This window comes from Streptomyces sp. GESEQ-4 (assembly GCF_017948455.1).
Lineage (GTDB): Bacteria > Actinomycetota > Actinomycetes > Streptomycetales > Streptomycetaceae > Streptomyces.
In genome coordinates, this window is record NZ_JAFFSU010000002.1 from 278,810 (window position 1) to 336,480 (window position 57,671).

At 70.9% G+C, this 57,671-nt stretch carries 31 protein-coding genes and 1 pseudogene (1 of these 32 cut by a window edge); 20 read left to right on the forward strand and 12 right to left on the reverse strand.

Annotated features, from left to right (window positions below; translation table 11 throughout):
• Positions 1–78: 78 nt before the first annotated feature.
• The 7 genes and pseudogenes from KCH48_RS06620 to xylB form a co-directional block, all read right to left on the reverse strand.
• A pseudogene (locus KCH48_RS06620) lies at positions 79–2,021 on the reverse strand (glycoside hydrolase family 5 protein).
• Between the two features lie 170 nt (positions 2,022–2,191).
• Positions 2,192–3,715, reverse strand: coding sequence for an aldehyde dehydrogenase family protein (locus tag KCH48_RS06625; RefSeq protein WP_210571187.1), 1,524 nt, complete (start codon positions 3,713–3,715; stop codon positions 2,192–2,194).
• 127 nt (positions 3,716–3,842) lie between these two features.
• On the reverse strand, positions 3,843–5,135 hold the full coding sequence (locus KCH48_RS06630) for a GAF domain-containing protein (protein WP_210571188.1): 1,293 nt from the start codon (positions 5,133–5,135) through the stop codon (positions 3,843–3,845).
• A 105-nt stretch (positions 5,136–5,240) separates the two neighbouring features.
• Positions 5,241–5,840 (reverse strand): N-acetylmuramoyl-L-alanine amidase, encoded by a 600-nt coding sequence (locus tag KCH48_RS06635; RefSeq protein ID WP_210571189.1) that lies wholly within the window; start codon positions 5,838–5,840, stop codon positions 5,241–5,243.
• A 35-nt stretch (positions 5,841–5,875) separates the two neighbouring features.
• Positions 5,876–6,889, reverse strand: coding sequence for an acetamidase/formamidase family protein (locus KCH48_RS06640; RefSeq protein WP_210571190.1), 1,014 nt, complete (start codon positions 6,887–6,889; stop codon positions 5,876–5,878).
• 183 nt (positions 6,890–7,072) lie between these two features.
• Positions 7,073–8,281: an ROK family transcriptional regulator gene (locus KCH48_RS06645; RefSeq protein WP_210571191.1), complete on the reverse strand. Its 1,209-nt coding sequence runs from the start codon at positions 8,279–8,281 to the stop codon at positions 7,073–7,075.
• A 13-nt stretch (positions 8,282–8,294) separates the two neighbouring features.
• Entirely contained in the window at positions 8,295–9,749 is a 1,455-nt protein-coding gene (gene xylB, locus KCH48_RS06650; RefSeq protein WP_210571192.1) for a xylulokinase, read from the reverse strand.
• A 177-nt stretch (positions 9,750–9,926) separates the two neighbouring features.
• On the opposite strand from xylB, the gene xylA reads away from it, so the two are divergent.
• Both xylA and KCH48_RS06660 read left to right on the forward strand, forming a co-directional pair.
• The gene (gene xylA / locus KCH48_RS06655; RefSeq protein WP_210571193.1) at positions 9,927–11,093 is read left to right on the forward strand and encodes a xylose isomerase; all 1,167 of its coding nucleotides are present in this window, start codon (positions 9,927–9,929) and stop codon (positions 11,091–11,093) included.
• A gap of 143 nt (positions 11,094–11,236) precedes the next feature.
• Positions 11,237–11,659: a hypothetical protein gene (locus KCH48_RS06660; RefSeq protein ID WP_210571194.1), complete on the forward strand. Its 423-nt coding sequence runs from the start codon at positions 11,237–11,239 to the stop codon at positions 11,657–11,659.
• A 53-nt stretch (positions 11,660–11,712) separates the two neighbouring features.
• Here the strand turns inward: KCH48_RS06660 and KCH48_RS06665 are convergent, their stop codons facing one another.
• The 3 genes from KCH48_RS06665 to KCH48_RS06675 all read right to left on the reverse strand — a co-directional run bounded on the left by KCH48_RS06665 (position 11,713) and on the right by KCH48_RS06675 (position 16,579).
• Entirely contained in the window at positions 11,713–13,056 is a 1,344-nt protein-coding gene (locus KCH48_RS06665; protein ID WP_210571195.1) for an esterase-like activity of phytase family protein, read from the reverse strand.
• A gap of 71 nt (positions 13,057–13,127) precedes the next feature.
• On the reverse strand, positions 13,128–13,682 hold the full coding sequence (locus tag KCH48_RS06670; RefSeq protein ID WP_210571196.1) for a GNAT family N-acetyltransferase: 555 nt from the start codon (positions 13,680–13,682) through the stop codon (positions 13,128–13,130).
• 53 nt (positions 13,683–13,735) lie between these two features.
• Complete coding sequence (locus tag KCH48_RS06675) at positions 13,736–16,579, reverse strand: AAA family ATPase (protein WP_210571197.1); 2,844 nt, start codon at positions 16,577–16,579, stop codon at positions 13,736–13,738.
• Positions 16,580–16,928: 349 nt separating this feature from the next.
• Here KCH48_RS06675 and KCH48_RS06680 point away from each other — a divergent pair, with 349 nt between their 5' ends.
• Genes KCH48_RS06680 through KCH48_RS06695 form a run of 4 tightly spaced genes read left to right on the forward strand, consistent with a single transcriptional unit; the run spans position 16,929 to position 20,387 of the window.
• Positions 16,929–18,143: a cytochrome P450 gene (locus tag KCH48_RS06680; RefSeq protein ID WP_210571198.1), complete on the forward strand. Its 1,215-nt coding sequence runs from the start codon at positions 16,929–16,931 to the stop codon at positions 18,141–18,143.
• A 28-nt stretch (positions 18,144–18,171) separates the two neighbouring features.
• Positions 18,172–19,029: an FkbM family methyltransferase gene (locus KCH48_RS06685; RefSeq protein ID WP_210571199.1), complete on the forward strand. Its 858-nt coding sequence runs from the start codon at positions 18,172–18,174 to the stop codon at positions 19,027–19,029.
• The gene (locus tag KCH48_RS06690) at positions 19,026–19,796 is read left to right on the forward strand and encodes a thioesterase II family protein (protein WP_210571200.1); all 771 of its coding nucleotides are present in this window, start codon (positions 19,026–19,028) and stop codon (positions 19,794–19,796) included. The genes KCH48_RS06685 and KCH48_RS06690 overlap by 4 nt, the downstream gene beginning before the upstream one ends.
• Positions 19,797–19,850: 54 nt before the next feature.
• Positions 19,851–20,387 (forward strand): hypothetical protein, encoded by a 537-nt coding sequence (locus tag KCH48_RS06695; protein WP_210571201.1) that lies wholly within the window; start codon positions 19,851–19,853, stop codon positions 20,385–20,387.
• 42 nt (positions 20,388–20,429) lie between these two features.
• Here KCH48_RS06695 and KCH48_RS06700 read toward each other — a convergent pair whose 3' ends face one another.
• Positions 20,430–21,707 (reverse strand): cytochrome P450, encoded by a 1,278-nt coding sequence (locus KCH48_RS06700; protein WP_307840825.1) that lies wholly within the window; start codon positions 21,705–21,707, stop codon positions 20,430–20,432.
• 237 nt (positions 21,708–21,944) lie between these two features.
• On the opposite strand from KCH48_RS06700, the gene KCH48_RS06705 reads away from it, so the two are divergent.
• The 10 genes from KCH48_RS06705 (at position 21,945) to KCH48_RS06750 (ending at position 53,432) form a co-directional block, all read left to right on the forward strand.
• Entirely contained in the window at positions 21,945–23,153 is a 1,209-nt protein-coding gene (locus tag KCH48_RS06705) for a cytochrome P450 (RefSeq protein WP_210571202.1), read from the forward strand.
• A gap of 77 nt (positions 23,154–23,230) precedes the next feature.
• Entirely contained in the window at positions 23,231–24,025 is a 795-nt protein-coding gene (locus KCH48_RS06710; RefSeq protein ID WP_210571203.1) for a phytanoyl-CoA dioxygenase family protein, read from the forward strand.
• Positions 24,026–24,073: 48 nt separating this feature from the next.
• Complete coding sequence (locus tag KCH48_RS06715) at positions 24,074–47,716, forward strand: non-ribosomal peptide synthase/polyketide synthase (RefSeq protein WP_210571204.1); 23,643 nt, start codon at positions 24,074–24,076, stop codon at positions 47,714–47,716.
• Complete coding sequence (locus tag KCH48_RS06720) at positions 47,716–47,931, forward strand: MbtH family protein (protein WP_282615117.1); 216 nt, start codon at positions 47,716–47,718, stop codon at positions 47,929–47,931. The genes KCH48_RS06715 and KCH48_RS06720 overlap by 1 nt, the downstream gene beginning before the upstream one ends.
• A 3-nt stretch (positions 47,932–47,934) precedes the next feature.
• On the forward strand, positions 47,935–48,525 hold the full coding sequence (gene idi, locus KCH48_RS06725; protein ID WP_246884914.1) for an isopentenyl-diphosphate Delta-isomerase: 591 nt from the start codon (positions 47,935–47,937) through the stop codon (positions 48,523–48,525).
• 42 nt (positions 48,526–48,567) lie between these two features.
• On the forward strand, positions 48,568–49,689 hold the full coding sequence (locus KCH48_RS06730) for a tryptophan dimethylallyltransferase family protein (RefSeq protein WP_210571205.1): 1,122 nt from the start codon (positions 48,568–48,570) through the stop codon (positions 49,687–49,689).
• On the forward strand, positions 49,686–50,576 hold the full coding sequence (locus KCH48_RS06735; protein WP_210571206.1) for an acetaldehyde dehydrogenase (acetylating): 891 nt from the start codon (positions 49,686–49,688) through the stop codon (positions 50,574–50,576). The genes KCH48_RS06730 and KCH48_RS06735 overlap by 4 nt, the downstream gene beginning before the upstream one ends.
• Complete coding sequence (dmpG, locus tag KCH48_RS06740) at positions 50,573–51,619, forward strand: 4-hydroxy-2-oxovalerate aldolase (protein WP_210571207.1); 1,047 nt, start codon at positions 50,573–50,575, stop codon at positions 51,617–51,619. Before KCH48_RS06735 ends, dmpG begins: the two co-directional genes overlap by 4 nt.
• A gap of 20 nt (positions 51,620–51,639) precedes the next feature.
• A complete protein-coding gene (locus tag KCH48_RS06745) occupies positions 51,640–52,623 on the forward strand; it encodes a class I SAM-dependent methyltransferase (RefSeq protein WP_210571208.1) in 984 nt (327 codons plus the stop codon).
• The gene (locus tag KCH48_RS06750) at positions 52,620–53,432 is read left to right on the forward strand and encodes a 2-keto-4-pentenoate hydratase (protein ID WP_210571209.1); all 813 of its coding nucleotides are present in this window, start codon (positions 52,620–52,622) and stop codon (positions 53,430–53,432) included. The genes KCH48_RS06745 and KCH48_RS06750 overlap by 4 nt, the downstream gene beginning before the upstream one ends.
• Positions 53,433–53,636: 204 nt before the next feature.
• Here the strand turns inward: KCH48_RS06750 and KCH48_RS06755 are convergent, their stop codons facing one another.
• Complete coding sequence (locus KCH48_RS06755; protein WP_210571210.1) at positions 53,637–54,737, reverse strand: TetR family transcriptional regulator; 1,101 nt, start codon at positions 54,735–54,737, stop codon at positions 53,637–53,639.
• Positions 54,738–54,826: 89 nt separating this feature from the next.
• On the opposite strand from KCH48_RS06755, the gene KCH48_RS06760 reads away from it, so the two are divergent.
• From KCH48_RS06760 to KCH48_RS06775, 4 genes are all read left to right on the forward strand, one after another.
• The gene (locus tag KCH48_RS06760) at positions 54,827–55,783 is read left to right on the forward strand and encodes an ATP-binding cassette domain-containing protein (RefSeq protein ID WP_307840826.1); all 957 of its coding nucleotides are present in this window, start codon (positions 54,827–54,829) and stop codon (positions 55,781–55,783) included.
• On the forward strand, positions 55,780–56,577 hold the full coding sequence (locus tag KCH48_RS06765; RefSeq protein WP_210571212.1) for an ABC transporter permease: 798 nt from the start codon (positions 55,780–55,782) through the stop codon (positions 56,575–56,577). The genes KCH48_RS06760 and KCH48_RS06765 overlap by 4 nt, the downstream gene beginning before the upstream one ends.
• A 93-nt stretch (positions 56,578–56,670) precedes the next feature.
• A complete protein-coding gene (locus KCH48_RS06770) occupies positions 56,671–57,297 on the forward strand; it encodes a transcriptional regulator (protein ID WP_210571213.1) in 627 nt (208 codons plus the stop codon).
• Positions 57,294–57,671, forward strand: partial view of a pyruvate, phosphate dikinase gene (locus KCH48_RS06775; RefSeq protein ID WP_210571214.1) — the beginning only. It continues 1,149 nt past the right edge of the window; only the first 378 of its 1,527 coding nucleotides appear in the window; its start codon is at positions 57,294–57,296; its stop codon lies off the right edge, out of view. Before KCH48_RS06770 ends, KCH48_RS06775 begins: the two co-directional genes overlap by 4 nt.

The window sequence follows — 57,671 nt, forward strand, 5'->3', positions numbered from 1 at the left end:
GACCGGGGTCCGTAGGACCCGGCGGCGTCCCGAACCGCTCGGCGGAGCCCGGCACGGTGACCCTGGTGGCGCAGCCGGTCAGCTCAGTTTTCGGCAGTACAGCGCGTCCGGAGTCCGTGCTGAGCCCACCCGACCCGTGTACGCGATCCCGGCCGCGTACTCGTCGTCCGCGCACTGGCCCTTGTAGCGGCCCTGCGCGAAGTCGCCGCCCTTGGCGGCCGAGCCCCTGTTGTCGCCGCGGTCGAACCAGACGGTACGACCGCCCGTGCCGGTGATCGATCCGGGTGGGGCGGCCGCGCACAGGGCGGCGGAGACGGAGGAGCCGCGAACGCTGTAGCCGGTCAGGAAGTGGCCGTCGGCGCACTGGAGTTTGGTGTATCCGGACGCCCAGTCGTGGCCCGGCCTGACGTACCGGTCGTCGACGACCACCACATGTCTGCCGGCCGGGTCCCACAGGGGGCCGATGGACACGTCCGAGCACAGACCCCGGTTGCCGGTGTGGCTGAGGCCGAGCAGCCGCTGGCCGTCGGGGCACACAGCCTTGCGGGCGCCGGAGTCCCAGTCGGGCAGGGCCCGTATCCGCCGCGACTGGACGAAGTCGCCGTGGTCGGGGCTGAGCATCGACCAGTCCGTCACCGGGGCGATGCGGCCGGTGCGACCCTGGGCCTGGATGAGCCGGGTCCAGGCGGCGGCCCGCCAGTCGTCGCTGTCGTAGAGGCCCATGCGGCGGCCCTCGGCGTCCCAGTGCAGAAGGGCCCAGCCGTTGCCCTTGCGGTCGTGCCAGCCGACGAGCGGCCAGTACGCGAAGTCGGCGTCGGTACGGATGAGATGGTCGACGAAGTTCTCGAACCAGGCGCGCTGCTTCTGGCCGGTCTCGTCACGGCCTCCGATGCCGAACTCGCTGATCCAGACGGGGGCGGTGAAGTGCCGGTCCTGTTCGGCGGTGACGAAGAACGCCTGGCGGTTCAGTACGTCGGCCAGTTCGGTGGGGGCTAGATCGCGGTAGCGGGGGTCGCTGGTCTCACCGGTTCCGGTGGCGCCGCTGTGGTTCGGGCCTGTGTAGTCGTAGAAGTGAGCGGAGTACACGAGCTTGCCGGAGTCGACAAGCGTGTGCGAGAGGCGGCGTACGGGCTCCAGGGTGGGGCGTTCGTGGGGGAGTCCGTCGACGGGGATGCCGGTCCAGTTGATGCCCTCCACGATGATCAGGAGATCGGGGTCGGCCTCCGTCAGGATGCGGTCACCGACGCGCTGCGAGGCGGCGAACCAGTCGTGGTGGTCACCGAGCCCCCAGTTGGGGTCGTCCCAGACATTGCGGCGCACCTCGTTGTAGAGGTCGGCGGCGACGACGCGCTGGTTGTCCCGGTAGCGGCGGGCCATGAAGAGCCAGTCGTTCTCCCAGGTCTCGGCGGACTGGCTCGCGTTCCAGCGCTCGTTGCCGTCGACTCCGCAGCACCAGCGTGTGGTGTTGGTGTGGTTGTTCAGGATCACCGTGAGCCCGGCGGCGGTGAGTTCCCGTACCACGGCGTCGTACACCTGTAGCGGGGTCCTGCCGCCAGGGAGGGATTGGCGGCGACGGCGTCGTCCCTGACGGGGACGCTGTCGTGGACCATCTCGTTGGAGAAGGGCAGTCGGATGCTGTTGATCCCGATCTCCCGGAAACCGGCGATGATCTCGGCCATGGGGGCGCGGTCCAGGCCGAGCGGTATCCGGCCGGAGTTCTCGCCCGCGTGGTGGTTGGCGTCCTCGTCCACGCTTCCTGAACCGCTCCAAGTGTCACTGGCTCCATGCCAGTTGCCGGACCGCAGCTTGAAGCGTTCGCCGTCCGCGTCGACGATCCAACGACCCCGCGTGCTGAGCGGCGGCGTCCAGTCCGCCGCGATCGCGGCGATTTCTGGTCGGGCGCCGGTCTCGGGGGCGGGCTCTCGCCCGACTGCTGCCTCGGCGATGGGCGCCAGGGCCACCAGGAGGAGTACGGCGGCCAGTGTGGCCATGGCCCTGATGAAGGATCCGCGCACGGTCATCACCCTGAGACAGGCATTGTCATGGCGCCGTCATCATGGGGGACCGTGTGGCATGGTCCAGTCCTGCGCACAGATCGGGAGTGAGGTCGCGTTTCGACTCGCAGCACGGGAGTGCGCCCAGGAGGGCGCCTGACGGTCATCTTCCCTGGTCAGGCGCCCTTTCTCGGTGTCTAGAAGAAGCCCAGCTTCTTCGGCGAGTACGACACCAGCAGGTTCTTCGTCTGCTGGTAGTGCTCCAGCATCATCTTGTGGTTCTCGCGGCCGATGCCCGACTGCTTGTAGCCGCCGAACGCCGCGTGTGCCGGGTACGCGTGGTAGCAGTTCGTCCACACCCGGCCCGCCTGGATCGAACGGCCCGCGCGGTACGCCGTGTTCATGTCCCGCGTCCATACGCCGGCCCCGAGCCCGTACAGCGTGTCGTTGGCGATCTTGATGGCGTCGTCGAAGTCGGCGAACGACGTGACCGAGACGACCGGGCCGAAGATCTCCTCCTGGAAGATCCGCATCCGGTTGTCGCCCTGGAAGATCGTCGGCTGGACGTAGTAGCCGCCCGCCAACTCACCGTCGTACTCGATGCGATGACCGCCCGTCAGCACCTTGGCGCCCTCCTGCTGGCCGATGTCCAGGTAGGAGAGGATCTTCTCCAGCTGGTCGTTGGATGCCTGGGCGCCGATCATCGTCTCGGTGTCGAGCGGGTGACCGGCCTTGATCTGCTCGGTGCGGGCGATCGCCGCGTCGAGGAACTCGCTGTAGTGGCCCTGCTGCACGAGCGCCCGCGAGGGACAGGTGCACACCTCGCCCTGGTTGAGCGCGAACATCGTGAAGCCCTCGAGCGCCTTGTCACGGAAGTCGTCGTCCCGCGCCCATACGTCGTCGAAGAAGATGTTCGGCGACTTGCCACCGAGTTCCAGTGTGACCGGCTTGATGTTCTCGGAGGCGTACTGCATGATCAGCCGCCCCGTCGTCGTCTCGCCCGTGAACGCCACCTTTGCCACCCGCGGGCTCGACGCGAGCGGCTTGCCGGCCTCCACGCCGAAGCCGTTGACGATGTTCACCACACCCGGCGGCAGCAGGTCCGCGATCAGGCTCATCCAGTAGTGGATGGAGGCCGGGGTCTGCTCGGCGGGCTTGATGACGACCGCGTTGCCCGCGGCGAGCGCGGGGGCGAGCTTCCAAGTCGCCATGAGAATAGGGAAGTTCCAGGGGATGATCTGCGCCACGACGCCCAGCGGTTCATGGAAGTGGTACGCCACCGTGTCGTCGTCGAGCTCGCCCAGCGAGCCCTCCTGAGAGCGGATCGCGCCCGCGAAGTAGCGGAAGTGGTCGATGGCGAGCGGAATGTCGGCGGCGAGGGTCTCGCGGACCGGCTTGCCGTTCTCCCAGCTCTCGGCGACCGCCAGCGGCTCCAGGTGAGCCGCCATACGGTCGGCGATCTTGAGCAGGATGTCGGACCGCTCGGTCACCGACGTCCGGCCCCAGGAAGGAGCGGCCGCGTGCGCCGCGTCGAGCGCCCGCTCCACGTCCTCCGCGGTGCCGCGCGCGACCTCCGTGAACGGCTGCCCGTTCACCGGCGAGGGGTTCTCGAAGTACTGCCCGCGGATCGGCGGCACCCACTCGCCACCGATGAAGTGGTCGTAGCGCGCCTGGTAGGAGACGATCGCGCCCTCTGTGCCGGGCGCCGCGTAACGGGTCATGGTGCTCTGCCTCCCGGAGCTGCGCTGCCCGCCGTTGGGCAGCTCTCGGCGCGAGGGTAGGGACGGGGACGTTGCGAGTACGTTGCGTGGCCGGTGCTGAGGTGAGCCGGCCGCGCGTGGCGTCCGGTCAGCGGACCGGCCTGCGTGGCCGGTCGGCGCGTGGCCGGTCGGTCGGTGCCGACAGCTCCGACTCCAGCGCGGCCAGCCGCGAGCGGACCGCTGCGGTTGGGCGTACGGCGGCCAGCGCGCGCCAGACCTCGAGGTCGTCCTCGCCCCACGCCGCGTGTGCCCAGTCGGCCAGCAGGTCGGGGTCGCCGCGGGTGATCAGTGCCGTCCGGAGGCCGTCGGCCAGGCGGTGCCTCAGCCGCGCCACGGCCGGTGCCTGCGAGGCGGGCAGCAGCGGCCCGGTATACGCCGTCACCGCTGCCGTGACCGCACCGGTCTCCAGGCGCCGCTCGACGACGGCGACGTCGGACTCGACCGGCAGGGTCAGCCGGTAGGGCCGCGAGGCCAGCAGCCCGGGGCCGAGAAGTCTGCGCAGCCGGGCCAGTTCGGCGCGCAGCGTCACCGGTGGCACCGACTCGTCCTCGTACAGCGCGCACAGCAATTCGTCGCCGGTCAGCCCCTCCGGATGGCGGGCCAGCAGCACCAGGATCTCGCTGTGCCGACGGCTCAGCCTGAGCCGGCGACCTCCCGAGACGAGCAGTGCCTCATCGCGGCCCAGGGCGCTCAACTCGGGTGTGCCGGCGACCGGTTGCCCCTCGGGGAGCAGGGCCAGCTGGGACTCGGCGGCCCGAGCGACCGCCTGGACGAAGCCCAGGCTGTGCGGATGCGCGAGCCCGTCCCCGCCGGTGATGTCCACCGCGCCCAGCACCCGCCCGGTGCGCGGATCGTGCACCGGAGCCGCCGCGCAGGTCCAGGGCTGCACCCGCCGGATGAAGTGCTCGGCGGCGAAGACCTGCACCGGACGGTCGACGGCGACTGCCGTGCCCGGCGCGTTCGTGCCGACCGCGGTCTCCGCCCAGCGCGCGCCGGGCACGAAGTTCATCCGGTCCGCCCGTCGCCGGGTCGTCGGATGGCCCTCGACCCACAGCAGCCTGCCGCGGGCGTCGCACACCGCGAGCAGATGCTCGCCGTCGGCCGCGAACGTGCCCATGAGCTCCCGGATCAGCGGCATCACCCGTGCCAGCGGATGCTCGGCCCGATAGGCACCGAGGTCACCGTCCGCGAGCTCCACCCTCGCCGTGCCGTCGGGTCCGACCCCCGCCCGCACGGAACGCCGCCATGAGTCGGCCACCACCGCACGCACCGGCCGCGGCACCGTGCCCGCCTCGGTGAACGTCTCATGCGCACGACGCAGCATCCGCACACGCTCGGCAGGGTCCGCCCCCGGTTCCAGGGCCACCCATGGATCGGTCAACTCGGCCTCCCGGACGGCGATGCGGCTGGGGACATCGTCACTCCGGGTGCGCGCGTGGACAACCACTTCGACCGGGGCCACCCGAACGAGGCGTGTGGCACCCGGTCAGGCTCGACCGACCAGTCTCAGATAGCGCGCCCAGTCCCAGTTCGGTCCGGGATCGGTGTGATCCGTGCCCGGCACCTCGTGGTGTCCGATGATGTGCGCGCGGTCCCTCGGGATGCCGTGTCTGGTGCAGATCGCCGCGGTGAGCGCGGCCGACTCCTCGTACATCACGTCGGTGAAGTGGGCGGGCCGGTCCACCCAGCCCTCGTGCTCGATGCCGATGCTGTTCGTGTTGTACTCCCAGTTCCCCGCGTGCCAGGCGATGTCGGACTCCCGGACGCACTGCGCCACATGACCGTCGGACGAGCGGACGACGTAGTGCGCGGACACCTCCTTCTTCGGGTTCTGGAAGATGGACAGGGTGGTGGTGAAGGTCGCCTGCGTGACATGGATGATCACGCGGTCGACCACTCGACCCGTAGCTGGTTCTGCCGCCGTGTAGTTGGAGCTGGTCGCCGGCTGCCACTCGGCCGACGGGTGGTCGACGGCCTGGACGCGCGCTCCGGCGGGCGCGTCGGGGAGCAGCGCGTACGGTACGGCGGCCAGGGCGGCGCCCTTCAGCAGCCGGCGTCGCGTGGGGAGCGGTCTTGCCCGTTCCATGGGGGCCGTGCCTTTCGATGGTGAGGAAGTCATGCTCAGTTGCGCAGGGTCGCTGCCGTCTCCCGCAGCCGAGCATGCACGCCGCGATGAGTCTCGCGCGCGGGCAGCCACTGCTTGCGGAGCTTGGCCACGCAGGTGTAGTTGGTGTCGCACACATTGGCCAACGGCGACTCGACGCACTGGGTCGCGAATTGGTACGCGTCCAGCTCACTGAAGCCGTAGTCGCGCACCAGCCACCGCACCAGGTCGAGCTGGGATATCCGGAACGCGTCCTCCAGCGGGCGCGCCGAGCCCGTCGAGATGATGTGGCTGTCCGACTCGATGCGCGGCCAGGGCGTGGCGAGTCCCTTGAGCAGCTCGACGACCACCACCGTGTTCATCGCGCACTCGACGGCGACTCCGCAGGTCTCGCCCTCGCCCTGCCGGGCGTGGCCGTCTCCGAGGCTGAGCAGAGCGCCCTCGACGTTCACCCCGAGATAGCAGGTGACGCCGGCTCGCATCTCGGGTGTGTCCATGTTGCCGCCGTGCGCGTCGGGCACCAGGGCCGAGCGCACTTCCAGGTTGGCGGGAGCCACGCCCACGGTGCCGTGCATCGGGTCGAGGGGCAGCTCGGCCTCGATGTCGCTGTCGTGCGCCCGGAACAGGGCCGTGCGGCGGGTACGGTCGAGCTGCCAGATCCAGACCGTCTCCGGAAGCGGCGGCTGCAACGTGGCCGTGGTGTGCGTCGAGGTGAGCGCGCCGAACAGCGGGACGGTGGTCGACGCGGCCCAGTCCCGGGCCGGTTCGATCGACACGAAGTGCACGGCGACGGTGTCGCCCGGCTCCGCGCCCTCGATGTGGAAGGGGCCGGTCTGCGGGTTGAGGAACGGGAACTCGCACACCTGTGACACCAGGTCCTTCTCGGACCGCACACGTCCGGCGAAGCAGTCCTCCGTATAGAGATCGAGGACCGTGCCCGGCGCGATCCGGGCCACGGGTGGCACTCCGCCGAACGTCCAGGCGTACTCGCCCGGTTCGGGGCGCACGGTCAGAATCCGGGGGTCGCTCATCGCTGCACAGCTCCGTTCGGTGGAAGGGCCGGTGCATCAAGGTACGTCGCATACGGGTGGGACAGCAGCGCATGCCGTGTATCCGTGGACAGGCCCGGCATTGTGGAAAACTCGCTCACCCGGCCGGGTGAAGTCGGGCTGTGACCAGGCAAGTTCGGCTGCTGCCGCTGGGGCATCCGTCGATCAGGCGCGTTCGGCCACGGCCGCCGGATCGTCGAGCACCGCCCGTACGACCGAGTGCGCGGCACCCAGCAACGGCCCCTGCGGGCCCAGTCGCGACACGGCCACGGGACATGCGGGCCCCGCTGTCCGGCGGGCCAACTCGGCTTCCAGCGAGGGCAGCAGCCACGGCGCGAGCCCGGCCAGCGCGCCGCCCAGCACCACGCCCTCGGGGTCCAGCAGATTGACGGCCCCCGTCAGCGCGATGCCGAGCGCCTCTCCCGCGTCGCGCAGCGCACGTCGTACGTCCGGGTCGCCGTCCGCGGCGCGCCCCGCGAGCAGCCCGACGCGGTCCTCGCCCAGTTCCAGACCGGCCGCTCGCAGCACCGCCTCCTCACCGGCGTACTGCTCCAGACACCCGCGGCCTCCGCACGGACACGCGGGCCCGTCCGGACGGACCGGCACATGCCCCAGCTCGCCCGCGAAACCCCGTGTCCCGCGCAGCAGTCGCCCGTCCACGACGACCGCCGCGCCGATGCCGATCTCGGCGGACACATGCAGGAAGTCGCTCGGGGTGCCCTCGCCGAGCCGGAGTTCGGCGAGCGCGCCGAAGTTGGCCTCGTTGTCGACGGTCAGCGGGAGATGCGCGGGCAGCAGGGCGCCGAGGTCGGTGTCGTGCCAGTCGAGGTTCGGGGCGCGTACGACCGTTCGCGCGTCGCGTGCCACCAGGCCCGGCACGGCCACGGCGAGCCCGGCCGGCCACAGGCCCTCACGCTCGGCCTCGGCGACGATCCGGCCCACCAGCTCGGTGAGCTCCTCGATCACCGGAAGGGGCGAGCGCCCACGGTTCGTGCCGTACCGCACGGCCCGCGCCCGCACCTCTCCGCGCAGATCGACCGCGCACACCGCGAGGTGATCCACGCCGACCTCCGCGCCGATCCCCGCCGGCCCGTGTCCGCTGACGGCGAGCGCCGAGCCGGGCCTTCCCACCCGGCCGGGCCGCTCGGGGCCCAGCTCCTCCAGCAGGCCCGAGCGGATCAGCTCGTCGACGAGGGTCGACACCGCGGCACGGGTCAGCCCGATGCGTGAGGCGACGGCGGCACGGGAGAGCGGCCCCTCGGCACTGACGGTGTGCATCACCCGGGCGAGGTTGCGCCGGCGCATGCCCTGTTGTGTGTCGGGCAGCGCGCGCCCGGTTCCTCCCGGGCGGGCCTCGTGCAGCGGTGCGGTCATTCCTCCGTCGTCCTCAGTGGTTCTCCGCGCTCCGCTCGAGCAGCGGGGCCGCGTCGGAGAGTACCCCGGAGATCCTCGCCAGGGTCGCCTCGTCCCGCTCCACCGCGTCCAGCACCGGACCCTCGGCGGTCCGCCAGCGCCGGGCCACCGCGGCCGGATCCTCGCCGGTCAGCAGGCCGGCCGCCTGGGCGGCGGCGCCGAGCGCGACCAGTTCCTTGGCCTCGGGCACCTGCACGGGGCGTCCCGACAGCCGTCGTACGGTCTGCTGCCAGGCCGTGCCCCGGGCGCCGCCGCCGATCAGCAGCAGCGGGGCCGAACGGTCCGCGTCCTCGTCGTCTTCGCCGAGGACCAGGTCGAGCGCGCCCAGGAGCGCGTGCACGGCGCCGTCGTAGGCGGCCTGGAGGAGCTGGCCCGCGGTGGTGTCATGGCGCAGGCCGTGCAGCAGGCCGGAGGCGTGGGGGAGGGCGGGTGTGCGTTCGCCGTCCAGATAGGGCAGCAGGGTGATGCCGGTGGCGGGCTCCACGGCCTCGCGGTCCAGGCCCAGCAGGGAAGCGACGCGGTCGACGGCGAGCGTGCAGTTCAGGGTGCAGGCCAGCGGCAGCCAGTCGCCGTGCGCGTCGGCGAAGCCGGCCACGGTTCCGGTCGGGTCGGTGGGGCGCCGCTTCGACACCGCGTACACCGTGCCCGAGGTGCCCAGGCTCAGCACCGGGGTGCCGGGACGCAGTCCGAGGCCCAGCGCGGCGGCGGCGTTGTCGCCGGTGCCCGGGGCGACCAGGGTGCCCTTGGAGAAGGGCAGGTCATGGCTGTCGCGCACGGTGCCCGCGACTTCGCCGGGCCGTACCACGCGCGGCAGGAGGGCGGGGTCGAGCCCGACGTGCGCGAGGATCTCCTCGTCGTACGCCTCGGACCCGGACGCCCACCAGCCTGTCCCGGACGCGTCACCGCGATCGGTCGTGCCCTCCCCGGTGAGGCGTTCGGTGAGGTAGTCGTGGGGGAGGCGTACGGCCTTGGTGGCGCGGACCGCGTCCGGCTCGTGCTCGGCCAGCCAGGCCCACTTCGTGACCGTGAAGGACGGTGCGGGGACGAGCCCGGTGCGCTCGGCCCAGAACTTCGCGCCGCCCAGCTCCTCGGTCAGCCGGCGTGCCTGCGGCGCCGAGCGCACGTCGTTCCACAGCAGGGCGGGGCGTACCGGATCGCCCTGGGCGTCCAGCGTGACGAGCCCGTGCTGCTGGCCGCCGATCGACACCGCCGCGGCCTCGTGCGCCGCGTCACCGCACTGGCGCAGGGCCTCGCACAGGGCGTCCCACCACTGGCGCGGATCGCTCTCCCGGCCCGCCCCGGAGGACACGGTGTGCGGCGCCTGGCCGCTCGCGACGACCTCACCGGTGGACGCGTCGACGACCAGTGCCTTGGTGGACTGGGTGGACGTGTCCACGCCGACGACGAGCGGACCCTCGGCTGCTGACATCGGGCTCTCCCTCTTCTGCGGCTCACGTTTCCGCGGCTCACGCGTGGCTCATGTCTGGCTCGTGTCTGACGAAAGACACCATGTCTCTTCCCAGAGATGCCTCCGCATACTAATTTGTAAAGCGCCATGACGAAATAGTCGTGAGCAACAGTCGCAAGCGAGCAAGGGAGCCGCGGCATGAACTACCAGCCCACCCCCGAGGACAGGTTCACCTTCGGCCTGTGGACCGTCGGCTGGCAGGGAAGGGACCCGTTCGGCGACGCCACGCGGCGCGCCCTCGACCCCGTCGAGTCGGTGCAGCGCCTGGCCGAGCTCGGCGCCTACGGAGTCACCTTCCACGACGACGACCTGATCCCCTTCGGGTCCTCGGACACCGAGCGCGAGTCCCACATCAAGCGCTTCCGTCAGGCGCTCGACACGACCGGCATGACCGTGCCGATGGCCACGACGAACCTCTTCACGCACCCCGTCTTCAAGGACGGCGCCTTCACGGCGAACGACCGTGACGTGCGGCGCTACGCCCTGCGCAAGACGATCCGCAACGTCGACCTGGCGGTAGAGCTCGGGGCCAAGACCTACGTCGCCTGGGGCGGCCGGGAGGGTGCCGAGTCCGGCGCCGCCAAGGACGTACGCGTCGCTCTGGACCGTATGAAGGAGGCTTTCGACCTCCTCGGCGAGTACGTCATCTCCCAGGGCTACGACCTGAAGTTCGCGATCGAGCCCAAGCCGAACGAGCCGCGCGGCGACATCCTGCTGCCCACCGTCGGCCACGCCCTGGCGTTCATCGAGCGCCTGGAGCGCCCCGAGCTGTACGGCGTGAACCCCGAGGTCGGCCATGAGCAGATGGCCGGGCTGAACTTCCCGCACGGCATCGCGCAGGCTCTGTGGGCGGGCAAGCTCTTCCACATCGACCTCAACGGCCAGTCCGGCATCAAGTACGACCAGGACCTGCGCTTCGGCGCCGGCGACCTGCGATCCGCGTTCTGGCTGGTCGACCTCCTGGAGAGCGCCGGTTACGCCGGGCCCCGCCACTTCGACTTCAAGCCGCCGCGGACCGAGGACCTGGACGGCGTGTGGGCGTCGGCCGCGGGCTGCATGCGCAACTACCTCATCCTGAAGGACCGTGCGGCCGCCTTCCGTGCCGACCCGGAGGTCCAGGAGGCCCTGCGTGCCTCGCGACTGGACGAGCTGGCGCAGCCGACGGCCGCGGACGGTCTGCAGGCGCTGCTCGCCGACCGCTCGGCCTTCGAGGAGTTCGACGTGGAGGCGACCGCCGCGCGCGGGATGGCCTTCGAGCGGCTCGACCAGCTGGCCATGGACCATCTGCTGGGGGCGCGCGGCTGACCACGCGCGCGTGCCGGTGAGAGGCGGCTGTCGGACGGTCCCCGCGCGGAATGCTCCGGAACCATGCGATCCATGCCATGAGTCCGTATCAACCGCCGTGCGGGGGTCGCGCGCCGCCCCGGTCCGCGGGGAGGCTTGACGGTATGGCCATGCCGCCCGTACCGCCTCAGCCGCCCGGGCCTCCGGGTGGGACGCCGCCTCCGGGCGGTGGTTTCGGACCACCGTCGTACGGTGACTGGCCGCCGCCACAGCAGCCACCGGACGGCGGCCCCGGACGGCGCCGCAATCCGCTGTTCATCCTGATCGCCGCACTCGTGGGCGTCGCCGTCGTCGTCGCCGTGGTGCTGGTCGCCTCGGGAGGCGACGATTCGCCGGACGAGAAGACGCCCGCCGAGAGCAGCACGAGCGGCACTCCGCGGCCGTCCCTGGACATCCCGACCGAGTTGCCCAGCAGACTGCCCAGCGAGGTGCCTTCGCTGCCCTCGGGATTCCCGAGCGAACTGCCGAGCGGCTTCCCGAGCGACATCGAGTCACTGCTGCCGTCGCTGGATGTCGACCTGCCGTAGGGCGACGTGTTGCGTGCGGCACGCGCGCGTGCCGCACTCTCACGGTCCTGGGATCAGATCCCGCGCGGCAGCCGCACGTACGTCACGCTCGTCTCGACGCCGCTGTCCACGAGCCGGCCGTTCGCGTCGAACGCGCCGGTGCCGTCCGTCATGCCGAAGTCGTTGTCGTTGATCAGGGCGAGGGTGTAGCGATCCACGCGCGCGACGCCCTCGATCTTCCCGGGCACGCCGTCGACCGTGCCCAGGTCGACGACCAGGCGCTTGGCCAGGACGGGCACACCGGAGGCGGCCGGGTCGTCGAGCTGCTCCAGCGACGGGGAGGTCGTGTCGTCGTCCCAGGGGCCGCCCAGAATGTTCGCCTCGCGTCCCAGGCGCACGATCTGCAGCCGCGCGGCCTTGTCCGTGCGCTCCTCGACCAGCAGCCGGTCCCAGCCCACGGCGACCACCGAAGAGATCTTCAGCTCCGAGGTGTCGTCCTCGCTCGGGTCCACCACGTTCACCGGGTCGAAGCGGTACGCGTACTCGGCGGTGACCGCCTCCTTCTTCGGCGAGAAGCGCAGCAGCCGCGTGGTGCGCGAGGCGTCCCCCGCGTCCCCGTCAGGAAGGGACAGCGGACTCTGCACGGCCATCACCAGGTCACCGCCGGGCAGTTGGGCGAGTCCCTCGAAGCCCCGGTTGATCTTCCGGTGCAGCAGGACGGACGGCAGCGCCTCCACGACCGGGTAGTCCGCGCCCGTGAGGTTCAGCCCCTCGGGCACATAGCGCGCCAGCACCCTCCCGCGCGCGGAGACATGCACCAGGGAGGGCCCGTACTCCTCGACAAGCCAGAAACTCCCGTCCCCGGCCCGCACGACGCCCTCGGTGTCCAGCCCGTTCGCGTTGTACGGCAGGGGCGTCCGCGCGTCATAGGAGTACGGCGCCTCGTCGCGGCCCTTCTGGTTCGGCAGGCCGGTGACCGGCTTCCCGGAGGAGGTGGTGATCGGGATCGCGTCCAGCACCTTCACGGTGTCACCGGAAACCCGGATCTTCACGATCGCCGGGTCGAAGCCGGGCACGGGGAAGGTACGGCGCTTGGTGCCGTCCACCTTGATCTGGCCGTTGGGCCCGCGGTCGGTGACCGTCCAGAACTCGCCCCTGCGGCCTGCCGGATAGATGTCACTGCCGATGCCACCGAGGTCCACGCCCCGGTCGTCGGCCACCGTGCCCGGCAGCAGCGCGTTACTGAACGTGCCGAGCGGGATGTCGCCGAGCGTGGCCGTACGGGTGACGTACGGGGCCGTGGTCGTCGACCCCGAGGTCGGCCCTGCCGCCACCAGCGCGGCGGCCACCACCGCCAGCGGCACACCCACGGCGAGGGAACGGTGGACGCGGCGCCGGCCGGTGGCGTACGGGGACATCAGGGCCTCCTGAGGAGCAAGTTCGACGACAGCGGCCACAGTTGGGCCCCGCGTCGAACGCCGTACGACTGTCAGGTGAACGTGGGGCGGCGGACGCTCGTCGAGAGGAACACCACGACGTCCGTCTCGTCGCCCGGCACCGGTTCGAGCTCCTGCCAGCCGATGCGGCGGTAGAACGCCACGGCGTCGTGCGCCTGATTCCAGGTCAGCAACCACGCCCGGCCATCAGGTGCGGTGGCGGTGAGCGCGGACAGGAGCCGTTGCCCGAGACCGCCGCCACGCGCGCGTGCCCGCACTCCCAGTTCGTCGATCTCCAGGGCGCCCACCAGCAGTTGGTTCACGCGGTCCGCGCCGAGCCGTCGGGTCACCTTCGGATAGGCGCGGTCGGCGCGGAACGGGGCCTGGGTGATCCACCCCGTGGCGAAGCCGTCGACCTCACCGGTGTCGGACAGCGCCAGTACGGCGCGGAATCCGGGGCGAAGCGCGTCCTTCTCCAGTCGCTCCCGGAACTCCACCCTGGTCGCCTCCGGCTCCCGGTCCTCCCACGGCGGCACCCCGAAGACCTCCGCGTACGCCTCGGAGAGCTGGTCGGCGACGGTGAGTATGTCCTGGCCGAAATACTTCATGACGCGCCAACCTACCGTCCTGGGCGGCAGGTTGATCCTCGCTGTCCCGCGCCTCAGTGGGGCTCCGGGGACGAGGCGCCGAGCGCGCAGGGGAGGTTCTCCCGTGAGTCGACGCCGAGCTTCCGGTAGGCCTGCGTGAGGTGCCACTCCACTGTCTTGACCGTCACGAAGAGCGCCTGCGAGATGTCCCGGTTGCTCAGGCCCTCGGCGGCCAGGGCCGCCACCCGCTCTTCGGCGGGCGTCAGCGTGGACGGAGACCGCTTGCGGCGGCCCGGGCCGCGTGCCGGGGTGCCGAGCGCCAGCAACTCCTCCCGGGCGCGGCTGTGCAGGGGGTACGCCCCGCAGTCACCGGCCAGCTCGACGGCGAGCCGGAGCTGCTCGCGTGCCGTCGATGTCCTGCCGGCTCTGCCCAGCGCCCTGCCATGGAGGTACAGAGTGTGGGCCCGTTCGAGGAGTGCCGGTGAGCCGTCCAGCAGGTCGACGGCCTCCTCCAGCAGGCGCAGGGCCCGGTCCGGGGCCGCGGTCGAGGCCAGGGCCCGCAACACGACGGCCAGGGGGCGGGCGGCTCCGAAGGCGTACGCACGGGCGAGCTCCTCCTCGCCCAGCTCGCGCGCCTCCCGCACCCGTCCGCTGCGGTGGAGGGCCGTGATCACCAGGGCCCACGTACCGACCGACCCCGCCGCCGGGCCGAGGTCCGCGTCGAGTCCTCGTCCCCTCACCAGGTCGGCCACCCCCGCGTCGGTCTGTCCGAGCGCGAGCCGCAGCCGTCCGCGGGCACGCAGCAGGGGGAGGTGGGCGGTTGTGTCGCCCTCGACGGCGAGCAGCTCACGTGCCGACAGCTCAGTGGTGGCCCGCTCCAGGTCGCCCTGCTCGATCAGCGCCTCGACCAGGGCCGCCGCCGCCATCGGTTGCGCGATCGTGGGGCGGCCCGCCGACTCGCTCGCCTCCAGGGCCGTAGCGGCGAGCCCGGCGGCGGCGGACACCTGCCCGAGCCGCAGCTCGACGTACGCCTGCAGGCAGTGGTCGAGGTGGAACAGGTGGACGCCGCGACGCCGGGACTCGTCAGCCAGTGCCCGTACGGCGCGGCGTGCTTCCGGTAGCCGGTCGCAGACCGCCAGGGACCAGGTCGCGGTGAGGGCCGCACCCCACCCGACGCCGTTCTCGGCCGGCAGGCCCGCCCGGCGCAGCACGTCGTCGGCCGAGTCCGCCATGCGCGTGGCGTCCGTTCCGTTCCACAGTTGGTCGAGGAGGACGTGAACTCTTCCGTTGGAGCTTGTTCCGGCCGACTGCTCCTGGATCTGGGCCAGGCGTTGTCGGCGGAGATCACGGGCCCCGGGGGACAGCCTGCCGATCCAGGACAGCGTGTCGTCCAGATCCGCGACGGCATCCCCCATCGGAAGGTCGACCATCGTGTCGGCCAGCACGGTGACGGCCTCCTCGAACCGGGAACCGGCCGCGAGCGCCCAGGCCAGGTCCCGCGCGACGGCGCCGCGGGCGTCCGGGTCGGACGTGTGCTCCAGCGCTTCCCTGAGGTGTCCGGCGGCCGCCTCGTGGTCGACCGACAGTTCCGCCGTGCCGAGGCGGGTCAGGACCCTCGGCAGGTCGCGGTCGGCCGGTGGCTCGCGCAGGGCACGGCGCAGGTAAGGGATGGTCTCCCGCTCGCCGCCCCGCGCTGTCGCCGCCGCGGCCGCGTCCAGCAGGCTTCTGACGGTCCGCTGATCGCCCTGAGCGGGCGCTTCCAGCAGATGTCCGGCGATCTGCTCCGGCGAGGCCCCGGTGGTGGCCAGCGCCCGCGCCGCGCGGGCGTGCAGCTGGCCGCGGGTGAGCAGCGGGGTGCTGTCCTGGACCGCTGTGCGCACCAGCGGTTGCGCGAACCGCAGCACCGGGCCGTCGAGCAGGATCTCCGCGTCGATCAGTGCGGCGAGTGCCTTCTCGACTCCGGCGTCGGTGTCGCCGGTGGTCCGTTCCACCACCCACGGTTCCGTCGCTCGGCCCAGCACCGCGACCGCCTGGGCCAGTTCGAGGGACGGACCCGGCAGGCTGCGCAGCTTGCGGATGATCCAGCGCATGAGACTCCGGGGCGCGCGTCTGGTCAGCCAGTCCCGGCCGGTCCTGGCCGGTCGCCCGGGGGCGGTGGCCGCCTCGTCGAGCACGGCTCGCACCAGCATCGGGTTGCCGTCGGTCGCCTCGAAGATCGACTCGGCGACCGACGTGGGGTCCGGTCCGCCGACGGTCTCCGCGACGACCTGCTCGAGGGCCCGCAGGCTCAGCGGCGCCGGCCGGAGCACCGTCGACTCGAAGGAAGTGACCACGGAGCCCAGCAGGTCGGCGGCCGGACTGGGGCCGCGGGGCTCCACGGCGACGGTCAGCACGATGGGGCTGCGCCCGACACGGGCGGCGAGGTAACTGAGGAACCGCAACGAGGGCAGATCGGCCAATTGCGCGTCGTCGACCACGAGTACGAGGCGCTGGTCACTGGCGAGGTCGAGAAAGACGCGGTGCAACTCGTGGAGCAGTGCGTGCCATTCCGCTGCGTGCGTCTCGTCGGGCAGTTCGCCGTGCAGTAGGCGCGCGATGCGCGAGCCGTGCAGTCGGGCGGGGGCATCTCCGCGCGGAGAGTCCTCGGCTGCGGATTCAATGAGTTGCGCGACGGCTCCCAGGGCGAACGAGCCCTCGAATTCGTTTCCTCTTGCATGGAGTACCAGGAATTTGTTGTCGACGGCCTTGCCGTGCAGGAGATGCAGGAGGCTTGACTTGCCTGTCCCTGGTGCACCTTCGACTGCGATAACTCCACCGAATCCGCCGCGCAGATCGTCGAGTTTTCTTTCGATCTCGGATATTTCCGTTTGCCGTTCGAGAAGTTCGGTGCGTGTGCTGTCGAATAAGTGAGTTACCACGGTCAGTGCTTCCCCGTATCGCCTGGCCGAGAACATTTCACTGCTGATTTACGCTGATTTACTCAATTTTACTTCTGAACGCAGGAGCGAACTCAGATTACACGATGCCTGCCCGAGCGTCCAGGATGATTTTCGAGGGTCGAACTAGGGTATGGGCCTTGGTCTTCGGAGAGGCGGCCCGTCCTCTCGAATGGAAAGGCTCGGCAGCCGATACGTCGCTCACCGCACCCCCAGAGTTTCGGTCGGCACCCCCGGAATCGGTCGCGAACCCGGGGAAAACTTCTGGGGTTCTCCCGAGGACGGGCGCCGGACACAATCGGCTCGTCCCCTCACCCCAGGAGCCATCGGTATGCCACGTGGTCGACCGGTCACCGCGCCCTGCTCACTGGAGCTCTGCGACCCGGACCTCTACGCTCAGGGACGCCCCGAGGAGCTCTGGCAGCGGATGCGGCAGACAGCTTCCGTGCACGAGGGCGAGTACGACGGCCGTCGGTTCCACGCCGTGCTGTCGCATGCCGAGATCTCCCGGGTCGTCAAGGACACCAAGAACTTCACCTCGCAGCAGGGCATGCGGCTGGACCAGAACCCCGCCGCGACGGCCGAAGCCTCGGGCAAGATGCTGATCATCACCGATCCGCCGCGGCACGGCGGGATCCGACGGATCGTCAGCGGCGCCTTCACCCCGCGCATGGTGGCCCGGCTGGAGCGCACCATGCGCGACACGGTCACCGCCGTACTGGACGAGGCCCTGGAGGCCGGCGAGTGCGACTTCACCCGGGTCGCGGCCAGGCTGCCGCTCGCGGTGATCTGCGACATGCTCGGCGTGCCGCCCGGCGACCGGGACTTCATGCTGGACCGCACCATGGTGGCCTTCGGTGCGGGAACAGACGCGGAGGCCGACCCGCTCGCGTCGGCCGCGGCACACGTGGACATCCTTTCGTACTACGAGGAACTGCTGGCCCGCCGCAGACGCGAACCCCAGGAGGACATCGTCACCGCGCTGGCGCACGGCACGGTCGACGGCGTGCCCCTCACCGATGAGGAGATCTTCCTCAACTGCGACGGGCTCGTGTCGGGAGGCAACGAGACCACACGGCACGCGAGCGTCGGCGGCCTGCTGGCGCTGGTGCGGAGTCCATCGCAGTGGGAGTCGTTGCGCGAGGACCCGGATCTGCTGCCGACCGCGGTGCAGGAGATCCTGCGGTTCACCAGCCCCGCGATGCACGTGTTGCGCACCGCCACCGCCCCGGTGGAGATCGCCGGTCACGCGCTGGCACCCGGCGACCCGGTGGCGCTGTGGCTGGCCGCGGGCAACCGCGACGACGCCATGTTCCCGGACCCCGACCGATTCGACGTGACCCGGCGGCCCAATCCCCACCTCGCCTTCGCGGCCGGGCCCCACTACTGCCTCGGCGCGGCACTCGCCACGCGGGAGCTCACCGTCCTGTTCGAGGAACTGCTGCGGCGGGTCCGTGGCGCAGAGCTGACCGGCCCGCCGCGGCGGACGCGGTCGATCCTGATCTGGGGCTACGACGCGCTGCCCGTGCGACTTGTCGCCGCGTGACCCATCGCGCGAGCCGGAGGAAGCGATCATGAGCGAGGAACGGACCGCGCACGCCATACCTGGCGCGGCGCGGCAGGAGGTGAGCCTCCCGGACGGTCGGCGGGTGTCGTGCACCAGTCCCGCGGAGGCGTTGCTCATCTGGCGGGAGGCGACGGGCAGCGGCCTGTACGGGCTCGCCGCACGGGAGTTGCGCCCCCACGACACGGTTCTCGACATCGGCGCCAACATCGGACTGGTGTCGATCGCGTTCGCGGACGCGCAGCGCACGCTCCGGATCGTCGCCGCGGAACCGGTACCGGACGTCTTCGCCTGTCTGCGGGACAACATCACCCGCCACGTCCCGGGAGCGACGGCGGTGCGCACCGCCGTGGGAGCCGCGCCCGGGGTCCAGGACTTCACCTACTACCCGGCGGCCCCCGGCAACTCCGGCCTGTACGCCGACCGAGCGGCCGACGACGCCCTCACCAGGACCTTCCTGCGCCATGGCGGTCTCGACGAGGAAGCCGTCGAGATGATGATCGACGGACTGCACGACGGCCGGACGATCCAGGTCCCGGTCACGACGGTCTCCGACCTCATGAGTGAACAGGGCCTCCGGTCCGTCGCCCTGCTCAAGGTGGACGTCGAGCGTGCCGAACTCGACGTCCTGCGCGGTGTCGGTGCCGCCGACTGGCCGCGCATCGGCGCCGTCGTGGCGGAGGTCCACGACGAGGGCGGACGGCTCACGCAACTGAGCGACTTGCTGCGGGACGTGGGCTTCTCGCTGCGGGTGCGGCAGGACCCCGCACTGCGCGGCACCGAGTTGTACGAGGTCTACGCCTACCGGGCGGAGCACGCGCGGGAACCGGTCGTGACACACGACGCCCACGAGGAGGCGGGCCGATGAGCGCCGAGCAGGCAAGGCTCGTCACGTTGGGCGGGGAGCAGCGGCAGGCGAAGCGGACGCTGGTCTGCGTGCCGCACGCCGGTGGCAGCGCCGTGGCCTTCCACGCCTGGCACCGGGTGTTCGGCCCGCGCGGTATCGCGGTCCGGGGCGTGCACTGGGAACGGCCCGACGGGTCGGAACGCCGCTCCAGTATCGAGTCCCGCGCCGCCGCCCTCGCGAGCGTGGTGCGCGAGCTCCCGGAGCCGTGGGTCCTGCTGGGGCACAGTCTCGGCGCGTTGATCGCCGCGGAGACGGTGCGCCGGCTGGAGAACTCGGCCGGGCCGCTCCCGGAGCGTGCGGTGCTGTGCGCTGCTGCGCCTCCCGGCTTCCCGCGGACCTTTCCGCCCGATGTGCTCAGGGCGTCCGACGACCGCATGACCGCCTACGTCCGACGGCTCGGCGGTACGGACGAAAGCCTCCTGACCGATCCTGAGTTCGGCCCGCAGGTCCTGGCCTCGCTCCGTGCCGATCTGGACTTGATCGAGCGGTACACACCGGATTTCGCGTACCCGTTGAAGTCGCCGGTCTCGGTGTACGGTGCCGCGGCGGACCGCGACGTCCCGGTCGAGGCGCTGGAGGGGTGGCGGCAGTTGGCCCCGGGAGCCCGGGTGCGCGTCTTCGGCGGCAACCACTTCTTCCTGCATGACGACCCGGCCGCGGTCTGCGAGGCGGTGACGGCGGACTGCGCGCAGGACGGTCTGGACTGGGCCGCGGATAGCATCGCCTGATGTCGTCACACCGCTCGGGCACACGTTTCACGCGTGCCGTATCCGGAGCCCTCCATGTCCGATAGGCCACCGAACCCGTACACGATCGCCGCACTGGCACGTCTGGTCCTCGCCGACCGGGCCCGCGACACCGTCGACGAGGCGCTCCGCCTGGTTCCCACCCTCGATGACGACCAGCGAACCGCGCAGGAACTGCTGCTTCAGGCACTCCGGGTGCGCTCGCACGTCGACAAGCTGGTGGAGGCCGCGGTCCTGCACGCACGGGAGAGCGGCTCCGACTGGACCGGGATCGCGGTCGCGATCGGTATCCGGACCGAGTCCGTCGCCGAGCGATGGCTGCCTCAGGAGCAGCGCTGGCACGCCGGTCTGGCCCACCCGTTGCGGCACGAGCCAGGTGCGGAGCTACCGGAGCTGACGATCCCTCAGGCCGCCTATGCGCCGGAGGATTACGCGCACGACCTCGACGGCTGGGCAGGCCGGCATCTGGATCCCGTCGAGAGCGAGCGATGGCGCGAGCGCGGCCTCGACGCGACCCGCCCCGTGTCCGGGGGACTGGCCCGCGCGGGCGACGCCGACGCCGGCGACCCGTGAGGCCGACGGCGGAAAGCGGTGCCCGCGTCCGCCGCCGGGCCGTCAGGCGGACGTGCTGCCGGCCCCGTTCAGCCGCAGCGGCAGGCGCTCGAGCTTCCGCATGCCGGACACCGGCTGCCAGTTCAGCTCCTCGGGCTTCACGGCCAGTGCCAGCGCAGGCCAGCGGGCGAGCAACCGGCCCAGCGCGATCTCGGCCTGATGGCGTGCCAGCCCGGCGCCGAGGCAGTAGTGCGGCCCGGCGCCGAACGACACATGAGCCTCCCCCCGGGTCCGGTGCCGGCGGGTGACGTCCAGGCGCTCCGGCTCCGGGAACTCGCGCGGATCATGGTTGGCGCCGCTCAGCGCGGCCATCACCGCGTCTCCCGCCTGAAACGCCGCCCACCCGAGGTCGGCGTCCTCGGTGACGTACCGCATCCGCGACACCAGGACGGGCCCGCACCAGCGCAGCAACTCGTGCACCGCCTGCGGCATCAGCTCCGGGTCGGCGCGGATCAGCGCCAGCTGGTCGGGGTGGGTCAGCAGCGCCCAGACGCTGTTGGCGAGGAAGTTGGCCGTGGTGTCGTGCCCTGCGATGACCAGGCTGAGCACCATCGTGACCAGTTCCCGGTCGGTGAGACGGTCGCCGTCCTGCGCCCGGATCAGTTCACTGATCAGGTCGTCCGTCGGCTGGGACCGGCGACGCTCGACCAGTCCTCGCGTGTACTCCACGAGCGGACCGAGGGTCTCCCCGAGCCTCTCCTGCTCGAACGAGAGCGCGTGGGTCCAGCGCAGCCACGCGGGGCGGTCGGCCATCGGCACCCCGACGAGTTCACAGATCACCGTGATGGGCAGCGGGTAGGCGAACAGGCTGAGGAAGTCGGCGACGCCGTCCTCGGCGTGCTCCGCCAGCCCGTCCAGGAGATCGTCCGTGAGCCGCTCGATGCGCGGACGCAGATTGAGGATGCGCCGCGCGGTGAACGCGGGCGCCACCAGACGTCGCAGCCTGCTGTGGCTCGCTCCGTCGTTGTCGAGGAGCGTGTCCGCGAGATACGGGATGAGCTCCTCGGCGAGGCCGAGGTTCCGCATCGCGTTGACCTGCATGAGCGGCGCGCCGCCCCGGACCGAGGCCGGATCGTTCGCGAACCGGGGATCGGCGAGCATCGACCGTACGCCCTCATGGCGGCCCACGACCCACATCAACGACCCGTCGAGCGAGCGCATGGGACAGGCCGCTGCCTGCTCCCTCATATGCGTGTACACGGCGTGCGGGTCGGACATCACATTGGGCGGCGCATGGACGTTGTTCGAATGCGGCTGATCGCTGACAGGCTGGCCACTCACGGCTGCCCTCCGTCTGCTTGCGGTGGCAACTGACCCGGGCGTACCGGAAGTTCGGCATCGGATCCGCAATGTACCCGCGCCCGTACTCACTGCCACAACCCCGGACTACGCAGAGTGCACATGAATTCATCCTGGGGTCTGTCCTGGGGTGGACCCCTGGTGCGGTGACGGGCCCGCCGTCGCAAGGATTGCGAAGAATCTTCTGGCTGCACGACGGCGGGGGCAGTGTGAGCGTGTATGGATCTTCGGCAGACCGGCATCGCAACGGCACCGGCGTACTCGCTGGACGGAGGGCGCTCGCTGCACCGGTGGTTGCGGGACATGCGGTTGCACCACCCGGTGCATCAGGATCCGCTCACTCGCGTGTGGACGCTCTACCGGCACCGTGACATCACGCAGGCCACCGCAGACCCGGCCGCCTTCTCGTCGGAGCTGTGGCGGCATCTGCCCGGGGAGATGGGCACCGGCAAACTCACCGCCGGCAACCTGACGGCGATGGATCCGCCCCGGCATCGCCTGGTGCGGGATCTGGTGAGTCGCTCGTTCACGGCCCGCGCGGTCGCGGGGCTGCGGCCCAGGATCACCGCCATAGCGGCCCGACTGGTCGACGCCGTCGCCGACCGCGGCGAGATGGACGTCGTCGCCGACCTCTCCGATCCGCTTCCCGTCCTGGTGATCGGCGATCTGCTCGGTCTGCCGACGGAGGAATGGGAGCTGTTCCGTGACTGGGCACAGCGCCTGCTCTCGTTCGACAAGGGCGACCTGACGGACGAGGCGGTCCGAAAGCGCGTCGCGGATACCCAGCAGGAGCTGCTGGACTACCTGTTGGTCCACTGCCGACGGCGCCGGGCGAATCCCCAGGACGATCTGATCAGCCGCCTGACCCAGGCCGAGGTCGGCGGGGAGCGGCTCACCGAGGAAGAGGTGGTGAACTTCGCCAACCTCCTCCTGCTCGCCGGTCATGTGACGACCACGTTGCTGCTGGCGAACATTGTCCTGACACTCGACGAGCACCCCGCAGCGGCCGCCGAGGTGCGCGCCGACCGGTCGCTGATTCCGGGGGCCATCGAGGAGACCCTCCGGTACCGGCCGGTGATAGTCAGCAATATGCGCGTCACCACCCGCGCGGTCACGGTCGGTGCCGAGCAGTTGCCGGCGGGCCAGTTCGTGTCGCTGTCGTTCATCTCCGGCAACCGCGACGAGCAGCTCTTCACCGAGGCCGACCGGTTCGACATCCACCGTGACGCCCGCAGGCATCTGGGGTTCGGCCATGGAATCCACTACTGCCTGGGTGCGCCGCTGGCCCGCCTCGAGCTGGGGATCGCGCTCGAGGCGATGCTCGACCGCTTCAGCCGGTTCGAGGTGACGGGCACGCCCGTCGACTACTACGACACGCCCGGAGTCGCCGGCCCGCGTTCGCTGCGTGTCGCCTTCCGTCACCACTGATCCGACACCTCGGGTCGCCGCACATGACGCGATCGACGGTCACCACGTCCTGCCGACAGGTCCACGCGGAGAGAGCCATGAAACTCACCGAGGAACAGCTCGCCAGCTTCCACAACGACGGATTCGTGCTGCTGGAGAACGCGTTCTCCGGCGATGAGATCGACGCCCTGTGCATCGCGCTGGCCGAGGACCAGCGCGTGCCGGGCCCATGTCTGATCACCGAGAACGACGGCGTCACCCTGCGGTCGATCTACGCCTCGCACACCCGCCACCCGGTCTTCGAGCGGCTGGTACGCACCGAGCGACTGCTGGGCCCGGCTCGGCAGATCGCCGGCGAGGACCTCTACGTACACCAGATGAAGATCAACTCGAAGCAGGCGTTCGGCGGCGAACAGTGGGCGTGGCACCAGGACTACATCGTCTGGCGCGATGCCGACAACATGCCGGCCGCCTCGCAGGTGAACGTCGCGCTCTTCCTCGATGACGTCACCGAGTTCAACGGCCCGGTGATCTTCCTGCGCGGTTCGCACCACCTCGGCACGCTGGAACGCGGTGCGTCCGCGCAGGAGCACGGCACCGGCCACATCGACCCGGACGCGTACTCCCTGACCCCGGCCGAACTCTCCGATCTGGTCAAGCAGCACGAAATGGTCAGCCCGAAGGGCGCGCGTGGCGGCGTGCTGCTGTTCAGCTCGCAGATCGTCCACGGGTCCGGGAGCAACGTCTCCCCGTTCGCCCGCCGCCTGCTGATCCTCACCTACAACCCGGTGTCGGCCGCCCCGCGCCCGGTCGGCGCCCCGCGCCCGGAGCACCTCGTAGGCCGCGACCACACGCCGCTCGAGGTCGACAGCGGCCCGTTCGACCGCGTCTGACGCCCCCGATCACGATCTCGCCGCCCCGACGACCCGATGGAAGTGAGCATGAGCTCTGCTGATGTAGCGGCCCCGACTCAACTGCCCGGCGCGCGGCCCACAATCGTCCGGTTGTACGAGTCGATGGTCGAGGCGCACCCCGATGCGCCGATGATCACCGAAGGTGGCCGCTCGTGGTCGTACCGGGAGCTGAACTCCGCCGCCAACCGCATCGCGTGGTGGCTGATCGAGCGGGGCGTCGGGCCGGAGCAGACAGTGGGCGTCGCCCTGGCCCGTGGCATCGACCAGGTCGCCGCACTGCTCGGCACGCTCAAAGCGGGCGCTGTGTATCTGCCGCTCGACCCGGTCCTGCCGGCCGAGCACATCGGCTACCTGCTGGGCGACGCCGCGCCGAGCCTGGTGCTGACCGGCAGCGCGGACGACAGCTTCCCCGGGGCCGTTCATGTCGGTGACCGGTCCGTGGTCTCGGCCTGGGCCGCGCAGCCCGAGAGTAATCCCGGGGACGCGGACCGGGTCTGCGCGCTCACCGCGGACCACCTCGCGTACGTCATCTACACGTCCGGCTCCACCGGGACGCCGAAGGGCGTCGGCGTCAGCCACAGCAGCACGGTCAACCTCGCCCGCACCATCACCGGTCAGCACGACCCCGGCGACACCCCGCGCGTGCTGCAACTGGCGTCGCTCGGTTTCGACGTCGCGATCTGGGAGCTGCTCACCGTGGTGGCCACCGGTGGCACCCTGGTCGTCCCCCAGGCCGAGCGGCTCTTGGGTGACGACCTGCTCCGGGTGCTCCGGGAGGAGCGGATCACGTGCGTCACGCTCCCGGTCCCGGTGCTCGCGTCGCTTCCGCCGGACGCCGAAAACCTGCTGCCCGACCTGACCACCGTGCACATCGGCGGCGAGACCTGCCCGCCCGAGCTGGTACGCCGGTGGTCGGCGGGCCGTCGGCTGATCAACGGATACGGCGCGACCGAGACCACCGTGGCCGCCACTCTCACCGCGCCGCTGACCGGCACTCATGCCCCGATCGGCACACCCGTCGAGCAAACCCGCGTCTACGTGCTGGACGACGCGCTGGCGCAGCTCGCCCCGGGGCAGCCGGGCGAGCTGTACGTCGCGGGCGCGAACGTGGCACGGGGATATCTGCGTCGTCCGGGCCTGACCGCCACCCGCTTCCTCGCCGACCCCTACGGGCCGCCCGGTTCGCGGATGTACCGCACCGGAGACGTCGGCGTGCAACGCGCGGACGGCCAGCTGGAGTTCCTGCGCCGCGCCGACGACCAAGTCAAGATCCGTGGCGCCCGGGTGGAGCCCGGCGAGCTCGAAGCGGTGCTGCAGCGGCGGGCCGACGTCGTGCACGCGGCCGTCGCCGTACGCGCCGACGCCCGCGGGGAGCGGCAGCTCGCCGCCTACGTGGTGCCGGCCTCCTCCGTCGCGACGAGCGCGGCGGAGCTGCGTGACGAACTGCGCACCACACTGCCGGCATACCTGGTCCCGGCGAGCGTCGTGCTGCTCGACAGCCTGCCGCTGACCCCGAACGGCAAGGTCGACCGCGACGCCCTTCCGGACCCGGAGTACACCCCGGCCGGGCTGGACCGGACCGCGCGCAGCCCGCTGGAGGACATGCTCCGGGTCCTGTTCGCCGAGATCCTCGAGCTGCCGCAGATCGGTTTCGACGACAGCTTCTTCGACCTGGGCGGGCACTCCCTGCTGGCCGGCCGGCTGATCGGCCGGATCCGCGGCACCCTCGGCCTCGACGTCGACATGAGGGACTTTTTCGAGAGGCCGACCCCGGCCGCCCTCGCCGCGCACCTGCAGCGCCAGGAGGCCGGCCCGGCTCGCCCGGAGCTGACCCGCCTGCCCCGGCCCGAGCGGATCCCGCTGTCCTTCGCACAGCAGCGGCTGTGGTTCCTGCACCGGCTGCAAGGGCCGTCGGCGACGTACAACATGCCGCTCGCCCTGCACATGACCGGCGCCGTCGACACGGGCGCGCTCGCCGCTGCCCTGGCCGACGTCGTCCGCCGACACGAACCGCTGCGCACCCTCTTCCCGGAGATCGACGGGCAGCCGTACCAGCAGATCCTGCCGCCCGACGACGTACGTCCGGACCTGCCCGTCCGCCGGATCGACGCGGCGGACCTGGCCGACGAACTGCGTCGGTCGGCGCGGCACGCGTTCGACCTGGCGCGGCAGATCCCGGTCCGGGCCGAGCTGCTCGTCCTCGGCCCGGACGAGTCCGTGCTGATGCTCGTCATCCACCACATCGCCGGCGACGGCTGGTCCGGGGCACCGCTGGCCAGGGACCTGGTCACCGCCTACTCCGCGCGGCGCGACGGGGCCGCACCGCAGTGGCCGCCGCTCCCGGTCCAGTACGCCGACTACACGCTCTGGCAACGCGCGATGCTCGGCGACGAGGACGACCCGGCCAGCCCGCTGAACGAGCAGTTGCGGTACTGGCGCGAGCAGCTTGCCGAGCTCCCCGACGAGATCACCGTGCACGGCGACCGGCTCCGGCCGGCCGTGGCGACCTACCAGGGCGGCGTTGTCCCGATCACCCTGGACGCCGAGCTGCACGCCGGTATATCGGAGCTCGCCCGCGCCAACGGCGCCACCGTCTACATGGTTCTGCAGGCGGCCCTGGCGGCGCTGCTGACCCGGCTCGGCGCGGGCACCGACATCGCCATCGGCGCCGGTGTCGCCGGCCGGTCCGAGCCCGCCCTCGACGACCTGGTCGGGCTCTTCGTCAATATGCTGGTGCTGCGCACCGACACGGCCGACGCGCCACGGTTCGCGGATCTGCTGCACCGGGTGCGCGACACCAGCCTCGCGGCGTACAGCCATCAGGACATCCCGTTCGAGCAACTGGTCGAGAGCCTCAACCCGACCCGGACCGCCGGACGCCAGTCGCTGTTCCAGGTAGCGCTGGTCCTGCAGAACAACACCTCCGTCCCCTTCGACCTGCCCGGACTCCGGGTACGCGCCGAGACGGTGCCGACCGGCACCGCCCGCTTCGACCTGTCGCTGAGCGTCACCGAGAGCACGACGCCCGACGGCGCACCGGCCGGCATCAGCGGCACCGTGGAGTACGCCGCCGACCTTTACGACCCGCAGACGGCCCAGGCCGTCGTCGAGCGCTGGTCCCAGTTGATCCGCCAGGTCGTGGCGGATCCTGGTCGCCGGATCGACAGCCTGGACGTCACCACCCCCGACGACGCCTCCCGGCTGGCCGGCTGGCACCGGCACGAGCAGGACGTCGTGCCGGTGACCTTCAGTGATCTGTTCGAGCGGCAGGTGGCGGCCACGCCGGACGCCATCGCAGTGAGCGACGGCGGCAACGTCTGGACCTACCGTGAGCTGAACCGTTACGCCAACCACGTCGCCGGCCGCCTCATCGACCGGGGCATCGGCCCCGAGGACCTGGTCGGCATCGCGATGCCGCGGTCCGCCGGCCTGGTGGCCGCGCTGCTCGGAGTGCTCAAGGCCGGTTCGGCGTACGTGCCGGTGGACCTTGTCTTCCCGGCCCGCCGCAACCGGCACGTGATCACCGACTCGTCCCCCCGGCTGGTGCTGACCACCCGCGACGGGGCCGAGAACCTGCCCTCCGACCTGACCTGCGAGCTGGTCATGGTCGACGAGGACGAGGACGTCTGCCGGCAGACGGGCCGGGAGGACAACCCCACCGACGATGACCGCATCCGGCCGGTGAACGTCGACAACCCCGCCTACGTCATCTACACGTCCGGTTCGACCGGCCGGCCCAAGGGCGTCGTCGTGACCCACCGCGGCCTCGCCGGATTTGCCGAGACCCTGCGGCAGCGGTGCGCGGCGGACGAGGACAGCCGGGTGCTGCAGCTGTCGTCGCCGAGCGTGGACGCCTCCGTGCTGGAGATGGTGTGGGCGTTCAGCTCCGGGGCCCGGCTGGTCATCGCCGGCCAGCACCGCCTGGCCGGCGACGAACTCGCCCAGGCACTGGCCGAGCACCGCATCACCCACGCGCACATCCCGCCGTCCGCGCTGGGCACCCTGGCGCCGGAGACGGCCGGCCGGCTGCCCGAGTTCCGCATGCTCAGCGTCGGCGCGGAGGCCTGCCCGCCGGAACTCGTCCGGCTGTGGCTGCCGGGGCGTGCTGTCGTGAACGCGTACGGCCCGACCGAGTGCACGGTCGCCGCCTCGCACACGTTCCCGCTGGCCGAGGCGCGCGCACCGATCGGCAAGCCGGTGCTCAACGCCGAGCTGTACGTCCTGGACGAGACGCTGCGGCCGACCGCTCCCGGCATACCGGGCGAGTTGTACATCGGCGGCGCAGGTCTGGCCAGGGGGTACCTCGACCGGGGCGGCCTGACGGCGTCGCGGTTCGTCGCGAGCCCGTTCGGCGACCCCGGATCGAGGATGTACCGGACCGGCGACGTCGTCCGGTGGAACGCCGACGGCGAGCTGGAGTACCTGGGGCGCTCCGACGAGCAGGTGAAGATCCGGGGCTTCCGGGTCGAACCCGCCGAGGTCGAGCGCGTCCTCGCGAACCAGCCGTCGGTCGAGCGGGCGGTGGTGGTGCCGCACCGGGACCGTTCGGGAGCAGTCTCCCTCGCGGCGTACACCGTGCTGGCGGCGCGGACGCAGACCACGGGCTTCGACGATCAGCTGTCCGAGTGGAATGACCTCTACGACCAGGTCTACACCGGCTTCTCCGGTGACGCGGGCAACGACTTCGTGGGCTGGAACAGCTCGTTCACCGGTGGCCCGATCCCGGTCGAGGAGATGCGGGAATGGCAGCGGGCCGCGGTGGACGCGGTGCTGCGGTTCGGTCCCGGCCGGGTCCTGGAGGTCGGCGCGGGTTCCGGTCTGCTGATGACCCCACTGGCCGACGTGGTCGACGAGTACTGGGGAACCGACCTCTCACGAGTCTCGATCGACCGGCTCCGGGATTTCGCCCGCGCACGCGGGTGGAAGCACGTGCGGTTGTCCTGCCGGCCGGCGCACGACCTCTCCGGCCTGCCCCGCCGCCGTTTCGACACCGTCGTCATCAACTCGGTGGTGCAGTACTTCCCGAGCGCCGACTACCTGCGCGACGTGCTGACGCAGGTCATGGACTTTCTCGCGGACGGTGGCCGGGTGATCATCGGCGACGTCCGGCACTATGGCCTGCTCCGCGTGTTCCAGGCGGCGGTGCACGACTTCCGCGGCACCCAAGGGCTGCGCGCGGCGGTGGAGCGCGCGATGGCGGTGGAGAAGGAGCTGCTGCTGGCTCCGGAGTTCTTCACCTCCTTCAAACACCCGGCCATCTCCGGTGTCGAGGTGTCACTCAAGGCCGGCCGGGCGTCGGACGAACTGACCGGCTACCGCTACGAGGTCGTTCTGCATACCGCACCGGCGCGGCGGCTCGCGGCGCTGCCGGTACTGGTGTGGGGCCAGGACATCACCGATCTGGACGAGGTGACCGGTCCCGCGCGGGTGACGCGCATCCCGAATCCTCGGCTGGCCGATGGCGTGGCCGCGATGCGCGTGCTGGACGGCGCGGACGCGGTGCCGACGTCGGCGGGGCCCGAACTCGAGCCTGAGGTGGTGCGGCGGTGGGCGGCGGCACGCGGCATGCGGGCGGTGCCGACCTGGTCGTCGAATCGCTGGAACACCTACGACGTCGTACTGACGGACGCCGCCGAGGCGGAGCCGCTGGCCGACGTGTATCGCCCCGCCGAGGCCGTCGAGCAGGCCAACGTCCCCGCGGTGGCCCGTACGGTCGGTGAACTGGTCTCCGAACTGCGCTCGACGGTGAAGGAGTTGCTGCCGGACTACATGGTCCCGGCGACGATCACCCCGATCGAGCGGATCCCGGTCACCCCGAACGGAAAGATCGACCGCCGAGCGCTGCCGGACCCGGAGGTGATGGTTTCTGCCGGCCGACAGCCGCGGACGCCGCAGGAGCAGCTCCTGTGCGAGCTGTACGCCGACATCCTGGGCCTGGAGCGGGTCGGTGTCGACGACAGCTTCTTCGATCTGGGCGGGCACTCGCTGCTCGCCACCCGGCTGACCAGCCGGATCCGCTCGGTGCTGGGCGTCGAGGTACTCCTGCAGCAGATCTTCGCGGCGCCTTCGCCGGCGGAGTTGGCGGTGGTGTTGGGGGAGCGGCAGGGTCGGGTGCAGGTGGCGTTGGAGCGGGTGGCGCGGCCTGGGTTGTTGCCGTTGTCGTCCGCGCAGCAGCGGTTGTGGTTCCTGCATCGGTTGGAGGGGCCGTCGGCGACCTATAACTCGCCGTTGGCGATCCGGTTGTCCGGTGCCCTGGATGTGGGGGCGTTGCGGGCGGCGCTGGGTGATGTGGTCGGTCGTCATGAGGCGTTGCGGACGGTGTTCGCGGAGTCGGACGGGGTGCCGTATCAGCAGGTTCTGGACGTCGCCGAGGTCGATCTGGCGGTGCGGGACGTGTCCGAGGACGAGTTGCCGCGCGTGTTGCGGGAGGCGGCCCGCCACCACTTCGACCTGGCCGGCGAGATCCCGCTGCGGGCCACGCTGTACGCCATGGGGCCCGACCAGTGGGCGCTGCTGCTTGTGATCCACCACGTCGCCGCCGACGGCTGGTCGATGGGCCCGCTGGCGCGGGATCTGGCGCAGGCCTACACCGACCGGCACGCCGGGCACCGCCCCACCTGGACGCCGTTGCCGGTCCAGTACGCCGACTACACGCTGTGGCAGCGGCAGCTCCTGGGAGACGAGACCGACCACGACAGCGCCCTCGCGGGCCAGCTGGCCTACTGGCGCGGGCAGTTGGCGGGTCTGCCGGAGCAGGTGACACTGCCGCCCGACCGCCCTCGCCCGCAGAACGCGTCCTACGCCGGTGAAGTGAGCACATTCCACCTCGACGCCGACCAGCACGCCGCGCTGCTGGCGCTGGCCCGGGAGAACGGCGCGACGCTGTTCATGGTGCTGCAGACCGCGCTCGCCGCGGTGCTGACCCGCTCCGGCGCCGGGACCGACATCCCCATCGGCAGTCCGGTCGCCGGCCGCACCGACGACGCTCTGGACGATCTGATCGGCTTCTTCGTCAACACCTTGGTCCTGCGCACCGACACCACCGGCAACCCCGCCTTCGCCGACCTGCTGCAGCAAGTCCGCGACACCTCCCTGGCCGCCTACGCCCACCAGGACGTGCCCTTCGAATACCTGGTGGAGAAGCTCAACCCCCAGCGCAGCACCGCCCACAGCCCGCTGTTCCAGGTCCTCCTGGCCTTCCAGAACAACCCGGAAACCGCCTTCGGACTCCCCGGCCTGCAGACCGAGCCCTACGAGATCGCCACCGGGGTGTCCCGGGTCGACCTCACCCTCAACGTCACCGAGGCACTCGGTGACGACGGCTCACCGCAGGGCATCCGCGGCGCCGTCGAGTACGCGACCGACCTGTATGACGCGAGCACCGTCGCGTCGTTCACATCGCGCTTCACACGCATGCTGCAAGCGGCCACCGAGGACCCGGGCCGCCGTATCAACGCCACAGAGCTCCTCTCCGACGAGGAGAGCGCGACCCTGCTCGCCCTCTCCGGCTGCGCCGAGCCGGGCCCCGAACCGCTGGTGTGGCCGGCGATCTTCGAAGCCCCGGCCACCGCGACCCCGGACGCGACCGCGGTGGTCGAGGGAGACGTCAGCTGGTCGTACGCGCAGCTGAACGCGTACGCGAACCGCGTCGCCCGGTATCTGATCGGCCGGGGTGTGGGCGCCGAGGACGTCGTCGGCGTGCTGATGCCGCGCAGCGCGCTGCAGATCGCCACCCTTCTCGGGATCGGCAAGGCGGGCGCCGCGTTCCTGCCGATCGACCCGGCGTACCCGGCGGAACGGGTCGGCTACCTCATCGAGGACGCCCGGCCGAAGCTGCTGCTCACCGACACCGCCCACGCGGACGCGGCGGCCGGGGCCGGCGCGATCACGATGGACGACCCGGCCATCGCCTCGGCTCTCCGGGACTTGCCGGTGACCGACCCGGCCGATGCCGACCGGCGGACCGCCCTGCGGGTCGAACACCCGGCGTACGTCATCTACACATCCGGGTCGACGGGCCGGCCCAAGGGCACGGTCGTCACCCACACGGGTCTGCTCGCGCTGGCGGTCAGCGGTGGCGAGCGGGCGGACATCGACCGGGACAGCCGGGTCCTGCAGCTGACCTCACCGAGCTTCGACGTCTCCGTCTTCGAGTTCCTCACCACGTTCCACGCGGGCGCCGTCCTGGTGATGCCCGAACCCGGTCGGCTGGCGGGTGAGGAGCTGGCCGGGTTGTTGGCGGGTGCGGGGGTCTCGCACGCGTTCGTGCCGCCGTCGGTGCTGGCGACGTTGCCTCAGGATGCTGCGGACGGGCTGGCGGGGTTGCGGAGCCTGGTGGTCGGTGGGGAAGCGTGTTCGGCGGATCTGGTGCGTCGTTGGTCGGTGGGCCGTCGGATGACGAACCTCTACGGGCCGACGGAGACGACGGTGGCGGCGTCGGTGAGCCGTCCGCTGTCCGGGAGCGCGCATCCGATCGGCGCCCCGCTGGCAGGGACGCGGGTGTACGTACTGGACGCGGGCCTGGGGATGGTGCCGCGCGGCTCGCGGGGTGAGCTGTATATCGGCGGGGCCGGGGTCGCGCGCGGATATCTGGGCCGATTCGGCCTGACGGCGTCGCGGTTCGTGGCCGACCCGTACGGGCCGGCCGGGTCGCGGATGTACCGCACCGGTGATGTGGTCCGGTGGAACGCGGACGGGGAACTCGAGTACCTCGGGCGCTCCGACGATCAGCTCAAGGTCCGGGGTATCCGCGTCGAACCGGGCGAGATCGAGGCAACGCTGCTCCGGCAGCCGAGCGTCTCGCAGGCCGTTGTGGTCGCCCGTCCGGATCAGCACGGCTTCCAGGCGCTGTGCGCGTACGTCACGGCAGGCGAGGAACCCGCCGACGCCGTCCGGCTGCGTGAGGAGTTGCGCCGCGAACTGCCGGACTATCTGATACCGGCCGCGATCGTCGTGCTCGACGAGTTCCCGCTCAACGCCAACGGGAAGCTGGACCGCAACGAGCTTCCCGAGCCGCGCTTCGTCGCCACGGGCGTGGACAACCGGTCGCCGGGCACGCCGCAGGAGGAGATCCTGCGGTCGGTGTTCGCCGACGTCCTGGGGATCACGCAGATCGGCGCCGAGGACAACTTCTTCGACCTGGGCGGCCACTCCCTGCTGGCCGGCCGGCTGATCTCGCGAGTGCGCGGCGCGCTCGGCGTCGATGTGTCGATGCGGACGTTCTTCAACGCCCCCACCCCCCGGCAGCTCGCCGACCGGCTGGTGGAGGGCAGCCCCGTCCCGGCCCGGCTGCAGCCGATGCCACGACCCGAGGCCCTGCCGCTGTCGTTCGCCCAGCAGCGGCTGTGGTTCCTGCACAAGCTGGAAGGCCCGTCGGCGACCTACAACTCACCACTGGCGATCCGGCTTTCCGGCGACCTGGACGTGCCGGCGCTGCGGATGGCGCTGGCCGATGTCGTCGCCCGGCACGAGGTGCTGCGGACCGTCTTCGCCGAGCAGGGCGGAAACCCGTACCAGCGGATCCTGGACGTGACCGAGGCCGTGCCCGAGCTGGAGGTCCGGGCGACCACGGAGGCGGAACTGCCGCAGGCGTTGCGCGAGGCGGCCCGGCACGAGTTCGACCTGGCCCGCGAGATCCCGCTGCGGGCGTGGTTGTTCGCAACCGGTTCCGGCGAGTGGGTGCTGATGCTGGTCCTGCACCACATCGTCGCCGACGGCTGGTCGCTGCAGGTCCTCGTGTCCGACCTGACGGACGCGTACACGAGCCGCCGGGCCGGCATCGCACCCCCGTGGCAGCCACTGGCCGTGCAGTACGCCGACTACACCCTCTGGCAGCGCGAGCACCTCGGCACCGACGACGCGCCCGACAGCGTCTTCAGCCGCCAGCTTGCCCACTGGCTCCAGGAACTGGCGGACCTGCCGGACCAGGTGACGCTGCCCACCGACCGGCCGCGTCCGGCCGTCGCGAGCTACCGCGGTGAGACGGTCACCTTCGACCTCGACGCCGAACAGCACAGCGAGCTCGTGCGCCTGGCCCGGGAAACCGGCACCACCCTGTTCATGATCCTGCAAGCGGGACTGGCCGGCCTGCTGACCCGCCTCGGCGCCGGAACCGACATCGCGGTCGGCTCACCCATCGCCGGGCGCACCGACGACCGCCTGGAGGACCTGGTCGGTCTCTTCGTCAACATGCTGGTGCTGCGCACCGACACCAGTGGTGATCCCACGCTGAGCGACCTGCTCACCCGCGTGCGCGAGACCTCCCTGGCCGCGTACGCCCACCAGCACATGCCCTTCGAGTACCTGGTGGAACGGCTCAACCCGCACCGGTCGGCCGCCCATCACCCGCTTGTCCAGATCCTGTTCGGGCTGCAGAACACGGCCGAGCAGAACATCAGCCTGCCGGGTGTCACCGCCTCCGGCGCATCGGTCGACACCGGCGTCTCCCGGGTCGACCTGTCGATCAACGTCGTCGAGGCCGCCGCACCCGATGGGAGTCCGGCGGGGTTGACCGGTGTGGTCGAGTTCTCGACGGATTTGTATGAGCGTTCGACGGTCGAGGCGTTTTCGGCGCGGTGGGTGCGTGTGTTGCGGGCGATGGTGGGGGCGCCTGGGTCGCGGTTGAGCGAGGTGGATCTGCTTGGTGGCGAGGAGCGGGTTCGGCTGCTGGGTGAGTGGGGGGTGGCTGGGGCTGCTGTCGATGCGGTGACGTTGGCGGAGTTGTTCCAACATCGCGTAGCGGTGGCGCCGGGCGCGACCGCGGTGGTTGAGGGGGATGTCAGCTGGTCGTATGCGCAGCTGAATGCGTGCGCGAACCGTGTCGCCTGGTATCTGATCGGCCGGGGTGTGGGTGCCGAGGATGTTGTCGGTGTGTTGATGCCGCGTGGTGCGGCGCAGATCGCCACGGTGCTGGGCATCGCGAAAGCGGGTGCGGCGTATCTGCCGGTGGATCCGGGCTACCCGCGGGCGCGGGTGGAGTATCTGCTGGGGGATGCTGAGCCGGCGCTGGTGATCGGCGAGTCGGATGTGTTTGAGGGGTTGCCCGAGCAGGACCCCGGGGACGGGGATCGTGTCCGGCCGGTGAGTGTCGACAACCCGGCGTATGTGATCTACACGTCGGGTTCGACCGGTCTGCCCAAGGGTGTCGTGGTGACTCACCGCGGACTCGCGAGCATGGCGGGGACTCAGCAGCGGTTCGAGGTGAACGAGGGCTCCCGAGTGCTGCAGTTCGCCGCGCTCGGCTTCGACGCAACGGTCTGGGAGCTCGTGATGGCCCTCGGGTCAGGCGCCGCCCTGGTGCTGCCCGAGACGGACCGCCTCGCCGGCGAGGACCTGGCGGCCGTCCTGCGCGAACACCGCATCACCCACCTCACCCTGCCGCCCACCGTGCTGGCGACGCTGCCCGCAGAGGCAGCCGCCCAACTGCCCGACCTCGGCGTCCTGGTGGTGGCGGGCGAGGCGTGCCCGCCCGAGCTGACCGCGCGATGGTCGCCCAGCCGCCGTATGTTCAATGCCTACGGTCCCACCGAGTCGACCGTGTGCGCGTCGGTGAGCAGGGAACTGTCACCCGGCTCCGCGCCGATCGGCGGTCCGGTGCTCAATACCCGGTTGTACGTCCTCGACGACGGGCTGCGACCGGCGGCTCCGGGTGTGCCGGGGGAGTTGTACATCGCGGGTGCCGGGGTGGCACGGGGCTATGGGCGGCGTCCGGCCCTGACGGCGTCGCGTTTCCTCGCCGATCCGTACGGTCCGGCCGGGTCGCGGATGTACCGCACCGGCGACCTGGTCCGGTGGAACGGCGAGGGCGACCTGGAGTATCTCGGCCGCTCCGACGAGCAGGTGAAGATCCGGGGCTTCCGCGTGGAGCCCGGCGAGGTGGCGTCCGCGCTGCTCCGGCACACCGCTGTCGCCCAGGCCGCTGTGATCGTCCGACCCGACCAGCACGACGACCTGCGGCTGCTGGCGTACGCCGTTCCGGTCGCCGGCCGGGCGATCAACGGCGACGAACTGCGCGCGCAGTTGCAGAACGAACTGCCCGAGCACCTGGTTCCGTCGGCCGTCGTCCTGCTGGAAGAGATTCCTCGCACCTCGCACGGGAAGATCGACGAGCGGGCGCTGCCGGATCCCGAGCAGACCGACGGCCGTGTCCGCGCACCGCGTACGCCGCAGGAAGAGTTGCTCTGCCTCCTCTTCGCCCAGGTGCTCGGCGTGCCGCGGGTGGGGCGCGACGACAGCTTCTTCGATCTGGGCGGGCACTCGCTGCTCGCCACCCGGCTCATCATCCTGATCCGCAAGGCGTTCCGCTGCGAACTGGCGCCGCGCGCGCTGTTCGCGGCGCCTTCGCCGGCGGAGTTGGCGGTGGTGTTGGGGGAGCGGCAGGGTCGGGTGCAGGTGGCGTTGGAGCGGGTGGCGCGGCCTGGGTTGTTGCCGTTGTCGTCCGCGCAGCAGCGGTTGTGGTTCCTGCATCGGTTGGAGGGGCCGTCGGCGACCTATAACTCGCCGTTGGCGATCCGGTTGTCCGGTGTCCTGGATGTGGGGGCGTTGCGGGCGGCGCTGGGTGATGTGGTCGGTCGTCATGAGGCGTTGCGGACGGTGTTCGCGGAGTCGGACGGGGTGCCGTATCAGCAGGTTCTGGAGGTCGCCGAGGTCGATCTGGCGGTGCGGGACGTGCCCGAGGACGAGTTGCCGCGGGTGTTGCGGGAGGCGGCGCGTCATGAGTTCGATCTCTCGCGGGAGATCCCGGTGCGGGCGTGGTTGTTCGCGGCCGGTCCGGGGGAGTGGGTGCTGCTGTTGGTGATGCACCATGTGGCCGCGGACGGCTGGTCGCTGGGGCCGTTGGCGCGGGATCTGGCGCAGGCGTATGCCGCTCGTCGGGCGGGTCGTGGTCCGTCGTGGTCGCCGTTGCCGGTTCAGTACGCGGACTACACGTTGTGGCAGCGGCGGTTGTTGGGTGATGAGGCCGACCCGGAGAGTGTGTTCGGGCGTCAGCTGGCGTACTGGCGTGGGCAGTTGGCGGGATTGCCGGAGCAGGTGACACTGCCTGCCGACCGGGCGCGGCCGCAGACGGCGTCGTATGCGGGTGATGTGTGCATGTTCCGTATCGATGCCGGTCTGCACGCGGATCTGCTGGTGCTGGCGCGGCGTAGTGGTGCGACGTTGTTCATGGTGTTGCAGGCGGCGCTCGCCGCGGTACTGACACGGTCGGGTGCGGGCACCGATGTGCCGATCGGCAGCCCGATCGCCGGCCGGACCGATGAGGCGCTCGACGATCTGGTGGGTTTCTTCGTCAACACGCTGGTGCTGCGCACGGACACATCCGGGAATCCGGGCTTCGACGAGCTGCTGCGACGGGTGCGTGAGACCTCCCTGGCCGCGTACGCGCATCAGGATGTGCCGTTCGAGTTCCTGGTGGAGAAGCTCAATCCGCAGCGCAGTACCGCGCACAGTCCTCTGTTCCAGGTGCTGCTGGCCTTCCAGAACAACCCGGAAACCAGCTTCGACCTGCCCGGACTGCACACCCGCATGGAAGGCGTCAGCACCGGGCTGTCCCGCACCGACCTGTTCATCAGCCTCGCGGAGAAGCAGAACGCCGACGGCGCCGCCGGTGTGATCGGGGCCGTCGAGTACGCCACCGACCTGTACGACGCCGCGACGATCGAGGCATTCATCGGACGCTGGCTGCAGTTCCTGGCCGCCGTCGCACACGACCCGGAGCAGCGGATCGGGTCCGTGGACCTGCTGCTCGACGGCGAGCACGACCAGCTGACCCGCTGGGCGTACACCGAGCCGCCGGCGACGGTCCAACCGGCGACCCTGGCAGAGCTGTTCCAACACCGCGTCGCGGCGACCCCGGACGCGACCGCGGTGGTCGAGGGAGACGTCAGCTGGTCGTATGCGCAGCTGAACGCGTACGCGAACCGCGTCGCCTGGTATCTGATCGGCCGGGGTGTGGGTGCCGAGGACGTCGTCGGTGTGCTGATGCCGCGCAGCGCGACGCAGATCGCCACAGTGCTGGGCATCGCGAAAGCCGGCGCGGCGTATCTGCCGGTGGATCCGGGTTATCCGCGGGCCCGGGTGGAGTACCTGCTGCAGGACGCTGAACCGGCGCTGGTGATCGGCGAGTCGGACGAGTTCCAGGGACAGCCCGAGCACGACCCGGTCGACCGGGACCGGGTGCGACCGGTGGAAGTGGACCACCCGGCCTACGTGATCTACACATCCGGGTCGACGGGCCGGCCCAAGGGCACGGTCGTGCCCCACCGTGGCCTGGCCGCGCTCGCCGCCGGCACGGGCGAGCGCACCGACGTCGACGGCGACAGCCGCGTGCTGCTCCTGGCGTCGCCGAGCTTCGACGCGTCCGTCCTCGAACTGATGATGGCCATCGGCGCCGGCGCCGCCCTGGTCGTCGCCCGCGAGACACGGCTGGCGGGTGAGGAGCTGGCCGGGTTGCTGGCGGGTGCGGGGGTCTCGCACGCGTTCGTGCCGCCGTCGGTGCTGGCGACGTTGCCTCAGGACGCTGCGGACGGGCTGCCGGACTTGCGGAGCCTGGTGGTCGGCGGCGAGGCATGCTCGGCGGATCTGGTGCGTCGTTGGTCGGTGCGCCGTCGGATGACGAACCTCTACGGGCCGACGGAGACGACGGTGGCGGCGTCGGTGAGCCGTCCGCTGTCCGGGAGCGCCCATCCGATCGGCGCCCCGCTGCCCGGCATCCGGATGTACGTACTGGACGCCGGCCTGGGGATGGTGCCGCCCGGTTCGGCAGGCGAGCTGTACATCAGCGGTACCGGCGTCGCACGGGGATACCTGGGCCGCACGGCACTGACCGCGTCACGGTTCGTCGCCGACCCGTACGGGCCGGCCGGGACACGGATGTACCGGACCGGTGATGTGGTCCGCTGGAACGCCGAGGGCGAGCTCGAGTACCTCGGGCGCTCCGACGATCAGCTCCAGATCCGGGGTATCCGCGTCGAACCGGGCGAGGTCGAGGCCGCGCTGGCGGCGCATCCGGATGTGGCCCGTGCCGTCGCGGTGGTCCGCGGCGATCGGCGGGGCGATCCCGCGCTGGTCGGCTACATGGTCCCCGCTCGGCCCGGTGCCGATCCCGCGGTCGTACGAGAGGACCTCCGCCGCCTGCTGCCCGACCACCTGGTACCGGTCGCGGTCGTGGCGGTAAAGGAGATCCCGCTCACGCCGAACGGCAAGCTGGACCGCGAGGCGCTGCCAGAACCGGAGTTCGAGACCTCGAGGGGACGAGACCCTCGCAGGCCGGAGGAAGAGATCCTGTGCGGGCTCTTCGCCGAGATCCTGGGTCTGGACCGGGTCGGCGTGGAGGACAGCTTCTTCGACCTGGGGGGCCACTCGCTGCTGGGCACCCGGCTGATCAGCCGGATCCGTGCCGAGCTCGGCCTCGAGGTCCGGCTGCTCACCCTGTTCGAGGCCTCGACACCGGCCGCGCTGGCGCGGGCGATCCTCGAAGCGAACGCCCCGGCCCGGGCCGCCCTCGTGCCGTTGCCGCGGCCGGCCGTGCTGCCGCTGTCGTTCGCCCAGCAGCGGCTGTGGTTCCTGCACAAGCTGGAAGGCCCGTCGCCGACGTACAACATGCCGCTCACGCTGCGCCTGACGGGCGACCTGGACGTGCCGGCGCTGCGGACGGCTCTGGCCGACGTAGTCGCCCGGCACGAGGCACTGCGCACCGTCTTCGCCGAGCACGACGGTGAGCCGCACCAGCGGATCCTGGACCCGGCCGAGATCACGATTCAGCTCTCCGTGCGCGAGGTCGACGACGCCGCCCTGGACGAGGAGTTGCAGGCCGCGGCACGCCACAGGTTCGACCTGGCCGACGAGATCCCGTTGCGGGTGTCGCTGTTCGCGGTCGGCCACGACGAGTGGGTGCTGATGCTGGTCCTGCACCACATCGTCGCCGACGGCTGGTCCCTGCGGCCGTTGGCCCGCGACCTGGCGACGGCGTACGCCGCGCGCAGCGCCGGCCAGTCTCCGGACTGGGCCCCGCTGCCGGTGCAGTACGCCGACTACAGCCTGTGGCACCGTGAACTGCTCGGGGACGACGCGGACCCGGACAGCGAGTTCGGCCGCCAGCTCGCGTTCTGGCGGGATCGGCTTGCCGGACTGCCGGAGCAGGTGACTCTGCCTCCCGACCGCCCGCGGCCGGAAGTGGCCGAGTACCAGGGTGACGTGAGCACCTTCCAGGTCGATGCCGCACTGCACGCCGAGCTGACGGCACTGGCCCGGCAGACCGGTTCGACGCTGTTCATGGTCCTGCAGACGGCGCTGTCGGCGCTGTTGACCCGGTCCGGCGCCGGAACGGACGTCGTGGTCGGCGCCGGCGTGGCCGGCCGTACCGACGAACAACTCGACGAACTGGTCGGCTTCTTCGTCAACATGGTGGTGCTGCGCACCGATACCTCCGACGACCCGACCTTCACCGACTTGCTCCAGCGGGTACGCGACAGCAGTCTCGCCGCCTACTCGCATCAGGACATTCCCTTCGAGTACCTGGTCGAGAAGATCAATCCGCTGCGGTCGGCGTCGCATCAGTCGCTGTTCCAGATCGCCATGGTCCTGCAGAACAACGCCGAGGCCGACTTCGCGCTCTCCGATCTACGGGTGCGGCAGGAGGGGCGCGGCACCGGCACGTCCCGCTTCGACTTGTCGCTGAGCCTCACCGAGACCACCTCGGCCGATGGGAGTCCGGCGGGGTTGACCGGTGTGGTCGAGTTCTCGACGGATTTGTATGAGCGTTCGACGATCGAGGCGTTTTCGGCGCGGTGGGTGCGTGTGTTGCGGGCGATGGTGGGGGCGCCTGGGTCGCGGTTGAGTGAGGTGGATCTGCTTGGTGGCGAGGAGCGGAGTCGGCTGCTGGGTGAGTGGGGGGTGGCTGGGGCTGCTGCCGATGCGGTGACGTTGGCGGAGTTGTTCCAACATCGCGTAGCGGTGGCACCGGATGCGGTGGCGGTGGTCGAGGGGGACGTCAGCTGGTCGTATGCGCAGCTGAATGCGTGCGCGAATCGCGTCGCCTGGTATCTGATCGGCCGGGGTGTGGGTGCCGAGGACGTCGTCGGCGTGCTGATGCCGCGTGGCGCGACGCAGATCGCCGCTGTGCTGGGCATCGCGAAAGCCGGCGCGGCGTATCTGCCGGTGGATCCGGGCTACCCGCGGGCCCGGGTGGAGTACCTGCTGGGGGATGCTGAACCGGCGCTGGTGATCGGCGAGTCGGATGTGTTCGAGGGGTTGCCCGAGCATGACCCGGGGGACGGGGATCGTGTCCGGCCGGTGAGTGTCGACAATCCGGCGTATGTGATCTACACGTCGGGTTCGACCGGTCTGCCCAAGGGTGTCGTGGTGACCCACCGCGGACTCACGAGCCTCGCGGCCACCCTGCGTCAGCGGTGTGCCGCCGACGAGGACAGCCGGATCATGCAGTTCTCGTCGCCGAGCTTCGACGCCGCGGTCCTGGAACTCGTCTGGGCCCTGGACTCCGGCGCCTCGTTGGTGATCGCCTCGGCGGATCGCCTCGCCGGTGAGGAGCTGGCGCGGGCGCTCGCCGAACACCGCATCACTCACGCCCTGATCCCGCCGTCGGTGCTGGGCACCCTGCCGGCCGAGGCACCGCGGGACCTGACCGGCTTCAGGACCCTCATCGTCGGTGCCGAGGCGTGCCCGCCGGAACTGCTGCGGACCTGGGCGCCCGGCCGGCACATGGTGAACGCCTACGGTCCCACCGAGTCGACCGTCGTCGCCAGCCAGACCGGCCGACTGAGCGGACCCCCGGTGCCGATCGGCAAACCGGCTCTCGGCACCCGGCTGTATGTGCTGGACGAGTCCCTCGGGCTGGCGGCTCCGGGTGTGCCGGGGGAGTTGTATGTCGCGGGTGCCGGGGTGGCACGGGGCTATGGGCGGCGTCCTGCCCTGACGGCGTCGCGTTTCCTTGCCGATCCGTACGGTCCGGCCGGGTCGCGGATGTACCGCACCGGCGACCTGGTCCGGTGGAACGCCGAGGGCGACCTGGAGTATCTCGGTCGCTCCGACGAGCAGGTGAAGGTCCGGGGCTTCCGCGTGGAGCCCGGCGAGGTGGAACGCGTCCTCGCCGCGCAGGCATCGGTCGCACGTGCGGTCGTGGTGCCGCGGCAGGACCGCTCGGGTGCCGTCTCGCTCGCCGCCTACGTCGTACCGGCCGACGCGGGAGCCACGGCGGACGTCGACGACCAGCTCGACGAGTGGCGCAGCGTCTATCACCACGTCTACGGCGGGCTGTCGCGCGAGCCGGGAGCCGATTTCGCGGGCTGGAACAGCTCCTTCACCGGCGCGCCCATCCCGATCGACGAGATGCGGGAGTGGCAGCGGTCCGCGGTGGACCAGGTGGCGCGGTTCGGCCCTCGCCGAGTGCTCGAAATCGGTGCGGGCTCCGGCCTGGTGATGATCCCGCTGGTTCAGCGGACCGAGGAGTACTGGGCGACGGACTTCTCGGCGGCCGCCGTGGAGAGGCTGCGGGAGTACGCGCGGGAACGGGACTGGGACCACGTGCGTCTGCGGTGCCGGCCGGCTCATGACGTCTCGGGGCTGCCCCGCGGCCACTTCGACACCATCGTGCTGAACTCGGTCGTCCAGTACTTCCCGAGCGCCGACTACCTGCGCGACGTGCTGGGCAAGGCGATCGATCTGCTGGCCGACGGCGGCCGGGTGATCGTCGGCGACGTACGACACCACGGCCTGCTGTGGGCGCTGCACACGGCAGTCCAGCAGTTCCGGGATCCCGGATCGGGCACGTCGGCCGTGGACCACGCGGTGGCCGTCGAGAAGGAACTGCTCCTCGCGCCCGAGTTCTTCACCGCTTTCCGGCACCCCCGGCTGAGCGGCGCCGAGGTGCTGCTCAAACGCGGCGGCGCGAACAACGAGCTGACCGCGTACCGATACGAGGTGGTCCTGCACACCGCCGCCGCGCAACCGGTCGGGGAACTGCCGGAGCTGGTCTGGGGCCGCGACCTCACCGAGCTGGACGAGGTGACGGCACCGGCGCGGGTGACCCGGATCCCCAACCCGCGCCTGGCCGGCCCGACCGATCCGCGGCTGCACCCCGAGCGGGTACGCCAATGGGCGGCGGACCGCGGCCTGCGGGCGGTGCTGACCTGGTCGCCGCGGAGCCAGTACGCCTACGACGCGGTGCTGCTCGCCGACACCGGCGAGGACAAGCCACTCGCGGACGTGTACCGCCCGGGCAGCCCGGAAGCGGTCGCCAACGTGCCCGCCCTCGCCCGGACCGCCGGTGAGCTGGTGTCCGAGCTGCGCGGCGCGGCCAAGTCGCTGCTGCCCGACCACATGGTGCCGGCGACGATCACGCCGATCGAGCGGATCCCGCTCACCCCGAACGGAAAGATCGACCGCAAGGCCCTGCCGGAACCCGAGGTCGTGACCACGGGCGCCGAGGACCGCGGCCCGCGCGACCCGTACGAGGAGATCCTGTGCGAGCTGTTCGCCGACCTCCTCGGCCTGCCCCGGGTCGGTGTCGACGACAGCTTCTTCGACCTGGGCGGCCACTCGCTGCTGGCCACCCGGCTGACCAGCCGCATCCGCGCCGTCCTCGGTATCGAGGTGCCGCTGCGGCAGGTGTTCGCCGCGCCGTCACCCGCCCAGCTCGCCGTGGTGCTGGCACACGGGGCGGACACGGACCGCACGACGCCCGCCCTTGTGCCGGAGCCCCGGCCGGAGTCCCTGCCGCTGTCGTTCGCTCAGCAGCGGCTGTGGTTCCTGCACAAGCTGGAGGGCTCGTCGGCGACGTACAACTCGCCCTTGGCGGTGCGGCTGTCCGGTGCCCTCGACGTGGCCGCGATGCGGTCCGCCTTGGGCGACGTGGTGGCCCGGCACGAGGCGCTGCGCACCGTCTTCGCCGAGCGCCGAGGAATGCCGCACCAGCAGATCCTTGAGGTCGGCGAGATCGACCTGCCGGTGCGCGAGGTGTCCGAGGACGACCTGGCGCAGGTGCTCCGGGACGCCTCCCGGCACGAGTTCGATCTGTCGCGGGAGATCCCGCTGCGGGCATGGTTGTTCACTACGGGCCGCGACGAGTGGGTGCTGCTGCTGGTCGTGCACCACATTGCTGCGGACGGCTGGTCGCTGCGGCCGCTGACCCGCGACCTGACCACGGCGTACGAGGAACGCGCGGCAGGGCGTGCCCCGTCCTGGGCGCCGTTGCCGGTGCAGTACGCGGACTACGCCCTGTGGCAGCGCAGGATGCTGGGCGACGACGCCGACCCGGACAGCCGGATCGGCCGCCAGCTCGCCTACTGGCGGGAACAACTGGCCGGCCTGCCGGGACTGGTGACGTTGCCGACCGACCGGCCGCGCCCAGAGGAGGCCGGTCACCAGGGTGCGACGCTGACCCGCAATCTCGACGCGGACCTGCACCAGGCCCTGCGAGCGCTGGCCCGCGGCAACGGATCCACCCTGTTCATGGCCCTCCAGGCGGCGCTCGGCGCGCAGTTGAGCCGCAGCGGGGCCGGCGCCGACATCCCGGTGGGTGCGCCGATCGCGGGACGGGTCGACGACGCCCTTGAGGACCTGATCGGCTTCTTCATCAACACGCTGGTGCTGCGCATCGACACCTCGGGCGGCCCGAGCTTCGTCCAGTTGCTGGAGCAGGTGCGCGACACGAGCCTGGCCGCGTACGCCCATCAGGACATCCCCTTCGACCACCTGGTGGAGAAGCTCAACCCCGACCGGTCGCCCGCGCACCACCCGCTCTTCCAGGTGCAACTCGTGCTGCAGAACACACCGGAGGCCGAGTTCGAGCTGGCCGGCCTGACCGCGCGGCCGCAGCTGGACGGGGTCGAGACCGGTGTGGCCCGGGTGGATCTCACCGTCAACGCGATCGAGACGTTCGACGACCGTGGCGCGCCCGGCGGCCTGATCCTCGTCGCCGAGTACGCCACCGATCTCTACGACGGCGCGACCATCGACGCCTTCCTCGACGAGTTCGGCCGGCTGCTGCGTGAAGTCGTCGGCTCTCCCCACCAACCCATCGGAGGACTTGAATTGACGAGCCGGGCGGAAGCCAACCTTGCGGATCCCGTACCGGGAACGTTGCCGTGGCTGTTCGAAACCTGGGCGACGGCCGACCCGTCCGCGATCGCCGTGACCGACGGCGCGGCCGGCCTCACCTATGCCGAGCTGAACAGCCGGGCGAACCGGATGGCCCGGGCGCTGATCGAACGGGGCGCGGGCCCGGAGAGCCTCGTGGCAGTGCTGCTGCCGCGCAGTGTCCGGCAGGTCGTCACCATCCTGGCCATCGCCAAGAGCGGGGCGGCGTACCTGCCGATCGACCCGGCCTATCCGGCCGACCGGGTGGCGTACCTCTGCGCGGATGCACGGCCGGAACTGGTCGTGACGGATGCCTCCGGAGCCGCCCGCCTCGGCGCGGAGCAGCCGTTGATCGACATCGACGACCCCGCCACCGTCGCGCAGTGGGAGGGGCTGCCGGACACGAACCCGACCGACCGGGATCGCTCGGCCGCCCTCGGCCTGCACCACCCCGCCTACATCATCTACACCTCGGGATCGACCGGCCGGCCCAAGGGCGCGGTGATCACCCACGCGGGCCTGGCAGACGCTGCCGAGGCATGGCGGGACCGCTGGGGCTTCGGGCCGGGTTCCCGCGTCCTGCAGCTCTCCTCGCCGAGCTTCGACGCCTCGGTCATGGACCTCGTCGTCGCGTTCGCCGCGCACGGCACGCTCGTCCTTCCCGAGCCGGGCCTTCTCGCGGGCGAGGCGCTGGCCCGGGTGCTGGCCGAGCAGCGGATCACGCACCTGGTGACGCTGCCGTCGGTGCTGGCGAGCCTGCCGGCCGACGCGCCGGGCCGACTCACCGAGTTGCGCGGCCTGCTCCTCGGTGGCGAGGTCCTCACGCCCGATCTCGCCGCCCGCTGGTCGCCGGAGCGACGCATGGTCAACGTCTACGGCCAGACCGAGACCACCGTCGCCTGCACGATGACGGATCCCCTGAACGGCGCGGACCTCGAACGCATCACGGTCGGCCGGCCCAACCCGGGGATGCGCATCTACGTCCTCGACGCGGCCCTGCGGATCGTGCCACCCGGCACGGACGGCGAGGTGTACGTCGCCGGGCCGGCCGTGGGCCGCGGATACCTGCACCGCCCCGGACTGACCGCCGGCCGGTTCGTCGCCGACCCATACGGCCCGGCCGGCTCGCGGATGTACCGCACCGGGGACGTCGGCCGCCTGAACCACGCGTTCGAGCTGGAGTACGTGGGCCGCACCGACGACCAGGTGAAGATCCGCGGGATGCGGGTGGAGCCCGGCGAGGTGGAGGCCGCGCTGGCGAAGCACCCGGCCGCGGCGCAGGCCGCCGTGGCCGTGCGAGCCGACCGCCAGGGCGACCTGGCGCTGTTCGGGTACGTGGTTCCCGCCCATCCCGACACCGACGTCACCGGTATCCGGGAGGACCTGCGCCGGTCGCTGCCCGAGCATCTGGTGCCGGCGGTGGTGATGGCGGTGGAGGAGTTCCCGCTCACGCCGAACGGCAAGGTGGACCGGGAGGCGCTGCCGGTGCCGCAGGTCGCGGCACCGGTGGGGCGCGGCCCCCGCACCCCGCAGGAGGAGATCCTCTGCGGGCTGTTCGCCGAGGTGCTGAACCTGGGACAGATCGGCGTTGAGGACAACTTCTTCGACCTGGGCGGCCACTCCCTGCTGGCGAACAGGCTCATCGCCCGCATCGCCGAGGTGATGGGCACGGAGGTTCCGATCCGGACCTTCTTCGCCGGACCGACCGTTGCCCAACTCGCCGGACATCTGGGCTCCGACGGCACGGACAAGGCCTTCGACGTACTCCTCCCGCTGCGCACCGGGGGCACCCTGTCGCCGCTGTTCTGCATCCACCCGGGAGCGGCGATCTGCTGGTCCTACTCGGATCTGCTGCTGCATCTGAGCCCCGACTTCCCCGTCTACGGGCTGCAGTCCCGCGCGCTGAGCCACCCCGACGAGCTGCCGGAAACGCTGATCCAGGTCGCGGACGACTGCATCGAGGAGATGCGCCAGGTGCAGAAGACCGGGCCCTACTACTTGCTCGGGCAGTCGTTCGGCGGAGTCGTGGCGCACGCCATGGCCGCCCGCCTGCAGGCCGCGGGGGAACGGGTCGGACTCATCGTGGCCCTCGACTCCGAACCGGCCAGGCCGCTGACCGAGGAGGAACAGCAGCAGGTCGTCGAGGCCACCGCCAAGGTCTACACCGGCATCCTCGAGGTGCTGGGCGTCGACCGGGCGAACCTGCCGAGCGGGCGGCTCAGCTTCGCGCAGTTCTCGGAGCTGGCCCGGACCACCAACACGGTTCTGGGCAACGTCGCCGAGGACGAATTCCAGCTCCTGATGGAGATCCTGCACCGCAACATCTCCATCGCCACCAAGCATCGGCCGGAACGGGTCGACGCCGACATGTTGATCTTCGGCGCGACCGAGGAACGGGAACGGGTGCTCGACCCCGAAGTGTGGCGGGACTTCGTTGCCGGCGACATCACGTACCACCCGGTCCCGACCGGCCACAGCACGATCATGACGCCGGAGGCGCTGCGGCTGATCGGCCCGATTCTCGAGGAACATCTCCGGGCCGCCATCGCCGCCAACGCGACAACCAAGGAGGAGAACTGATGGGCAACCCGTTCGACGACACCGAGGGAACGTTCCTGGTGCTGGTCAACGACGAGGGGCAGTACTCGATGTGGCCCGCGGCCATCGACGTGCCGGCCGGGTGGACCGTCGCCCACCCCGAGGGCGCCCACCAGGCGTGCCTCGACTACATCGAGGAGCACTGGACCGACATGCGGCCGCGGAGCCTGGTCCGCGCCATGGGCGAGGAGTCCTGAACCTTGCCCGCACACAACGTCGCGAGCGGGCGAGCCGCCCCCGGGCCGGGGCGTGACCTGCTCGAGCTGGTGGACACCTCAGGACAGACCGTCGGGGTGCTCGACAAGCTGGCGGCCCACACGAGTCCCGGCCATCTGCACCGGGCGTTCTCCGTGTTCCTCTTCGACGACGAGGAGCGCCTGCTGCTACAGCGGCGGGCCCTGGGCAAGTACCACTCGCCGGGAGTGTGGTCCAACACCTGTTGCGGCCACCCCTTCCCAGGGGAACCACCGGCCGGCGCTGCCGCACGGCGTGTCAAGGAGGAACTCGGCATAGCGCCGGTCGGTCTCGCGGCCGCCGGCACCGTGCGGTACGCGCTGCCGGACCCGAAGTCGGGCCTGATCGAACGCGAGTACAACCATGTGTTCGTGGGCCGGTTCCGGGACGAGCCGCGGCCCGATCCCGCGGAGGTCTCGGAATTGACGCTGGTCACGCCTGAGCGACTGCGGGACATGCGGGATCGGCTCGAGTTCTCCGTGTGGTTCCCGGCCGTGATCGAACGTGCCGTCGGGGCGGGCCGTACCGCAGACCTTCATCTGGACGCGTGGCGTTGAGCCGTCCCGTGCCTCGACGTGGATTCTGACAAGGAGAACCGGGTGACCGAGGAGCCGGCAACAGTCCGAGATGCCTGCGCCACGCTATTGGAGAAAACGGCACAGACCCTGCAACTGGGCGCCAGTGGTACGGAATTCGTCGCGACGTTCCGGGCCATGACCGACCACTGGGGCGCCGCCCGTCCCCACGATCTTCCCCTGTCGGACGTGTCGCCCGACGGGTCGCCGGTGGAGTACGCCGTCGACCTCGACGGGGACGCGCCCGCCCTCCAGTTCGCCATGGAGCCACTGACCGCGGGCGTGCCGGCCCGCGACCCCGGCGCGGCGCGGGCGCTCATGACGCTGCTCGCCGAGCGCTACGGCACCGGCACGGCCCGGTGGTCGGCCGTGGCGGACCGTCTCCTGTCCGACGACGCGTACGGGCCGCACGTGTCCATGTACGGCGCCGAGGTGCGCTCCGGCGCCCCGATCCGGTTCAAGGTCTGGTTCTACCTGGACGTGAACGGCCCTGACGGGGTGTTCGACCTGCTGTACACCGCTCTGGACCGGATGAAAGCGAGGCATCTGTGGCCGGTGGTCCAGGCGCACGTCCACCGGGCCGGGTACGACGTGCCGTTCCTGCTCTCGCTGGATCTGGCCGACGATCCCGCGGCCCGGGTGAAGGTCTACTTCCGGCACTTCGCCGCGGATGCCGAGGAAGTGGCGGCCGTACTCAAGGCCTACCCGGGTTTCGAACCCGGCGAGGTGCGCGCGTTCTGCAGGACCATGACGGACGGCCGCCGCCACTTCAGCGTCCAGCCGCCCGTGACCTGCGTGTCGCTGTTCGACGCGCAGACTCTCGAGCGCCCGGCGGCCACGCTCTACATCCCGCTGTGGACATACGCGGAGCACGACGGCGAGGTGCGGCAGCGGGTCCACCGTGCTCTCGCCGCACATCCGCAGGCGCTGCGCCGCTACGACAGCGTGCTCGCCGGCATCGCGCACCGCGGGCTCGACGAGGGAACCGGGATCCACAACTACGTCTCCTGGCAGCCGGGCCGCTCCCGCCCCCGCGTGAAGGTCTACCTCTCGCCGGAGATGCACGACGTGAACCCACCGCCGCTCGGCGTGAGCCAACAGGGTCACCTCGGTGGCCGGCCCACTGCGACAGGAAGGACCACATGAGTACGCAGGTGCATCCGGCTCCGCTGCGAACCGCCATCGTGGGGACCGGGAACATCGGAACCGATCTGCTGCTGAAGGTCGAGACCTCACCGCTGCTGACGTGCGTGCTGTTCGCCGGTCGGCGGGCCGAGTCGCCCGGCATCGAGCTGGCCCGCGGCCGTGGGGTGGCCACGAGCACCGGCGGCATCGACGCGGTCGTCGACGCGAAGGACGAAATCGATTTGGTGTTCGATGCGACATCCGCCGGCGATGCCACCCGCCACTGGGGCATCGTCGAGCTGCTGGGGCTGCCGTTCATCGACCTCACGCCGGCCAACCGGGGCACGTTCTGTGTGCCGGCCCTCAACCTCGAGGACTGCCTCGAGGAGCAGTACCTCTCCATGGTGACCTGCGGCGGACAGGCCGCGGTCCCGATGGCCCGTTGCATCACGCAGATCGCGGGCCATGTCGACTACCTGGAGATCGTGTCGGCGAGCGCCTCGGCCAGCGTGGGCCCGGCCTCGCGGGCAAACCTGGATGAATACGTGCACACCACAGAACAGGCGACCACCGAGTTCTGCAGCGCCACGCGGACCAAGACCGTGTTGATCATCAATCCGGCGGACCCCGGCATCGTCATGCGCAACTCCATCGCGGTGTCCACCACCGAGCGCATCGACCTCGACGCCCTGCGGGAGGCGGTCACCACGATGGAGAAGCAGATCCGTTCGTACGTTCCCGGTTACCGGGTCGTGGTGCCGCCGGTCGCCACCGGAGACCGCTACATGCTCACGGTGGAGGTCGAGGGGCGGGGCGACTACTTCCCGCGCTATGCCGGAAACCTGGACATCATCACCTGCGCCGCCGTCGCGGCGGCGGAGGCTCGCACCGGGCGGGGGCGGTCATGAGCGGGCAACTCCAGATCTGCGACACGACGCTGCGGGACGGCAACCACGCCGTCGCCCACCAGTTGGGCCGTGCGGACATCGGCGCGTACGCGCGGGCGGCCGAGTCGGCCGGCGTGGACGTCGTCGAGGTCGGGCACGGCAACGGCCTCGGTGCCTCCTCCATCCAGGTCGGCATCGCGGCCATCAGCGACGCGGAGATGCTGCGCGCCGCCAAGGCCGAGCTGCGCAACTCCCGGCTCGGTGTGCTCTCCATCCCCGGCTTCGCCAGCGTCGAACGCGACCTCAAGCCCGCCCTCGACTGCGGCGTGGACGAGGTCCGGGTGGGCGCTCACTGCACTGAGGCAGACGTCACCCGCCAGCAGATCACGATGCTGCGGGCCATGGGCGTACCCGTGAAGGGAATGCTTCTGATGAGCCACATGGCGTCGGCGAAGAAACTGGTCGAACAGGCGCGGCTCATGCAGGACTACGGCGCCGAGGCCGTCGTACTGATGGACTCGGCCGGCGCCTACACCCCGCAGAAGGTGCGGGAGAAGGTCGGCGAGCTGGTCGACAAGCTCGATATCGCGATCGGTTTCCACGCCCACAACAACCTCGGCCTCTCGGTGATCAACAGCATGACCGCGATGCAGTCGGGGGCTTCCATCGTGGATGTCACGGCGCGCGGGTTCGGCGCTGGGGCGGGCAACGCACCGATCGAACTGGTCGCCGCCAACCTGCACGTCGAGCAGTTGGAGACACGGATCCGGCTGTTCGGCGCCCTGGACGCGGCGCAGACGGCCGAGGAACGGTTCGTGAAGCACGTGCCGACCAACGACAGCGTCACCATCGCCAGCGGCATCGCCGGGGTGTTCTCCGGATTCGCGGCGCCGGTGCGGCGAGCGAGCCGGCGCTTCGACGTCGATCCCCGCGAGATCCTGCTCGAACTGGGCAAGCGGCGGGTGGTGGCCGGCCAGGAGGACACCATCATCGAGGTCGCCATGCAGCTGGCCGCCGAGCGGGCACCCGCGGACCTGCCGCACACCTCTGCTGAACACATCTGACGGGCAAGAGGGAAGGAACCATGCAACGGCACACCCCGCAATCCGTGGCCGACGCGGCCGCGGTCGCCGCACTGCTGCAGATCGGTGCTGAGATCGGGGCCGACGAGGTCCTGGACTCCGGCGAGATCTTCAGCGCCTCGGACATGGCCAGGACGGCCGGTGTCCCCCTCGCCGGCGTCACCGCCTACCTGGCGGCGCTGCTCGCTGCCGGCCTGATCGTCGAGACCGAGGTCCCGGACGAGTTCCAGACGGCCGCCGACTACACCGACCTGCGTCACCAGGCCGGGTACGTGTCCTGGGCGATGCACGCGAACGGCCCCTTCATCGCGGGTGCCCGTGCGTTCCTGACCGACCCGGCCCAGGCCGCCCGCACCCACCGGCGCGACGGACGGCGGGTCGCGGTCAGCTCACGGTGGATCGGCGAACGCGCGTTCTATCCACAGCTCATCGAACAGGTCGTGGCGTCCGGCGCGCTCCGGGTGACCGACCTCGGCGCCGGCGCAGGGGGACTGCTCATCACGCTGCTGCAGGAGAATGCGGCACGCACCGGCACGGCCGTCGACAGCAGCGGCGCCGCCTGTACCGCGGCGCGTGAGGCCGCCCGCGCCGGCGAGGTGCACGATCGCCTGACGGTCGTCGAGCGGCCGATCGAGTCGCTGGCCGACGACCCGGGACCGGTCGCGGGCGCGGAAGCCATCCTGGCCTGCTACGTCATGCACGACATCGTGGCGGACGACCGCACGGCCCAGAACGTTCTCGGCGCCTTGCGTGACGCGCTCGCCCCCGGCGGATTCCTCGCCGTGGCCGACGCCGTCTCCTACGCGCAGCAGCCTCAGGAACGTAAGTTCAGCGCACTCTTCACCTATCTGCACGCCACTTTCATGAGCGTTCTCCTTCCCACCGAGCAGGAGTGGCTGGACAAGTTCCACAAGGCGGGCTTCTCGCGCACCAGGACCGTTCCGATCGGCCTGCCCGGGGGCCGGCTCTTCGTGGCGAGCGCATGACCACCGCTGCGCGGGCACTCCACCGCGAAGTCGCCACCGAACTCTTTCAGGCCGCCGAGACCCGTCGGCCGGTGCCGCCCGTGTCGATCCGGCACCCGCAACTCGGCCTGGCGGACGCATACGCGATCCAAAGTGAGATGCGCGCGCTCGAAGTGGCGAGCGGTGCCGCGCTGGTCGGCCTCAAGATCGGAGCCACCAGCGAGGCGATCCAGAAGATGTTCGACATCGACCATCCCGACTTCGGATACCTGACCGATCGCATGCTCCTCCCCGACGGCGTCCTCCTCGACCTGCGCAGGTTCATCTCACCGAAGGTCGAGGGCGAGATCGCCTTCCGAATGGCGGAGGATCTGCGGGGCCACGACGTCACGGCTCAGGACGTTCTCGACGCCACGACAGAGGTCTGCCCGGTCCTGGAGGTGCTCGACAGCCGGATCGAGGCATGGAAGATCGGCCTGGTGGACACCGTCGCCGACAACGCGTCCTCCGCCGCGGCCGTGGTCGGCTCCGGCGTCCCACCGGACACCGCCGACCTGGCGGCGGCGCGGATGGTGCTGCGCTGCGGCGACACCGAGTGCACCGGGAACGGCTCGGCGGTCATGGGACATCCGGCGGAGTCGGTGGCATGCCTGGTCCGGATCCTGGCGGGGTTCGGCACCGGCATCAGCGCCGGTGACCTCGTGCTGGCCGGCTCCTGGTCCGGTGCGGTGGACCTGCTGCCGAACCAGGCGGTACACGCCTCGTTCGGCGTCCTGGGTTCGGTGTCCCTCAGCACACATGACCGCGAGGAGAACGCGGGCGAGCGATGAGCGCCTCGCACGTGCTTCCTGAGGCGGCCGGCCCCGAACACGGAGACCGGGGCGGCGCGGAGCAGAGCCGGTCCGCGCCGCGCCCGCCCGCCCGAGCGACTCGCCTTGCACCGGCCCCGGTCAGCAGCCCTCTCGGGTGGTCGGCTTGCCCTTCGGGCCAGGAGCGTCACGTCGCGGAGTACGGCCCCGGACGCGGGCCCGCTCTCACACCGCCTCGCTCCGGCCGGAATCCGGGGAACGATGGCGGGCCGCGGCGTGGCCTGCGCCGCGGCCGGTCGCGTGGGCCACGACAAGGCCGCCGCGCACCCGGGCCGCGAGCTCGGTGAGATCGTCGACCGACGTGTGGCCGAGGGCTGCGGGGACCGTGCCGCTGTCGTCGAACACGACGCGTGCCTGCGGTAGTCGGTCGGCCGCAAACACGCGGAGCAGGCAGCCGACGAGATCGACGATCCGGAGTCGGGCCAGTCGACCGATCTCGGCGGGGTCGCTCGTCACGACGACGATGGTCACCACGTCGTCCGGCCGCGCCGAGCGCACCGCGTCCTCAGCCGCGGACAGGCGCCCCGCACCGAGCACGACGACGACACCGTCGTCGCCGAAGTCGACCGGACGGCCGGTGATCTCGTCACGCAGACCTCGGGGCGGCACCCACCGGTCCTCGGTCGAGCGCGCCGGAGCGACGTAGGGCAGGTGCGGTGGCTCCGTGTCGTCGCCGAGGGCGATGCCGGCCAGATGCTCGGCGGCTCGGGTCAGGTCGAAGGGGTCACCGACGCCGGGGGCGTTCTCCGCGAGGCCGGCCGCACCGTGGAGGAGGGTCAGGGCCAGCCCGGCCCGCCGCACGGTGCCGGCGCGCACGGCGGAACGCGGCTCAAGGGCCAGCGCGAGCAGCAGGGCTTCGAACCGGACCAGTTCGGCCAGCGCGGTCCGGGTCGGCTCGGTGGTGAGCACTCCGGACAGTGAGCGCAGTTGAAGATGGCCGCTGCCCGGTGTGTCGCCGAGGAAGGGCAGCCGCTCGAGCCAGACCCGGGCGAACGAACCGAGCGCGTTTCCGACCGAGTCGGGGGATTCCGTCGGCGGTTCGGCGGAGGCTCGGGCCCGTTCGGCGGCGTCGACGAGCACCGCGAGGTAGAGCGCGCGCTTGCCGGTGAAGTTGGAGTAGACCGCGCCTCGGGTCAGTTCGGCCCGCTCGGCGATCCGGTCGATCTTGGCCTCGGCAAAGCCGTACTCGGCGAACTCCTGCCGGGCCGCGACCAGTACAGCCGCACGGGTCCGCTCCTGCTGCTGCGCGCGGGTCAACCTCGCCATCGTGTCCCCTTCCGCTCCTCCTGTGTCATGATACAGCCAGCATCCAGATGCTGAGGACATCCGAAAGTCGCGAACATCGGAGTTTGGTCGTGGGAGACAACGGGTTCGAGGTCGACGGACTGATCAAGAAATTCGGCCGGACGACGGCGGTCGACGGAGTGAGCCTGTCTGCTCGGCGCGGACAGGTGCTGGGACTGCTGGGACCCAACGGGGCCGGTAAGACGACCGTCGTCCGTGTGCTGGCGACCCTGCTGCGCCCCGACGCGGGGCAGGTGCGCGTGGCCGGCATCGACGTACGGCGAGATCCGGCTCAGGTCCGTCGGCGCATCGCGCTGTCGGGGCAGTACACAAGCGTCGACGACGAGTTGTCCGGGCGGTCCAACCTGATCATGATCGGCCGACTCCTCGACCTCCGACGGCATGACGCCCGCCGGCGGGCCGGCGAACTGCTGTCCCGCTTCGGTCTCGACGATGCGGCCGACCGGCCCGTCGCCACCTACTCGGGCGGGATGCGCCGCCGCCTCGACCTCGCCGCCGGCCTGGTGGGCCGGCCCGAGGTCGTCTTCCTCGACGAGCCCTCGGTCGGGTTGGACCCCGGCAAGCGCGACGAGCTGTGGCAGATGATCCGCGGGCTCAGCCAGGACGGCGTCACGGTCCTGCTCACGACGCAGTACCTCGAAGAGGCCGACGCCCTCGCCGACGGCATCACCGTCATCGACCACGGACGAGTGATCGCGTCGGGCACACCCACCGACCTCAAGCGTGAGATCGGCGGACACACGATTGTTCTCCGCCCGGCCGATGCCGACGACCTCGATCCCGCTGCCGCCGTCATCGCCCGAGTCGCAGGACGGGAGCCCGACCGGTCACGCCGCCAGGAACTCGTCGTGCCGGTTGCCGGGGACGCCGAGTTCTTCGAGATAACCGCTCAACTCCGGGACCGCGGCATCGACGTCAGCGAGATCGCCTTCCGCCTTCCCAGCCTCGACGAGGTCTTCCTGTCCCTGACCGGAGCGCCCACTGCCGACGCCCAGGAGGCGGCATGACCACGACCCTCACCGGGACCGCGAGGCCCCGACGCTTCGCCACCGTCCGGCACAGCGCGGTCCTCGCCCAGCGCAGCCTGCTCAAGACCACCCGGAACCCGGGTCCGATCATGAACGGTGTGGTCACTCCCGCACTGTTCATGATCCTGTTCCTCTACCTGTTCGGACGCCCGGTCGCCGGCTCCACCGGCGAATACCTGCAGTACCTGTTCCCCGGAATCCTCGTCATGGGCGCCGGCCTGGCCGGAATGATCTCCACCGGGTCGGCCATCAACCTCGACCTGAAGAACGGCGTCACCGACCGGTTCCGCAGCCTTCCGATCAGCCGTACGGCGCCGCTGCTCGGGTCCGTGGCGGCCGACGTCCTCCGTTACCTGATCGCCGTGTCGATCCTGTTCGTCATCGGCATTCCGCTCGGGTTCCGCATCCAGGGAGGCATTTACGCCGCACTGGGGGCGACCGGGCTCGCGATCCTGTTCGGGTTCTGCCTCAGCTGGGTCACGGTGTTCATCGGCGTCATCGTCAAGAGCGCCGAGGCCGTGCTGGCGTTCAGCTTCATCGCCTTCCTGCCGCTCCAGCTGGGCAGCAGCCTGGCTTCCCCGACCGACACCCTGCCCGGCTGGCTCAAAGCGTGGGCGGACATCAACCCCGTCACCCATGTCATGGACGCCTGCCGCGCACTGCTGAACGGGACGCCGGATGCGGGAAGCATCGGCCGCACCCTGCTGTGGTCCGCCATCCTGTTCGTCGTCTTCTGCCCCCTGGCAGTCCGCGCCTACGGCCGCCAGGAATGACGATGCGGCTCCCTCACGTGGCGATCAGCCGACCACCCCTCCCCGGTCCGGCTGATTTCCAGAAATGCCCACCGCACCCCAGGAGGACACCACATGACCTGGCCTGAAGCACGCGCGACGGACACCGGCCTGCTGGTGCTGCACGCCTTGCGCTGCGCCGGCACCGTCAGCCTCGCCCGGCTCAACGCGATTACGGGTCTCGACGAATCCGCCGCCGAGTCCGAGCTCATCGATCTCGGGGCCGACGGCCTTGTCACGCGTATGGCCGGCGATCTGTCCGGTTGGAGCCTCACGGACGCAGGCCGTGCCGCGGCTTCCGAGCGGATCACCGACGAGCTCGACTCGGCTCAAGCCCGCGGGGCCGTGACGGCGGCGTACGAGAGGTTTCTCGTCCTCAACCCGGAGCTGCTCGACCTCTGCACGGCATGGCAACTCCGAGCCGTCGACGGCATCATGAGCGCCAACGACCACAGCGACCCCGCCTACGATGCCCGGGTCCTTGCCCGATTCGCCGATCTCGACCGACGCGCTGCCGTGGTCTGTGCCGAGTTGTCCGCGGCATTGCCCCGATTCGGGCGTTACCGAGTCCGCCTCACCGGAGCGCTCGATCGCGCTCTCTCCGGCGAGTTGGAGTACGTGGCCGACAGCACCGCGTCGTACCACACCGTCTGGGCGGAGCTGCACGAAGACCTGCTCGCCACCCTCGGGATGCAGCGATGAGGTGGATTCGCACGATCTCCGCCCAGACCGAGGAGACGGCGGAGACCCTGGGCGGCAAGGCACGTGGCCTGGTCGTGCTGCACCGCCTTGGCTTGCCGGTGCCCGCCGGGTTCGTCATCACCACCGAGGCATGTCGCGCCTTCCTCCGGACAGGGCGCCTTCCCGAAGGACTCGACGACGAACTCGCGACTGCCATGGCCGACCTCGAACTTGCCACCGGGCGCTCCTTCGGGAGACCGCAGAAGCCGCTGGCCGTGTCTGTTCGCTCCGGGGCCGGCGTGTCCATGCCCGGCATGATGAGCACGATCCTCAACCTCGGTCTGACGACCGAGGCCACCGAGGGCCTTGCCGCCGAGACGGACGACCGGCAGTTC

What these genes read in the sequence shown, in the direction of transcription:
- KCH48_RS06625 (WP_210571187.1), bottom strand. Translation starts at nt 3,715, where the DNA reads ATGACCCGTTACGCGGCGCCCGGCACAGAGGGCGCGATCGTCTCCTAC.
- KCH48_RS06635 (WP_210571189.1), bottom strand. Translation starts at nt 5,840, where the DNA reads ATGGAACGGGCAAGACCGCTCCCCACGCGACGCCGGCTGCTGAAGGGC.
- KCH48_RS06640 (WP_210571190.1), bottom strand. Translation starts at nt 6,889, where the DNA reads ATGAGCGACCCCCGGATTCTGACCGTGCGCCCCGAACCGGGCGAGTAC.
- KCH48_RS06645 (WP_210571191.1), bottom strand. Translation starts at nt 8,281, where the DNA reads ATGACCGCACCGCTGCACGAGGCCCGCCCGGGAGGAACCGGGCGCGCG.
- xylB (WP_210571192.1), bottom strand. Translation starts at nt 9,749, where the DNA reads ATGTCAGCAGCCGAGGGTCCGCTCGTCGTCGGCGTGGACACGTCCACC.
- xylA (WP_210571193.1), top strand. Translation starts at nt 9,927, where the DNA reads ATGAACTACCAGCCCACCCCCGAGGACAGGTTCACCTTCGGCCTGTGG.
- KCH48_RS06660 (WP_210571194.1), top strand. Translation starts at nt 11,237, where the DNA reads ATGGCCATGCCGCCCGTACCGCCTCAGCCGCCCGGGCCTCCGGGTGGG.
- KCH48_RS06665 (WP_210571195.1), bottom strand. Translation starts at nt 13,056, where the DNA reads ATGTCCCCGTACGCCACCGGCCGGCGCCGCGTCCACCGTTCCCTCGCC.
- KCH48_RS06670 (WP_210571196.1), bottom strand. Translation starts at nt 13,682, where the DNA reads ATGAAGTATTTCGGCCAGGACATACTCACCGTCGCCGACCAGCTCTCC.
- KCH48_RS06680 (WP_210571198.1), top strand. Translation starts at nt 16,929, where the DNA reads ATGCCACGTGGTCGACCGGTCACCGCGCCCTGCTCACTGGAGCTCTGC.
- KCH48_RS06685 (WP_210571199.1), top strand. Translation starts at nt 18,172, where the DNA reads ATGAGCGAGGAACGGACCGCGCACGCCATACCTGGCGCGGCGCGGCAG.
- KCH48_RS06690 (WP_210571200.1), top strand. Translation starts at nt 19,026, where the DNA reads ATGAGCGCCGAGCAGGCAAGGCTCGTCACGTTGGGCGGGGAGCAGCGG.
- KCH48_RS06695 (WP_210571201.1), top strand. Translation starts at nt 19,851, where the DNA reads ATGTCCGATAGGCCACCGAACCCGTACACGATCGCCGCACTGGCACGT.
- KCH48_RS06705 (WP_210571202.1), top strand. Translation starts at nt 21,945, where the DNA reads ATGGATCTTCGGCAGACCGGCATCGCAACGGCACCGGCGTACTCGCTG.
- KCH48_RS06710 (WP_210571203.1), top strand. Translation starts at nt 23,231, where the DNA reads ATGAAACTCACCGAGGAACAGCTCGCCAGCTTCCACAACGACGGATTC.
- KCH48_RS06715 (WP_210571204.1), top strand. Translation starts at nt 24,074, where the DNA reads ATGAGCTCTGCTGATGTAGCGGCCCCGACTCAACTGCCCGGCGCGCGG.
- KCH48_RS06720 (WP_282615117.1), top strand. Translation starts at nt 47,716, where the DNA reads ATGGGCAACCCGTTCGACGACACCGAGGGAACGTTCCTGGTGCTGGTC.
- KCH48_RS06735 (WP_210571206.1), top strand. Translation starts at nt 49,686, where the DNA reads ATGAGTACGCAGGTGCATCCGGCTCCGCTGCGAACCGCCATCGTGGGG.
- dmpG (WP_210571207.1), top strand. Translation starts at nt 50,573, where the DNA reads ATGAGCGGGCAACTCCAGATCTGCGACACGACGCTGCGGGACGGCAAC.
- KCH48_RS06745 (WP_210571208.1), top strand. Translation starts at nt 51,640, where the DNA reads ATGCAACGGCACACCCCGCAATCCGTGGCCGACGCGGCCGCGGTCGCC.
- KCH48_RS06750 (WP_210571209.1), top strand. Translation starts at nt 52,620, where the DNA reads ATGACCACCGCTGCGCGGGCACTCCACCGCGAAGTCGCCACCGAACTC.
- KCH48_RS06755 (WP_210571210.1), bottom strand. Translation starts at nt 54,737, where the DNA reads ATGGCGAGGTTGACCCGCGCGCAGCAGCAGGAGCGGACCCGTGCGGCT.
- KCH48_RS06765 (WP_210571212.1), top strand. Translation starts at nt 55,780, where the DNA reads ATGACCACGACCCTCACCGGGACCGCGAGGCCCCGACGCTTCGCCACC.
- KCH48_RS06770 (WP_210571213.1), top strand. Translation starts at nt 56,671, where the DNA reads ATGACCTGGCCTGAAGCACGCGCGACGGACACCGGCCTGCTGGTGCTG.